The organism is Sphingomonas sp., from assembly GCF_019746015.1.
Lineage (GTDB): Bacteria > Pseudomonadota > Alphaproteobacteria > Sphingomonadales > Sphingomonadaceae > Sphingomonas.
In genome coordinates, this window is sequence record NZ_JAIESM010000005.1 from 53229 (window position 1) to 105932 (window position 52704).

A 52704-nucleotide genomic window follows, 5' to 3' on the forward strand; every position below is an offset into this window, starting at 1 on the left:
GCAGTATCGGGCGTCGGCCGGAGCATGGCGGTACCGCGCCGGTCGCTGCGCGCGCCGGCGAGCTGGTCGAGCGTGCTGCGCGCCCAGGCGAGCGCGTTGCCGGTGTCTTCGCCCATACCGGCAATCACTTCGGCATTGGGGTCGAGCGGGCCGAGCGTTGACGAGGCAAGGCCGGTGCCGCCGGCGGCATCGGCGCCCTTGTCCAGCTTGGCGGCAAAGCGCTGATAGATTTCGGCCACGCTGCGCGGCTGGCCATTGGCGCCATAGAAAATGGCGCGATTGGCACCCGCAGCGGCGGGAAACATGCCGGCGGCGGCGCGATCGGGATTGGTCTCCAGCGCCTTCAGGAATTTGCGCGCGCCGCCCAGCCCCAGAAAGTGCGCCATGTAGAGATCGGTGCCGGTTGCCGGGCGGCCGATGCTCGCCTCGATCCCGGCCTTGTTGTCGGCGGCATGCTCGGCCGCCATCAGCGAAGCGAATTGCGGATCGTTGCGCAGCGCCAGGATCGCGCGGCGCGTGCCGGTGTCGGTCACGGCCATGCGGCCATTGCCGGCCGGCTGGATGGCATCCGCCGCCCAGCCCAGGCCATGTTCGGCGCCGTGCTTCTTCACGACCGAAAGCCAGCTCTGCTCGACGAACTGATACAGCCCGCGCGCGCTCGACGTGCCGGCGCGTGCGCCCGGGTTCAGGCCGCTTTCGACCTGCGCCTGGCCGAGCAGATAGTTGAAATCGATGCCCGTCTTGGCAGAGGCCAGCTGGATTGCGGACTGTACCAGCCCCTGGCTGCTGGCGATTGGCGTAACGCTCATGACCGGCCTACTCGATTGCCCCTGTTTGCAGGGCAATCAAAGCAAGCATCGTGCCAGTTTTTTGGCGGCGCCGGCCCGCTCCCCCACCCGGCCGCCCACGAAGCTATCCTGATGGGTGGCCGGGTCGGGGAGCGGGCCGGTGCGGGCTAGTTTCGCTCCGGCAACCTAAACCCGTTCAGGCCACCGCATAGCCGCCATAGCCGGCAGCGGCACCGCCGGGGCGGTAAGACCCTGCCGCATCACCGGCAAGCGCTTGCAGGCGGCGGCGGACATTGGCGCTCATCAGGTTCACATAGATGCGGCACGTCTCGTTGAGCTTGTGCGCTTTATGCGCCAGCGCCTGGATGTCGGCGGTCATCGGCTCATGGTCGTGCTGCGCGACCGCGTCGATGCTGGCGAGCTTGTCCTGCGTGGCCCGCTCCAGCGCGGCGACGTCATTGGTCTTCAGCGCCGTGATCTCGGCATGCAGCGCTTCGATCACTTTCACCAGCGCGTCGCGGCGGCTCATTGCGGCCTCCAGTTCAGCTTGAGCGCGAGCAGCCGGTCGGCGACCGTCTCGGGCAGGATGGGATAGGTCTGGTTGGCAATCGCCTGGCGGATCTTGGCGACGCGCTCGGCATCGACCGGGGGCTTGGCCGCCAGCTCCTGCGCCAGCGCCTGGACGCTGAGCGACGGGGTCGCGTCATCCTCAACCGTGGCAATGCGCGCACCGGCAGGCGCCGCCACGGGCGCCTCAACCTTCGTCACACGTGCCGGGCGAACCGGCTTTGCACTGATGGGGTCGACCATGTCACCACCCTCGTGTTGCTGCCACAAAGGGAAGAACGACCGGCTTAAGATTGGCTTTAGAGGAAATTGCAAAAAAATTTACGCGGCGGGTCGGAGGCGGTGCCAGCCCGCTCCCCCACCCGACCTCCCATCGGCAGTATCGTCTGGGAGGTCGGGTGGGGGAGCGGGCCGGAGCGGATCAGGAACCAGATACCAGGCTCACTCGCCATAGCCCGGGAGCGTCGCCCGCCCGGCATCGAGCGCCACCGCCTGAATGCCTTTGCGGTTGCCGTCGACATCGACCAGAAACCGGCCGCCGACGGGCGCGTCGCCCATCGCCACGCCGTCGCGCGTGATCGAGAAGCCGTTGGCGTTCACCGACACCGTCACCGGGTCGCCCCGGCGGATGACATAGGCCGGCCGCGCGGCGGGCGCGGGCACCGGCGCTGCCGCCGCTGCGGGTGCGCTCTGCGCGGTCGCGGGCATCAGCACCGGCACATAGATGCGCCATTCGGGCGCCGGGCAGCTGATCACCACCGAATCGTGGTTGGCCGCGCGCCAGGCCACGGTTGCCATCGGGCAGGGCGCCAGCCGCAGCCGTGCATCGACCGGCGCGCGTGCACCGCCCTCGCTGCCGATCGGGTGGCCGGTGAAATTGGCCACGGCCCGGTCGATCATCGCGGTATCCTGATAGGCCTGGGCCAGCGCGGGCGCCGGCAGGGCGATCAGCAGGGTTGCAGCAAGCGCACGCATCTGTCTCTCCATTCGCGTCTGGCCGGGCCGGCAAATCATTGCCGCCCCCCGGCAAAATATGTCGTCAGCACCACGCCCCGCTTGCCGGGCTGGACAATGGTGGCAATGCGCACCCGGTCGGCCGGCAGCGCCCCCGACTGGGTGAGCGCGATCGCCACCGCGCGCGCGCGATCGGCGGCGAGCAGGCCGCCGCTGCGGGCAATCGGGTCCACATCTGCGGCGGTACCGTCGGTAATGCCGGTGACCTTCACCACGATGCGCGAGTCCGACGCCTGTTGCCGCACCCAGGCGGCGAGCGACACAGCACTTGCCGGCGGCTCGGCGCTGCCGGGGGCAAAGTCATAGATGGCGGCAGCTGCGACCGGCATGGGATCGGTCGGCACCTTGGCGGCGGCGACCGCGCCGCCGAAACGCTGGCGGATACCGGCGGCGAGCGCGCGTTCATTCTTGCCCTGCATCGCCAGCACCAGCACGAAAAAGCCGACGAGCAGCAGCGCAAGGTCGGCGAGCGTCACCAGCCAGAGCGGGCGCGCGGGCGCGGTATCGGGGAAGAAATCACTGGTCATGCGGCCGCTCCCAGCCGGCGGCGCGGCGCCTCGCGCACGGCGAGCGCGCGCAGCGGCGCTTCGATGCGCAGCCGCTCGAACGCCTCCACCCGCGCGGCGCGGCGCAGGCGGCCGGCAATCGGCAGCGCGACGAGATTGGCGATCAGCGCGCCATAAAGCGTGGACAGCAGCGCGACCGCCATCGCCCCGCCAATGGCGGACGGGTCGGTCATCGAGCGGAACATTTCGGCAAGGCCGATCAGCGTGCCGACCATTCCCATCGCAGGGGCAATGTCGGCCGCGCCCGCCCACATATCGGCGGCGGCCAGGTGGCGCTCGGTGCGGGCCAGCCGCGCCTCGTTCAGCACGCGGGTGACGGCGGCGGCGTCGCCCCCGTCGACAATCGCGGCAACGGCCGCGGCAACATCGGGATCGGCAATCACCGACCGGTCGAGCGACAGCACGCCGTGGCGCGCGGCAATCCGGCCAAAGGCGCCGACCTGCTCAATCAGCGGATCGGCGCGGAAATTGTGGCGGACGAGCACCCGAAGCGCGCCGATCGCGCGCGCAAGGTCGCGCGCGGGCGTGCGCAGGATAACGGCAGCCACCGTTCCCCCTGCGACGATGCCGAGCGCCGCCGGATCAACAAACGGCGCCAGGCTGGAAATCGTGTCGATCCGCGTCATGCCCGATTTATAAGCAAGGCCCGGGCCAATTGCGCAGGGCGGCCCTTGGCGCGCGGCTGGTTGCCGGGCGTTGCCGGTGCCGGGGCAGCGCGTTGCCGCTGCCGGCAAAATCCTGCCGCCCCCGCTGCCGCTTTGGCCCCCGCACAGATTTTTTCGCCAGCGCCGCGCATTTGGCACGGTGATTGCTTCACACCTTGCCGGACCAGTTTTTGGCTGCAGGAGTGGCTGACATGGCGAATGATATGCTGTTCGGGGTGCATGGCGCGGCGCTGGAAGTGCGTTCGCGGCGCCTGGGTATGCTCGCCTCGAACATTGCCAATGCCTCGACGCCTGGCTTCAAGGCGCGCGACATCGATTTCGACGCCGCGATGCGGCAGGCGAATGCCGGCGGCATCAGCGAGGGGGCGATCAACGCTGCCACCAAATATCGCGTGCCGACGCAGGTGACGCTCGACGGCAACACGGTCGAGCTCGCCACCGAGCAGACCCAGTTCGCCGAAAACGCCGTCGCCTATCAGACGACGCTGTCGTTCCTCAACGGGCGGATCAACCAGATCACCCGCGCGCTGAGAGGGGAATAAGATGTCCGATCACCCGATGACCGTGTTCCAGGTGGCCGGCCGCGCGATGTCTGCGCAGCTGGTTCGGATGAACACCACCGCGTCGAACCTCGCCAATGTCGGCGTGGTGTCGACCAACGAGGCCGACGCCTATCGCACGATGAAGCCGGTGTTCCGCACCGTGCTCGACCAGGCGACCGGCATGGCCACCGTCAAGGTGGAAGATGTCGTGCGCGCCGGCAACGGGCCGATGAAGCGCTACGACCCGGCCAACCCGCTCGCCGATGCCAGCGGCAACGTGTTCGAGGCGGCGGTCGATGAAACCCGCGAGCTCGTCGACATGATGGAGAGCGCGCGGAACTACCAGAACAATGTCGAGGTGATGCAGACGGCGAAGTCGCTGATCATCGACACCCTCAAGCTGGGACGCTGACGATGGCGAGCACTTTTGACGCAGCACTGCAGAATCTGGGGATCGGCCGCACCAATGACGGCCCCCGGGTGAAGACGCGCCAGGAAGCGGACACGCTGACGCAGAATGACTTTCTGAAGCTCTTGACCGCGCAGCTGCGTAACCAGGACCCGACCGCGCCGGTCGATTCCACCCAGCAGCTGATGCAGCTGGCGCAGTTTTCGCAGGTCACCGGCATCACCGAGATGAACGCGACGCTGAAGTCGATCGCGGACCGGCTGGGTGCGTCGAGCCCCAGTGACGCGCTTGCCTATGTCGGCCGCTCGGTGCTGCTGCCCGGCGACACCGCGAGCGTGTTACCCGATAACACCGTTGGCGGCGCGATCGAACTGGCTGGCGACGCGAGCCAGGTGCGCGTGTCGATCCAGGCCGCCAATGGCGAGATCGTGCGCACCATGGCGCTGGGCGCCCAGAAGCAGGGCACGGTCGACTGGCGCTGGGACGGCCAGACCGACAGCGGCCAGCCCGCCGCCGCCGGCCCCTATCGCATCAACATTGCCGCCAGCAATGACGGCAAGTCGGTCGGCACCACCAATCTGGTGTGGGCGCCGGTAACCTCGGTGTCATTGCCGCCCAATGGCACGCCCAAACTGAACGTCGCCGGTGTCGGCGAAGTAACCACCAGCAGCATTCGTAGAGCCAGCTAAGTTCTTCACTGACCCTTTAGACCCAGATTTCGACAAGGAGACCAACAATGTCGTTCTATACTTCGCTCACCGGCTTGCAGGCAGCCCAGACGGATCTGGGCGTCATCTCGCACAACCTCGCCAACGTTTCGACCAACGGCTTCAAGAAGAGCCGGTCGGAATTTGCCGACGTCATCGCTTCGTCGGTGTCGCGCAACCCCACCTCGGCAATCGGCTCGGGCACGGTGGTCAAGGCCAACCGGCAGCAGTTCAGCCAGGGCAACCTGGTCCAATCGCAATCGTCGCTGGACCTGGCGATCTCGGGCGACGGCTTCTTTGCCGTGAAGCCCAAGCTCGACGGCGAGACGATCAACTATACCCGCAACGGCGCCTTCCTGGTCGATGCCGACCGCTATGTCGTCGATGGCCAGGGCGCGCATCTGCTTGCCTATCCGGCCGATGGTTCGGGGGCGGTGGTGGCCGCCGGCATGTCATCGGCCGCGCCGCTGCGCCTGCCCGCGACCAGCGGCACCCCGGTGCCGACCGCCAATGTGGCGCTGCAGGCGAACCTGCCGGCCGGTGCATCGGTGCCGGCCGTGGCGACCTTTGACCGGTTCAACCCGGCCAGCTTCAACCAGTCGACCCAGACGACCATCTATGACGCCGAGGGCAATGCCCAGACGATGACCAACTATTTCCGCCGCGACACGGTGGGCGCGACCAGCAACTGGTCGGTGTTCACCTATGTCGGCAACAGCCAGATCACGGCGGGCGGTAATCCTTCGATCACGCTGACCTTCGACGCTACCGGTGCACTCACCGCGCCGACCACGCCGACGACCTTTGATCCGTTCATTCCCGCAGGCAGCCCCAATAATCAGGTGGTGGCGCTCGATTTTGGCACCAGCACCCGCCAGACCTCGGCGCCGTTCGACATCGCGCAGCGCACGCAGGATGGCGAGGCCGTCGGCCAGCTGCAGGGTGTCACGATCAATTCCGAAGGCCTGATCAGCGTCAGCTTCTCCAACGGTGAAGCGCGCACGCTGGGCAAGGTGCTGCTCGCCAACTTCTCCAACCCCACCGGGCTGCGCCAGCTGGGCAATTCGACCTGGGCGTCGACCGGCCTGTCGGGCACCGCGATTACGGGCGAGGCGGGGTCGAGCGGCTTCGGCAACCTGCTGGCCGGCACGATCGAACGCTCGAACGTCGACATTACCGAGGAGCTGGTGGGCCTGATCGCGGCACAGCGCAGCTTCCAGGCCAATGCCAAGGCGCTCGAGACCGACAACCAGATCAGCCAGACGATCTTCAACATCCGTTAACCATGATCGCGCAGATCACGATGATGGGAGAAGGCTGAATGGATAAGCTGGTCTACACCGCAGCGTCGGGGCTGAAAGGCCATATGGCGGCGCAGGCGGCGATCGCCAACAACATGGCGAACGCCTCCACGATCGGTTTTCGTGCCGATCGGGTGGTGTTCGATCAGCTCCAGGTCAGCGGCCCCGGCATTGCCTCGCGCCAGCCGGCAAGCGAACAGCTGGCCGATTTCGACCGGCGCCAGGGCACCATCATGCAGACCGGGCGCGCGCTCGACGTGGCGATCGAGGGCGATGCCTGGATCGCGGTGCAGGGTGCCGACGGATCGGAAGCCTATACGCGGCGCGGCGATCTGCGCGTGGCCGCATCGGGGGTGCTGGAAACCGGCGACGGTTTCCCGGTGATCGGTACCGGGGGGGTACCGATCACCGTGCCGCCGGCCGAAAAGCTGATGATCGGCCCCGATGGCACGGTGCAGATCGTGCCCGTGGGCGCCACGCCCGGCCAGGCGCCGCAGGTGGTTGAGACGATCAAGCTGGCCAGTGCCAAGGGCAGCGATACGGTCAAGGGGCTCGACAATCTGCTCCACGTCCGCGGCGGCGGGGTGCTGCCCCGCGATCAGGAGGCGAAGGTCCAGTCGGGCGCGCTCGAAGGGTCCAACGTCAACCTGACCGAAGCGCTGGTCGACATGATCGAGAACCAGCGCAGCTATGAAGTGCAGGCCAACCTGTTGAAGGAGGCCAAGACGATGGACGAGAGCAGTGCGGCGCTGATGCGCCTGCCCTCTTAAGGGAGTTTAGGAAATGAGCAGCGGCGCCCTTCACATCGCTCGTACCGGGCTCGACGCCCAGGACATGCGCATGCGCGTGATCTCGAACAACCTCGCCAACGTCAACACGACGGGCTACAAGCGCGACCGCGCGGCGTTCGAGACGCTCGCCTATCAGACGGTGACCGCGCCCGGCGCGCCCAGCACGCAGCAGACGCAATATGCCACCGGCCTGAACCTGGGCACCGGCGTGCGCATTCAGGGCACCTCGCGGATCAACACGCAGGGCGCGCTTGCCCAGACCGGCAACTCGCTCGACATGGCGCTGGACGGCGACGGCTATTTCCAGGTGCAGCTGCCCGGGGGCCAGCTTGCCTATACCCGCGCGGGCAATTTCAACCGCTCGGCGCAGGGGCTGCTGGTAACGGGTGAGGGCTATCAGGTGATGCCCGGCATCACCATTCCCGAAGGTGCCACCGCCATCACCGTCGGCGTCGATGGCACCGTTTCGGCCACCGTGCCGAACCAGGCGGAGCCGCAGCAGATCGGCCAGATTCAGGTGGCAATCTTCCCCAATCCGGCCGGGCTGCTGGCCAAGGGCGACAATTATCTGACGGAGACCAGCGCGTCGGGCCAGGCCAATCTGGGCATCGCGGGCGAGCTGGGGCGCGGCAATGTGCGCCAGGGGATGCTGGAAGGCTCGAACGTCAATGTCGTCGAGGAACTGGTCGACATGATCGAGACGCAGCGCGCCTATGAAGTCAATTCCAAGATGATCGCGGCCACCGACGAGATGCTGAAATATGTCAACCAGAACGTCTAATTGGTCGGCCGCTGAGCGGGTTGCCGCCGGCGTCGCGCTTGCGGCGCTGGCGCTTGCGCTGGTCATGCCCGCGCCCGCCGAGGCGAGCCTGTTCGGCAAGAAAAAGCCGAAGACCGACTTTTCCACCACTTTCCCGCCGGCCCAGCCGCAGCCCGCGCCGCCCCCGGTGATGGCGCCGCCGCCGCCGGCACAGGCCAATGGCGCGATTTTTCAGGCATCCGCCGGCTATGCCCCGCTCTACGAAGGGTGGCGCGCGAAGCGGGTGGGCGATCCGCTCACCATCGTGCTGGTCGAGCGTACGCTGGCCAGCAAGACCTCGCGCTCGCAGCTGGACAGCCAGGGCAATGCCGCGATCATCCCGCCGGCCGCCGGGCCGCTGGCGCTGGCGCCGGAAGCGGCGCGCGCCGGTGGCAATCGCCTTTTCCGGGGCCAGGGCCAGGCCGACCAGTCCAACTCGCTGTCGGGCGAGCTGAGCGTCACGGTTGCCGCTGTCTATCCCAACGGCACGATGCTGGTGCAGGGCACCAAGCGCGTGGTGCTGAACCGGGGCGACGAGTTCATGCAGATCCGCGGGCTGGTGCGCATGGCCGATGTCGATATCGACAATCGTGTCGCGTCCACCCGCGTGGCCGATGCGCAGATCGAATATACCGGCCGGGGCGATGTGGCACGGGCCGCGCGCCAGGGCTGGCTGAGCCGTTTCTTCTCTGTCGTCAGTCCGTTCTGATGGGGGCCAAGATGATCCGCCTGCTGCTTGTGCTGCTGCTGAGCCTGGTCGCCACCCCTGCGCTTGCGGAACGGGTGAAGGACCTGGGTGCCTTTCAGGGCATCCGGTCGAACCAGCTGACCGGCTATGGCATTGTCGTCGGGCTGCCCGGCACGGGCGACGACAATCTGGAGTATACCGTGTTGTCGATGAAGGCGGTCACCTCGCGCTTCGGCCTGCAGCTCCCACCGCAGTTCAACCCGGCGCTGAAAAATGCCGCCGCCGTGCTGATCACCGCCGAACTGCCCCCCTTTGCGAAGCCGGGCCAGAAGATCGACATCACCGTGTCGGCGCTGGGCCGGGCCAAGTCGCTGCGCGGCGGCGCGCTGATCCTCACCCCGCTGCAGGGCGCCGATGGCCAGGTCTATGCGATGGCGCAGGGCAATCTGGCGGTCGGCGGGCTGGGCGCGGAAGGCGCCGATGGCTCGAAGATCGTGGTCAACATTCCCTCCTCGGGCCGCATTCCCGAAGGGGCGACGGTGGAGCGTGCGGTCGAGACCGGCTTTGCCACCACGCCCTATCTGACCTTCAACCTGATGCGCAGCGACTTCACCACCGCGCAATCGGTGGCAGCGGCGATCAACGCGCGGCTGGGGCCGGGGCGTGCCCAGGCGGTGGACGGCGTGTCGATCGCAATCGCCGCACCCGAAGGCGCCGATCTGCGCGCACAGCTGATGAGCGAGATCGAAAATCTCGCGGTCAAATCGGCCGAGCCGCCCGCGCGGGTGATCGTGAATGCACGCACCGGCACCGTCGTCATCAATTCGGCCGTCCGGCTGGGGCCGGCGGCAGTGACGCAGGGCAAGCTGACCGTGCGTGTGGACGAGGCGCAGCGGGTGAGCCAGCCCGCACCGTTCAGCCAGGGCCAGACTGCGGTCGAGCAGCGCTCGGGCGTCGGCGTGGCCGAGGAAGTGAAGCCCATCTTCATGATCGAGGCAGGCCCGCGCCTGGCCGATGTGGTGAAGGCAATGAACGCGATCGGCGCGTCGCCGGCGGACTTGGTGGCAATCCTTGAGGCGCTGAAGGAAGCCGGCGCGCTGAAGGCGGAGCTGGTGATCCTGTGAGCGAGATCCTGCCCCCGCTGCCCCAGGCAAGCGCCGCGAGCGGCGCGCCCGACACCAGCCGCCTCGCCAACCGCGAGAATCTGGAAAAAGCGGGCCGTCAGTTCGAGGCGGTGTTCACCCGCATGATGCTGAAATCGATGCGCCAGCCCAAGCTGGCCGACGACATTTTCGGCAGCAAGGCGCTCGACACCTTCCGCGAGATGCAGGACGGCCAGTTCGCCGACAAGATGGCCGAGGCCAAGCCAATGGGCATTGGTCGCGCGGTCGTCGAATTTCTGGCGCGGTCGCAACCGGATCTTAACGACGCCGGGTCCAAGGACGTGAAATGAGCGATCTGTTGTCGATCGGTGCCAGCGGCTTGCGCGCCTATCAATCGGCGCTCACAACCGTGTCCGACAACATCGCCAATTCGGCAACGCCGGGCTATTCGCGCCGCGCAGTGCAGCTGGCGGAAAACGCCTCCACCAACGGCGTGCTCGCGCAGGAACGCTCCACCGTCGGCAATGGCGTCGCCATCGTCGGCGTTCAGCGCCTGTCGGACGAGCTGCGCAATTCGTCGGTGCGCGCGTCCGGCGCCGATCTGGCGCGGACCGAAAGCAGCATCACCTGGATGGCGCGGATCGAAGGCGCGCTGACCGGCAACCAGCTGGGCAGCCGCATCGCCGATTTCTTCAACAGCGCGAAGGCCGTCGCCGCCGACCCGACATCGAGCCCGGCGCGCACCGGCATGCTGGAGGCCGCGACCAGCGCCGCCACCGCTTTTCAGACCACCGCGCGCGCGCTCGAGCAGGTCAATACCGATCTCGACCAGACCGCCGACGGCGCGGTCGACCGCATCAACCAGCTCGGCGCGATGCTCGCCAAGATCAACGAAGGGCTGGGCCGCACCCCGCCCAACACCACCTCGCAGGCGCAGCTGTTCGACCAGCGCGACGCCGCGCTGACGGAGTTGAGCGCGCTTACCGACATTACCGTCACCTTCACCAATGGTGGCCGTGTCGATGTTGCGATCGGCGGGCCTACCGGCCCCAAGCTGGTCGATCGCGTTACCTCGGGCACGCTCAGCTATGTGCGCAACGCCTCGGGCGCGGTGTCGTTTGCGATGCTGCTGAGTGGCCAGTCGGCGATTGCCTCGCCGGGTGGCGGCGCGCTCGCCGGCATTGCGGAGGGCGCGCAACGCATTGCCGACGCGCGCAACCAGCTCGATGCGATCGCCACCGGTTTCGTGACCGGCGTGAACGACGTGCAAGCGCAGGGCCGCGATCTGGACGGCAATCCCGGCGCGCCGATGTTTGCGGCCGGCGCGACGCCGGCAAGCTTCACCCTGGCGCTCACCAACCCGCGCGGCATCGCCGCAGCGGCGGTGGGCGGCGGCCCGCGCGATAACGGCAATTTCGCCAATCTGCAGGCGATGCGCGCCGCCGGCGGCTTCGAAGCGGCGGCCACCTCGCTGATTGCCGACAATGCGGCAACGCTGGCCGGTCGCCGGCTGGTGGCCGAGGCGCAGACCGCGATCCATGACGGCGCGATCACCGCGCGCGATCAGGTCTCCGGCGTCAACCTCGATACCGAGGCGGTCGAGCTGCTGCGCTTCCAGCAGGCCTATCAGGCGTCGAGCAAGGTGATCCAGATCGCCCGCGACACCCTCCAAACCCTGCTCAATGTGAACTGACGCCCATGACGATGCTGGTCAGCACCAATTTGTTCTTCGACCGCACCAACCGGCAGTTGGGCGGGCTGACCGCCGATGTGCAGAAGCTGCAGACGCAGCTGGCCACGGGCAAGCGCATCAACACCGCATCGGACGATGCCAGCGCCTTTCGCCGCGTGCAGCGGCTGGAAGTGGCGGGCGCCGACGATGCCGCCTGGCGCAACAATGTGACGCTGGCGTCCAGTGTGCTCGAACAGGCTGATACGACGCTCGGCAACGTCACCAACCTGCTCCAGCGCGCGCAGGAACTGGCGGTGCAGAGCAACAGCGGCACCCTGTCCGACAGCGACCGGCGCGTCGTCGCCGCGCAGCTGCGCGGGGTGGTCGAAGATCTGGTGAGTCTCGCCAACACGCGCGACGGGCGCGGCACGCCACTGTTCGGCGCGGCGAGCGGCGACACCGCCGTCACCCGCGATGCGAGCGGCAACCTGATCTTTGCCGGCACCGGCGATCCGCCCTCAATTCCGGTGGGCGATGACACCGCGGTTCGCCCCAGCGAAAGTGCCGAGCGCATTTTCGGCGGGCTGACGGCCGCGGGCGGCGGCACCACCGACATCTTTGCCGAACTGACCAATCTCGCCGCCGCGCTCGAAGCGCCGGGCGGCACGACCGTGCCCAGCGTTGCCGCAACCACGCTCGACCAGCTGAAGGCGACGGTTGAACAGGTGAGCGCGGTGCGCGGCTCGATCGGCGCGCGGGCGGCCCGGCTCGACCTGGAAAAGTCGCGGCTGGAAGATGCCGCCGTCACCCGCGAGGTGGACCGGTCCGACCTCGAAGGGGCCGACATCCAGGCCACCATCGTCCAGCTGCAGAAGACCAGCACCATCCTGCAGGCCACGCAGATGAGCCTGTCGCGCCTGTCGCAGCTGTCGCTGTTCGATTATCTGCGCTGATCCGCCAGCGCGCGGCCGTTTGCACAATTGCCCTATCGGGATTCCACCAGGGTCGGCGGCCGCTAACCATATAGCGACGAATTGAGTGAATAAGGGCTGGGACCGGTCGTTAACTGTAAAGGTGCGGCCAGTTTAGTCCCGGGGGGAAGACACAAATGTTTCCGATCATCGGCCTCGTCATCCTGCTCACCATGGTGTTCGGCGGTTTTGCCATCACCGGCGGCGCGCTGGGCCCGGTGATGGAGGCGATCCCGCACGAAATGCTCATCATCGGTGGCGCGGCAGTCGGCGCGCTGGTCATCGGCAATTCGATGGCCGAGCTGAAGGCAATGGGCGGCGGCCTGATGAAGGTGATGAAAGGCCCCAAATACAAGAAGCAGGATTATCTCGACACCATCTTCCTGGTGTCGAAGCTGATGAAGATGCTGCGCACCGAAGGGCCGATTGCGCTTGAGCCGCATGTCGAAGACCCCAAGTCAAGCGCCGTCTTCGCCGATTATCCGCGCCTCCTTGCCGATCACACGCTCACCAACCTGATCGCCGATACGCTGCGCCTGGTGGTCGTGTCGTCGGGCACGCTCGACGTGCATGCGGTTGAGGAAGTGATGGATAATGCGATCAAGACGCACCATCACGAAGTGCAGGGCCCGCAGACCACGCTGCAGACGCTTGCCGATGCGCTCCCCGCGCTCGGCATCGTCGCCGCCGTGCTCGGCGTGGTGAAGACGATGGGCGCAATCGACAAGCCACCGGCCATTCTGGGCGCGATGATCGGCTCGGCGCTGGTCGGCACCTTCATGGGGGTGCTCTTGGCCTATGGCATCGTCGCCCCGCTCGCCAGCCGGCTGCAGCAGATCATCGATGCCGATGCGGCCATCTATCACACCGTCAAGCAGATCATCATTGCCTCGCTCCACGGCCATCCGCAGCCGCTGGTGATCGAGGCGGCGCGCTCGGGCATTGCGCATCGCAACCAGCCGGGCTTTGCCGAGGTGTTCGACGGGCTGCGGGGGCGGTGATGTTGATGATCTGGCCTTGCCCAGACGGTGCCAGCCCGCTCCCCCACCCGGCCGCCCACGATGGTATCCTTGATGGGTGGCCGGGTGGGGGAGCGGGCCGGTGCCGCGCGACAGGAGGGCCTGAATAATGGCCGGCCGTGCGCCGCATGGCAGCAATCAGCCGCCCAAGGTGATCGTCAAGAAAATCTATATCGAAGGGCATGGCGGCCATCATGGCGGCGCGTGGAAGGTGGCCTATGCCGACTTCGTGACGGCGATGATGGCGTTCTTCCTGCTGATGTGGCTGCTGGGCGCGACCAACGAAAAGCAGCGCAAGGCGCTGGCTGACTATTTCGCGCCGAACCTGGTCAACTTCAAAGCCAGCAGTGCGGGCTCGACGGGCTTGTTCGGCGGCGCTTCGATCACCGATCTCGACAATTATCCGCACAAGGCGCAGCAGACCGGCACCAAATCGATGACCGTGCCGGTTGATGCGATGGGCGGCGCTCAGGTCGGCACCGGCGCCAAAGGCTCGCTCAAAGACAAGTCGAAAATGGCCGAGGACAAGTCCAATTTCGACAAGATCAGCAAGCAGGTGTCAAAGGCGATGGCCGGCAACCCCAAGCTGCAGAAGCTGGCGACGCATGTGAAGTTCGTGCAGACCCGTGACGGGATGCGCATCGATCTGGTCGACAATGCCGATTATTCGATGTTTGCACTCGGCACCACCCAGTTCGCGCCCGAGGCGGACCAGCTGATGGCACTGATCGCCGAATCGATCCGGGGCCTGGAAAACCCGGTGATGATCCGCGGCCATACCGACAGCCTTGCCTATCAGAGCCCGACCGGCATGAACAACTGGCTGCTCTCGTCGAGCCGGGCCGAGGCGACGCGCCAGCGGCTGGCGCAGGGCGGGCTGGCCAATAACCGCGTCGACCGGATCGAGGGCGTGGCGGACCGCGAGCCGATGATTGCCGACAACCCTGCCGATCCGCGCAACCGGCGCGTGTCGATCACGCTGCTCTACCGCTCCAGCCTGACGGGCGGGCGTTAGGGTTAGTTTCGGCGTGGCTGGGGCCGGCACCGCTTCAGCGCAGCTCAACCTCTCGCAGGAAGCCTCCTGAACCCGTTCGCCCCAAGCGCCGTCGAGGGGCGTGGTGCGGGGTGCTCGCCCGCCCCGGTTCAGGCGTCGGGGCCGGCGGCGACGATCAGCGCGTCGACCAATACCGTGACCACTGCGCGCGAGTCGGGCACGGCCAACCCCTGATCATGGCGCAGCCGGCGCCAGCACTGGAAGCTCAGCGCCACTTCCATCGCGCCCGACAGCGCGGCATCGCTGAGGACGCGCGGCGGCAGAATGGCGTTGAGCGCGCTTTTCTCCAGCTGCACCTGCCGGTTATAGCCTTCGAGCAGGAAATCGCTCTGGAAGCGGCGCACGCTGGAGGCGATGCGGAACGGCAGAATGGTTTCGTACACCTCGATCCGCCGGTCGATCATCTCGCGCAGCCGCCCGCGCCACTCCTGCGCGGTGAAGGGCTGGAGGATCATCGGCATCACCTTCAGCTCAAGGTGGGTGGCGATCTCGCGATAGAGCGCGTCCATCTCGTCGAAATGGCGGAACACCGTGCGCAGGCCGACGCCGGCCACGTCCGCCACCTGCGCGGCGCTGGGCGTGTAATGGCCGTCGCGCACCAGCGCCAGCAGCGCCGCGATGATCCTGTCGCGGGTCGCACGGCTGCGCTCGCGGCGTCCGTCGAGCCGCTTTTCCAGGCCGGGCTGGCTGCGTGATGGTGAACTGGCCATTAATCAATTCCTAGCAATTACATATACTTATAACGCGCGCCGGGTTAATTGTCGAGCCTGTTGCGCTCTTTGCCTTGTGTCACCCGCGCTGCCAATTGGCAGCGGGCGCCAACCGCGCTACCCATGAGCCGAAGCCTTGGAGTGTGCGCGTTGGGCCAGACGTCATCCCGCCGGAGTGCCGCATGAACCTCGTGCGACGGCTCGCCGCCCGGGCCCTCACCAGCAATGCCCTGCGCGATGCCCGCCGCACCGGTGCGCGCGCCCGCCGCCTGACCCGCGGCGGAAAACGCGCCGTACAGTTTTTCTGGCAGGTTGACGACCCCTATGCGGCAGTGGCGCTGCCCTTTGTTGTGCGGCTGGCGCGCGCGCATGGGCTGGCGCTGGAGGCACGGCTGGTGCCGCCGCCCGATGCCGCCGCCGCGCCCGAGGCGGCGTTGCTGGCGGCCTATGCCCGGCGCGATTCGGCAGCACTTGCCGCCGCGCTTGGCCTGCCGCCGGTCGCCGCCGTGCCGCCGGCAGAGGCGGTGGTGGCAACGGCGGAACGCGTAGCTGCACAGGCGCTCGTCCAGGCGGCGCCGCCCGAAACGCTGCTGGCAATCGCGCAGGCAATGGTCGCGGCCGATCCGGCAGCCGCGCTGGCGCCGCTCGCCGCCGCGCTGGGCAAGGCCAGCCCCGCCGCCACCGCGCGCGCACTGGCGCACGGGGCGGCGGCGCGCGCGAGTGCCGGCCATTATCTGGGCAGCGTCACCCATTTCGAGGGCGAGTTCTATTGGGGCATCGACCGGCTCCATTATCTGGAGGCGCGGCTGGCGGGCGATGCGGCGCTCTGCCCCCGGCTCGACCCGGTGATGCCGCCGGTTGCCGCCCTTGAAGGCCCGGCGCCGGTGCTCGATTTCTACCTGTCGTTCCGTTCGCCCTATACCATGGTCGCGGCCGAGCGGATCGGCGCGCTCGCCGCGCATTATGGCGCGACGCTCAATCTGCGCTTCGTGCTGCCGATGGTGATGCGCGGCCTGCCGGTGCCCGGGGCCAAGCGGCGCTACATCACGCTCGACACCAAGCGCGAGGCGGCGCGTTTCGGTCTGCCCTTTGGCGACATCGTCGATCCGGTGGGGCTGGGCGTGGAGCGCGGGCTGGCCGTCCTCCACCACGCGATTGCCGCCGGGCGCGGGCTGGACTTTGCCCGGGCCTTCCTGACCGGGGCGTTCGCGCGGGGGATCGACATGACCGGCGACGCGCTGTTCGCGGTCGCCGCCGGCGCGGGGATCGGCGCCGAGGCCGTGCGCGCCGCGCTTGCCGACGACAGCTGGCGCACGGTGGCGGAGGAGAATCGCACCGCGCTGTTCGCGCTTGGCCTGTGGGGCGTGCCCAGCTTTCAGGTGGCGGGCCGCGCGCCGCACTGGGGGCAGGACCGGCTCTGGGCCGTGGAGGATGACCTGCGCACCGTGCGCGGCCTGCCGCCGATCGACAGGAGAGTGCCATGCGAAGGGTGATGCTGATTCTGGTCGCGCTGGTCGTGCTGATGGGGGGTACGGCCTGGGCGCTCAGCGACCGCATCGCCATCGCGCTGTTCCGCCAGGGCATGCGCGCGGCGATCATGGAGGACCGGCTGGCCAAGCGCGACGATGCGCTGGGCGTCGCGCTGTGCGGTGCGGGCTCGCCAATGGCCGGGCCGGACCGCGCCGGGCCGTGCACGGTGGTGACGGCGGGCAAGCATGTGTTCGTCGTCGATATCGGCGAGGGCGGCGTGCGCGGCCTCACCCGGCTGGGCTATGGCCCGGCGCTGGTGGAGGCCGTGCTGCTCACCCATATCCATTCGGACCATTTCGATTCGCTGGGCGATCTGGCGCTGCAGCGCTGGGCGACGGCATCGGCGACGGCGCCGCTGCCGCTTTATGGCCCGCCCGGCGTGGTGACGGTCGCCGCCGGCTTCAACCAGGCCTATAGCATCGACCGCGACTATCGCATTGCCCATCACGGGCCCAAGGTGGTGCCGCCCTCCGGCTATGGGCTGGCGGCCCGGCCGGTGCCACCGGGCGTGGTGTTTGCCGCAGACGGGCTGGTCGTCACCGCCTTTCTGGTCGACCATGGCCCGGTCAAACCTGCTTATGGCTATCGCTTCGATTATAAGGGGCGCAGCCTGGCGATCAGCGGCGACACCGCGCCATCGGCCAGTCTGGAACGCGCGGTAAAGGGCGTGGACGTGCTGGTGCACGAGGCGCTGAGCCCCCGGCTGGTGGCCGAACAGCGCGCGGTCGCGCTGGCGGCGGGGCGCGCCAATCTGGCGAAGATCCTGGCCGACATCCCCAGCTATCACACCAGCCCGCAGGATGCGGCCGACATCGCCCGGCGCGCGGGCGTGAAGACGCTGCTGCTGACCCACATCATCCCGCCCCTGCCCTATTCGATTCTGGAAGGGCCGTTTCTGGGTGACGCGCGCCGGCGCTTCCCCGGCCAGCTGATCGTCGGGCGCGATGGTGACGAGCTGGTGCTGCCGGTGGGCAGCGAGAAGGTGGAGCGCGAAAAGCGGCGATGATGCGCGTGTTGCCGCTCGCCCCGGTGCTGGCAGCGCTGGCGGCCTGTACCGGCGGCGAGCGCGCCTGTGTGCCGCCTGACCGGCTGGCGGCGACCGCGAAGAACGGCATGCGCTGGGTGCCGCCCGGCCGCTATCTGATCGGCGCGCGGCCGGAACGGCCCGAGGAGGGGCCACCCCGGCCGGTGTCGCTGCCCGGCTTCTGGATCGGCCAGACCGAGGTGACCAATGCCGAGTTTGCGCGCTTCGTGGCGGCGACCGGCTATCGCACGCTGGCCGAGCGGCGGCCCGACCCGGCGCTCTATCCCGGCGTCGATCCGGCGCGGCTGGTGCCGTCGTCGCTGGTGTTCGTGGGCGTGCCGCCGGGCGAGGCGCCGCGCGGCCCGGGCAGCTGGTGGCGGGTGGTGCCCGGTGCCGACTGGCGCCATCCCGAAGGGCCGGGATCGTCGATCGCGGGCCGCGAGCAGGCGCCGGTGGTGCATGTCGGCCATGCCGATGCGCTCGCTTATGCCCGCTGGGCCGGCGGCGACCTGCCCAGCGAGGCGGAGTGGGAAGCGGCCGCGCGCGGCGGGCTGACCGCGCGCAGCTATAGCTGGGGCGATTCGCCGCCGGGGGGCGAGGGCGGGCTGACGCCGCGCGCCAATGTGTGGCAGGGCGCCTTCCCGGTCGAGGACAAGGGCGGCGATGGCTACAAAGCGCGCGTTGCCCCCGTCGCCTGCTTTGCCGCCAATGGCTATGGCCTGTACGACATGGCCGGCAATGTGTGGGAATGGACCGCATCGCCCGCCATCGGCGCGCTCTGGTCGGCAGACGATCCGCCGGAAACACGCGCCCGCGCGCGCCACCTGATCAAGGGGGGCTCGTTCCTGTGCGCGGACAATTATTGCTATCGCTATCGCCCGGCGGCGCGATCATCCGGCCCGGTCGATGGCGGCGCGTCGCATATCGGTTTCCGGATCGTGCGGCGCGGTTAGGATTTGGGCGGCAACCGCCCGCTCCCCCACCTCGCCTGCTGTGGAATACTGCCGATGAGAGGCGGGCTGGGGGAGCGGGCTGGTGCCGTAACCAGCCCTAACCCTGCCCCAGATTCAGCTTCGACGTCACCTGCTGCAGCTGCATGGCAACGCCCATGTCGCCCTCGATCTTCAACCGCCCCATCATGAAGGCGGTGGTCGCGCCCAGCTCGCCCTTGGCCATTTTCTTGAAATTGTCGAAGCTGATGCGGATGGTCGCGTCGGCGGGCAGATTGTCGTTGCTGACCTGCTGCTCCACCCCGTCGAGCAGGATGACGCCGGTGTCGCCGAAATCGAACTTCACCCGCTTGCCCGGCAGCCAGGCCTGCCCCTTGCCCATGATTTCGGTAACCTCGGCCAGATCCGCCATTCATCCTCTCCCTTTGCTGTATGACGGCGCTGAACAAACCGCCGCCGGGGCGCGCCGTCAAGTCGTGGGCACTGGCTTGGTGACATGGGCCATGCCATTATGTGCCGATGACAAGCTGGTTGCTATGGGGTGGCGCGGCCGCGCTCTATGTCGCGTTTCGCGCCTGGTATGACAATTGGCGCGGGCCCCTGCGCCCCGAGGAGATCGACGCGCTGATCGCGCGCGCGGGCCAGTTGCCGCATGCCGACCCGGCTTCGCGCGCAGCGGTGCGCGAGTTTCTGCTGGCGGATGACGGCCGCGAATTCGTGATGTTCAACATCGTCAAGACCACCACCGATCCCCGTCCCGATCCGCGCACGGGCGAGCCGGTGCCGGGTAACGAGCTGCTGCAGCGCTATGTCCGCCGGTTCGTGCGCGCGCTGGTGGCGCGGGGCGGGCATCCGCTGCTCGCCCGGCGCAAGATCGCCGGCTATGTCGACAGCTGGGCGGTGGCGCCCGATCCGGGCTGGAGCGTCATCGGCCTGATGCGCTATCGCAGCCGGCGCGACCTGATCGAGATGGTGCTCGACCCGCGCTTTGGCGATGTCCATCTGGACAAGGTGGCCGGCACGCTTGCCACCTTTTCCTTCCCCACCGCGCCGATGGTCAGTCTGGTGATGGGGCCGCGGCTGTGGGTGGCGCTGGTGCTGGCGCTGGCGGCGGCGCTGGGCGATCTGGTGGTTTGAGTGTGTTGACGCGGCACCGGCCCGCTCCCCCCATACCTAAACCAACTATCTGCGCCGGCGTCCCAGCTGCGTGCGAGCCAAGCCGATCGCGACGAACAGCACCGCTTCCACCGTCATCGGCGGCACGATCGCGGCGTCGGGGGTGAGCGCATAGGTGTAGAGCCGCCCGGCAAAGGCCAGCCCCAGCAGCAGCATCGGCAGCAGCGCGAGCGTGCGATCGTCGCGCCATGCCGCCCCCAGCGCGCCGATCGCCCAGGCGGCGAAGAAGCCGCCCATATCGGCACGCAGCGTGGCAGCAGCCAGCGGGCCGGGCGCCACCGGGCCGAGCCGCGCCGAAATCCTCGGCAGATCGAACCAGGTGAGCGCGAACAGCGCGAGTGCGAGGAGCCCGACCAGCGCCAGAAACCCGCGCGCCAAGGCCTTGACCATCCCAATCCTCCCCCAAATTCCCCGCCGAAATTACTGGCGTTTTGCGTGCCATTTGACAAGATGCCCGCAACAACGGGGAGAGAGAGATGCGGCGCTTCCTGATCGGGCTGGGCGTGCTGGTGGCCGTCGCGGCGGGCGGCTGGGCGGTGTTCCAGCACTATAAATATTACATCCCCGGCATCATCGCGCGCTGGCGCGATCCCATCCAGCCCAATCATCCGGTCACTTGGGCGCCCGGCCCCAAGGTGCCGCCGGCGGCGGCGCGGCCGCCCAACATCGTCGTCATCGTGGCCGATGATATGGGCCATAACGACATCAGCTTCTTCGGCGGCGGCGTGGGCGGCGGGCAGGTGAAGACGCCGCATATCGATTCGATCGGCCAAGAGGGTACGAGTTTCGACATCGGCTATGCCGCGAACGCCACGTGCAGTCCGTCACGCGCGGCGATCATGACCGGGCGCTACCCCACCCGATTCGGGTTCGAGTTCACCGCCGTCCCGGTCGCCTTTGCACGCGGGGTGACGCATGACGCGCCCGGCGGCGACCATCCGCACGCCATCTTCCATGAGGAGCGGACCAAGGGGCTGATCGACTATGCCCAGATGGGCGTGCCGCCTTCAGAGATTACGCTCGCCGAGCTGCTGCGCGGGCGCGGCTATCACACCATGCAGATCGGCAAATGGCATCTGGGCGAGGCCAAGGCGCTGCAGCCGAACGGCCAGGGGTTCGACGAATCGCTGGGTTTCATGGCGGGCGCGGGCATGTATGCGCCCGATGATGCGGCCGATATCGTCAACGCCAAGCTGCCCTGGGACCCGATCGACCGCTGGCTGTGGCCCAACCTGCCCTATGCGGTGCAATGGAATGGCGGGCAGCGTTTCGCGCCCAGGGGGCATCTGACCGACTATTTCACCGATCAGGCGGTGGCTGCGATCAACGCCAACCGCAACCGGCCGTTCCTGCTCTATCTGGCGTATAACGCGCCGCATACCCCGCTGCAGGCGACGCGCGCCGATTATGACGCGCTGCCCGGCATCAAGGACCCGGTCGAGCGCGTCTATGGCGCAATGATCCGCCAGCTCGACCGCGGCGTCGGCCGGGTGCTGGCGGCGCTGAAGGCGGCAGGCGTTGCGGACAATACGCTCGTCATCTTCACCAGCGACAATGGCGGCGCCTGGTACACTGGCATCGCCGGCAGCAACCTGCCGTTCCGGGGGTATAAGGCGAGCTATTTCGAAGGGGGGCTGCGGGTGCCCTTCTTCATGCGCTGGCCAGGCCGGATCGCGCCGGGCAGCCATGCGGCGGGGCCGGCGCACCATCTGGACATTTTCGCGACCGCCGCCGCTGCCGCCGGCGCGCCGCTGCCCGCCGACCGGCCGATCGACGGGGTCAGCCTGCTGGGCGCGCCTGCCCGCCCGGCCGCGCCGCGCACGCTCTATTGGCGTTCGGGTGACAACAAGGTGGTGCGCGAGGGCGACTGGAAGCTGCAGATCGCCGCGCGCCCGAACAAGGCGTGGCTCTACAACCTGGCCGCCGACCCGACCGAGCGGCACAATCTGGCCGGGATGGACGCCGGCCGTGTCGCCCATCTGCGCGCGCTGATCGCGGCGCACGACGCGCAACAGGCCAAGCCGCTCTGGCCCGCGCTGATCGAGGCGCCGGTGCGCATCGACGTGCCGCTCAACCGGCCGTGGAAGCCGGGCCAGGAATATGTCTATTGGTCGAATTAGGGGCTGGCCTGGGCGGGACGGAAACGCGCCCGCTCAAGCGCGCGACAGCAACCGCTCGCTTGCCTCGTCCGCCGGCACGAAGCTTTCGATCCGCAGCTGGTCGAGCTCCAGCTCGCCCGGCGATGCAAGGCGCGACAGCACCGAAATGATCGACAGCATGCGGTCGCCGATCCGGTACCGCTCGATCAGCACCGGCGGCGGCAGACCGTCCGGCGCGGCCCAGGCGGCCACCGCGGGATAGCGCTCGATCCGGGCAACCACGGGGCGCAGCGCGCCGTCCTGCTCGGCCTCGATCCGCAGCCGTCGCAGCGTTTCCGGAATTACCTCTTCGGGGTTCACCAGCCAGCGCAGCAGGCCGCGCGGGTGGAACACCAGGTCATAGATGTTCGGCCCGCCCGGCGGTGCGGTCGCCTGCCACACGTCCTCGCCCGGCGCCGCCAAAGCGGTCAGCGCACGCATCGCCGCGTTGACCGCGATCAGCGTGCCGTCGGGCCGGAAGGCATAGGCCGGCCAGGGCGAGAAGCGCGCCATCAGCTGCGCGATCAGGGCGGCGTCCGGCGGGTCGGTTGGGTCGCGCGCCGCCGGCGCCAGCGTTTCGAGCAATGCCCGCTGTTCCCAGCCCCGCAGCGCAAGTGCGGCGGCCAGCTTGCCCAGGCTGGCCTGGCCGGGCCGGGCGCGCCCGGTTTCCAGAAAGCTGATATGGCGCTGCGACAGCCCCGCGCGCAGCGCCAGTGCCTCCTGAGACCAGCCGCGCCGCCGGCGCAGCCGGGCCAGTGTCGCCCCGAAACTCATCTGGTCAGAATATGATGTTCAGGTAATTGAGTCCATTACCTTGCCGGCTAGGGTCGGCGGGCAAGGGAGGACGCACCATGATCGAGCTTTGGCGCACCTGGATTTCGGCGTTCGACGCCGCTGTCGACAGCGATGATTGGGACCGTCTGCGCCCGCTGCTCGCCGACGATGCGACCTATACCGTGTCGGGCGCGCCCTTTGCCTGCCATCTGGCGGGTGCGGAGGCGGTGCTTGGCGGCTTCCGCCGGTCGATCACCAATTTCGACCGTCATTTCGACCGGCGCTGGTGGTTCGGCGTCGGCGTGCGCGAATTCGCGCCCGATGTGGTGACGGGCCGGGCGATGGGCGTCTATCAGCTGGGCGACAAGCCGCTGCTGCATTTTTCGGCGCACAGCCTGTGGCGCTTTCGCGACGGCCGGCTGGCGGCGATGCAGGATTGCTATGATCCGGCCGAGGCCGATGTGCAGGCGGCGCTGGTGTGGCTGGCCACCCATGCGCCGGGGCTGGACGCCAGCTATTGCTGACGGCAGCCGCCGTGCTTCAGCCCAGCGGCACGAAGCGCAGCGGCAGGCCGTCGCGCGGGCGCGGGATGGGCCAGGGTTGCCACTGGGTGCCCGCGCCCGGCGCCAGTTCGATGCGATAGCGGCGCAGCAGCTGCACCATCAGGATGCGGATCTGCATTTCGGCAAAGTGCAGCCCCAGGCACATATGCGCGCCGCCGCCAAACGGCACCCAGGCAAAGCGGTGGCGCGCGCGCACCTGATCGGGGGTGAAGCGCATCGGGTCGAATTTTTCGGGCTCTGGCCAATGCTCGGGCATGGCGTGGGTCCAGGCGGGCGAGACCGAGACATTGGTGCCGGCCGGGATGCGATAGCCGCCAAAGTCGAAATCCTTCAGCGCCCGGCGCGGCAGCGAGGGCACCGGCGGGATCATCCGCAGCGCTTCCTTGAAGGCATAATCGGTCAGCGTCAGCTGGTCGAGCTGGCCATGCGCCAGCCCCTCCTCATCGTTGAGGCCCAGGCCCAGCACCTCGGCGCGCAGCTTTTCCTGCCATTCGCCATGCTTGCCCAGCAGCATGACGAGCGACGTGGCCGACGAGGTGATGGTGTCGTGCGCCGCCATCATCAGGAAGTTCATATGGTCGGCAATGGCCGCATTGCCCAGCGGCTGGCCGGCCTCGTCACGCGCGCGGCAGAAATGCGAGAAGAAGTCCTGCCCCTGCCCCGCGCGCCGCACCGGAATCTCGCGGTTGAAGAAATCGAGCAGATAGGCCCGCGCCCGGGTGCCGCGCGCCATCTGCGTGCCGGGCAGCGGAAAGCGCACCGGGGCGATCGACGCCTGCACTTCATCGACAAAGGCCTGGTTGATGCGCTTTGCCTCCGGCCCCAGGTCCATGCCCAGAAAGCTTTCCGCCGCCAGATCGAGCGTCAGTTCCTTGATCGCGTCGTAAAAGCGCATCGGCCGGTTGGCCCAGCCGGCCACTTCGCGGGCGATGCCGCGGTTGAGCTGTTCGGCATAATGGCGCATCGGCTCGGGCTTGAACGCCACCGACAGCGTGCGCCGGTCGGCGCGGTGCTGCTCGAAATCCATCAGCATCAGGCCGCGCGGAAACAGCAGGTTGAGCACCGGCCCCCAGCCCTGTTCGGATGAGAAGATGCGGTCGCGGTCGAACAGCACCAGCTCGTTCGCCTCCGGCCCCAGCAGGGTGACGGTCGGCCCGCCAAAGGCGTTGTTGCGATAAACCCGGCCATAGCTTTGCACCATGCGCTGGCCGAAGCCGACCGGGTCTTTCAGGATGCGGAAGGTGTTGCCGACCAGCGGCAGCCCTTCCTCACCCGGAATATGGCGCAGCGCCTTCATCGGCAATTTGGGCAGCCAGTGCGGATTGGCCTTATAGGTATGCGCAAATGCCATGACGGACCTTGCTTGGAGTGGGCGTTACTGACAGCGCTATAAGTAAGCCCGGCCGTCGGCTCAAGCGCGGCGCGCGCGCCACTCGGCCGCGCTCTGGCCCCAGGCGTCGACCACCGCTTCGTGGAACGGGTCGGGCAGCCTGGTGGGCCCAAGATTGGTCGAGCCCAGCCGCCGGGCCAGCGCGATCGACCGCGTATTGGCCGGATCGATGACGTGGATCACGTCGGCCCAGCCCAGCGTGTCAAAGACATAATCCATCGCCGCGACGGCCGCTTCATGGGCATAGCCGCGCCCGGCGAATTGCGGTGCCACGCCCCAGCCCACTTCCTTGGCCGGCCAGCCTTCCGGCTCCCACGGGCCGATGCGGCCGACCCAGGCGCCGCTCGCCTTTTCGATGACCGAGAACATCGCAAAGCCGCGGATCGCCCAGGCGCCGCGCATCGTGCACAGCTGCCGCCAGGTGCCGCTGCGCCCGGCGGTGCCGCCGATGAAGCGCATCGTCTCCTCATCGGCGTTCATCGCGCACCAGCCGTCGAGATCAGCGGCTTCGGGCACGCGCAGGATGAGCCGCGCTGTCTCCAGCACCGGATAGGTCACCCGAAGCGGCCCTTCAGCTCCAGCATGGCAAGCGCTGCCTTGGCCGCTTCGCCGCCCTTGTCCTTGCGCGCGGGGTCGGCGCGTTCCAGTGCCTGCGCCTCATTCTCGGTGGTCAGAATGCCGTTGCCGATGGCGAGCCCTTCCATGCTGAGCGCCATCAGCCCGCGCGCGCTTTCGCCGGCGACGATCTCGAAATGATAGGTTTCGCCGCGAATGACGACGCCCAGCGCAACATAGCCGTCATAGCGCCCGCTGTCGCTGGCGAGCGCAATGGCGCCCGGCACTTCCAGCGCGCCGGGCACGGTGATCGTCTCGTGCCGGTGGCCGGCCGCCTCGATCACGGCGCGGGCGCCTGCCAGCAGCAGGTCGTTCAGATGCTCGTAGAAACGCGCTTCGACGATCAGGATGCGGGCCATGGCGAAATCCTTTTTGGCGAGGGAGGGGCGAGAGAAAGCAACACGTCACCCCGGACTTGTTCCGGGGTCCACTGCCGCGCCTGGCCCCGCAGCGCAAGGCCTGGCACATCGGTGGATGCCGGAACAGGTCCGGCATGACGACGAGAGGACGGGAGGTGCCTATTCCCCCGCCGTGCAGGGGATCGGCCGTTCGCCGACAATCGACAGGCCATAGCCTTCCAGCCCCACGAGTGTGTGGTGCGTGTTGGTGAGCAGCACCATGTCCTGCACGCCGAGTTCGGACAGGATCTGCGCGCCGATGCCATAGTCGCGCAGTTCCTCCACCTGCGGGTCGCCTGCACCCTTGCCCTCGTGCCGCAGCTGGATGAAGCGCGAGACCAAGCCCTGCATCGGCTTGTTGATGACGACGATGACGCCCGCACCTTCCGCCGCGATCAGCTCCATCGAGTGGGAGAGGAGGCCCGAGCGCTCGGACTCCTCGCCGAACACGTCGACGAACATCGACATGGTGTGCATCCGCACCAGCGTCGGCCGGGCCGGATCGACCTTGCCCTTTTGCAGCGCGATCAGCTCGTCGCCGGTCGCCTTGTTGCGGAAGGTCATCGCCCGCCAGTCGCCGCCCCAGCGGCTGTGGAAGCTGATTTCGGCGGTCTTTTCGACCAGATGGTCGTGCCGGCGGCGATAGGCGATCAGGTCGCGGATCGTGCCGATCTTCAGCCCGTGCTCGCGGGCAAAGGGGATGAGGTCGTCCAGCCGCGCCATCGTGCCGTCGTCCTTCATGATCTCGCAGATCACGCCCGACGGATTGAGCCCGGCGAGCCGCGCGACGTCCACCGCCGCCTCGGTATGGCCGGCGCGCACCAGCACGCCGCCCTCGCGCGCGACGAGCGGGAAGACATGACCCGGCGTCACGATTTCGCCCCGGCCCTTCGACGCGTCGATCGCCACCGCCACGGTACGCGCCCGGTCATGCGCGGAAATGCCGGTGGTGACGCCGTCCTTCGCCTCGATCGACACGGTGAAGGCGGTTTCGTGGCGGGTGCCGTTCTGGCGGCTCATCAGATCGAGCCCGAGCTGGTCGACACGCGCGCGGGTGAGCGACAGGCAGATGAGGCCGCGGCCGTGCGTGGCCATGAAGTTGATCGCGTGCGGCGTGGCCATCTGCGCGGGGATCACCAGATCGCCCTCATTCTCGCGGTCCTCGTCATCGACCAGAATGAACATGCGGCCGTTGCGCGCTTCCTCGATAATCTCCTCGATCGGCACCAGCACTTCGGCATCGTCGCCGGCGAACAGCACCGTTTCCAGCTTTTTCAGCGTTTCGGCAGTGGGGTTCCAGTCGGGCTGGTCCAGCTCGCGCAGGGTGTTGGCGTGGAGGCCGGCGGCACGGGCAAGCCCGGCGCGCGACATGCCGCCCTCGGTGACGAGGCGGCGGACTTTTTCGATCAGCTGCGTGCTCATGTCGCGCAGCTAATCACACTGAAATGTGATTTCAAGTTACCGAATCACATTGCGCTGTGTTTTTGCCGATAAACGTCCATCCGGCTGAGATAGCGCGCCAGCACGTCGATCTCCAGATTGACCGCGCGGCCCGGCTCAAGGTCGCTGAGCGTGGTCACCGCCCAAGTGTGCGGGATGATGTTGATCCCGAAGGTCGTGCCCCCGGCGGCATCGGCCACATCGTTGACGGTCAGCGACACGCCGTCGACGGTCACCGACCCCTTGGCCGCGACATAGGGCGCGATGTCGCCGGGCACGCGGATGACGACGCGGTGCGAGGCGCCCTCGGGCGCGACGCTCACCACCTCGCCCACGCCATCGACATGGCCGGTGACGATATGGCCGCCAAGCTCGTCGCCGATTTTCAGCGCGCGTTCGAGGTTTAGGCGCCGGCCGACGGTCCACTGGCCTTGCGCGGTGCGGGTGATCGTCTCGGCAGAGGCATCGACCGCGAACCAGCCCGGCCCCTTGTCCACCACCGTCAGGCAGCAGCCCGAGCAGGAGATCGACGCGCCGAATTCCACCGTCGCCATGTCATAGCTGGTGCGGATGACCAGGCGGGTGTCGCCGCGCTGCTCGACACTGTCGATGGTGCCGATATCGGTGATGATGCCGGTGAACATGGCTACTCCCCCGGGGCTTGCTCAAGCGCCTCGTAAACCTCCAGCCGGTCGCTGCCAAGCGCGCGCGCGTCGATCAGGCGCCAGCGGCCATGCGCCTCGGCCAGGCGGCCCAGCCCGATATCGCCCAGCGCCGCGCGGCCCGCCCCGATCAGGATCGGCGCGCGGTAGAGGATCAGCCGGTCGACCAGACCCGCCGCCACGAAGGCGGCGGCCGCGCCCGCGCCCCCTTCGACCAGCAGATGGTCGACCCGGTCGAGCGCGGCAATCGCGGCCGGGCTGGCGACCGCTTCCCAGCCGGGTGGCGGCGCCTGCCGCGTCAGCATCAGCCGGCGGGGGCGGCGCTCCTCCAGCCCCGCCATCCGCACGTCGAGCTGCGGCGCATCGGCATCATAGGTGCCGCGCCCGACCAGGATCGCCTCGTGCCGGCTGCGCTCCAGATGGGTGTGCGCGCGCGCTTCCGGCCCGGTGATCCAGCGGCTTTCGCCGGTGCCAAGCGCGATCTGCCCGTCGAGCGAGGTGGCCAGCTTCAGCGTCACCAGCGGCCGGCCGAGCCACTGCCGCGTCAGGAACCCGGCCATTGCGCGTTCGGCCTCGCCCGCGCGCACGCCCGTCTCCACGGCGATGCCGGCGGCGCGCAGCCGGGCATAGCCCTGACCGTTGACGGCGGGGAACGGATCGTCGGCGGCGACCACCACGCGGGCAATCCCCGCCTCGATCAGCAGCGCGGCACAGGCCGGCCCGCGCCCGGGCGCGGCGCAGGGCTCCAGCGTGACATAGGCGGTTGCCCCCCGCGCGGCGGCGCCGGCCTCAGCCAATGCCACCGCCTCGGCATGGGGGCGGCCGCCCGGCTGCGTCCAGCCGCGCCCGACCACCACATTCCCGGCGACGATCACGCAGCCGACGCACGGATTGGGGGCAGTGCGCCCGCGCCCGCGCGCGCCCAGCGCCAGCGCGGCGCCCATCCAGCGCGCGTCGTCGGCTGCGGTGCTCAGAGCCCCCACCGGGTCAGCGCGTCATCGATTTTCTTGAACTCGGCCTGACGCGCCTTTTGCAGCTTGTCGAGCTTGGCCTGTTCGACCGCCTTTTTGGCGGCATCGATCCGCTGCTGCGCGCGCACTTCCTCGTCGGTGCGGGTCAGCGGCCATTGCTCGACATAGATGATGTTGCGCTTGTACGGCCGCTCGAAATGCGCGTCCCTGCTGAACACGAACAGGATCGCCAGCGTGCCCGCCAGCGCCGCCAGCAGGAAGCGGAACTGGTGCCGGGGCCGCCGCGCCATGAACAGGCGCAGGTCGCGGGCCGCACCGAGCGGCGAAAAACGGGCGAGATAGGCAAACACAGGCCTTCAGATACGCATCCCGCCCAGGCTTCGCAATCACTCCTCGGTCAGGTCGAAGCGCACGCGCATCTGTTTCCACGTCTCATAGGGCACGCCGTCGCGCGTGGCCGGCCGAAAGCGCCAATGGCTGAAGGCGCGGCGGCGCGTTGCCTCCAGAAAATCGGCGTCGTTGCTGCCCACCGGCTCCAGCGCCTTCACCCGGCCGTCGGTGCCGATCAGCACGCGCACCGTCACCAGGCCGGCCACGCCCTCGCGCAGCCTGGTGCTGGGATAGACGGGCTGGAAGGCGCCGGCGTATTTCGGGTCGATCTCCGGGCCGACCAGCACCGGCGGCGGCGGGACGGGCTTCACGCCGCTGCCATCCCCCATGCCCTGGCCGGTGCCGAGCGGCGGCGGCAGCGGGTTGACGTTGGTGGTGCCGATGGCCGGGCCGGTGTCCACCGGCGGCCGCACGATGGGATCGGGAATGGTGGTCCGGGTCTCGCGCGGCGCGGGGTCGGCCTTGTGCCGGGGCTGGGGCTGGGGTTTCGGCGGGGGCGGCGGGTCGAGCGGCGTGAAGATGATCACCGTCGGCGCGCGTTTCAGCACATCGACCGGCACCAGATCGGGCGCGACCAGCATGATCGTGCTCACCGCGCCCAGCGTGACGGCGGCAGCCAGCAACAGCCCGTCGGGCCGGATGGCCGGCCCGGCTTGATAGCGTGTCATCATCCTCTCCCAATTTCGGGCGCGCAAACGGTGCGCCACCGCAAGTGTGATGATACATCATTTCATCATCGATGCAAGGCCCGCGTAACAAAATGGCGCGGTCAGGCCCTGGGGCGCAATCTTTGCACCGTGCGCTCGCGCCCGATCAGCGGCAGCAGCGCGGCCATGTCCGGCCCGTGGTCGCGCCCCGTCAGCGCGCGGCGCAGCGGCAGGAACAGCGCCTTGCCCTGCCGCCCGGTGGCCACTTTCAGCGCCGCGGTCAGCGCGTGCCAGGGGTCGGCACTCCAGTCCAGTTCCGCTGCAATATCAGCGGCTTGTGCAAGATAGCCGGTATCTTCGGCGGCGATTTCGGTATCTGCGAGATGCTCCACGATGCGCCACCAGTCGGCGGCCTCCGCCAGCCGCTCGATATTGGGGCGGATCGCGGCCCAGGCGGCCTCGTCCATCCCCGCCGGCAGCCGATCGGCCACCGCATCGAACGGCAGCTGGTGGATGATCCGCGCGTTGAGCTGGGCCAGCTCGCCCTCGTCAAAGCGCGCCGGCGCTCGGCCGAACCGGGCAAAGTCGAACCCGGCGATCAGCGGCGCCATCTCCGCCACCGGCTCGACCGGGTCGCTGGTGCCCAGCCGCGCGAGCAGCGCCCGCACCGCCTGCGGCTCGATCCCGGCCTCGCGCAGCGCCGCCACGCCCAGCGACCCCAGCCGCTTCGACAATTTGCCTTCCGCCCCGGTCAGCAGCGCGGCATGGGCAAAGGCCGGCGGCGCCACCCCCAGCGCGTGGAACATCTGGATCTGCGCGGCGGTGTTCGACACATGGTCCTCGCCGCGCACGACATGGGTGATCGCCATCTCGGCATCGTCGATCGCCGAGGGCAGCATGTAGAGCCAGCTGCCATCGGCGCGGCGCACCACCGGGTCGCTCATCGTCGCCGGATCGAATTTCTGGGGGCCGCGGATCAGGTCGTCCCACGCGATCGGTGCGGTTTCGTCCAGCCGGAAGCGGTAATGCGGGCGCACGCCCTGCGCCTCCAGCCGCGCGCGCTCGGCATCGGTCAGCCACAGCGCGGCACGGTCATAGATCGGCGGCAGCCCGCGCCCCAGCTGCACCTTGCGCTTCAGGTCCAGCTCCTGCTGCGTTTCATAGGCGGGATAGAGGCGCCCCGCCGCCAGCAGCGCGGCGAAGCGCTCCTCGTACAGCGCAAAGCGGGCGGACTGGCGCGCCTCGCCATCGGGCGTCATGCCCAGCCAGTCCAGATCGGCGCGGATGCTGTCGACAAAGCGCTCCTCGCTGCGCCCGGCATCGGTATCGTCGATCCGCAGCAGGAACGCGCCGCCCTGCGCCCGCGCCCACAGCCAGTTGAACAGCGCGGTGCGGATGTTGCCGATATGAAGCGAGCCGGTGGGCGAGGGAGCAAAACGGGTGCGCACGGTCATGCCCGCTGCTCTAGGCGGCGGCACCGGGGGGAGCAATGCCCCTTGCCGTGCGGCGAAACGGCGTTCTAAGAGCCAGCTATATGGGGGAGCGGGCCGGTGCCGCCGAAATGCGCCGGCGGCGCATTTCCAGACGAACTCTACAGCGCGACGGGCGGGATGGGACCAGAACGATGAAACTGTTGACCGGCAATTCCAACCTGCCGCTGGCGCGTGCGGTGGCGGCCTATCTTGAAATTCCGCTGACCCAGGCGAGCGTCAGGCGCTTTGCCGATGAGGAAGTGTTCGTCGAAATCCACGAAAATGTCCGCGGCGAGGATGTGTTCGTCCTGCAATCCACCGGCTATCCGGCGAACGACAATCTGATGGAGCTGCTGATCTGCATCGATGCGCTGAAACGCGCCTCGGCCAAGCGGATCACCGCCGTCATCCCCTATTTCGGCTATGCCCGGCAGGACCGCAAGCCGGGACCGCGCACGCCGATTTCGGCCAAGCTGGTCGCCAATCTCATCACCGTGGCTGGCGCCGACCGGGTGCTGTCGATCGATCTGCACGCCGGGCAGATCCAGGGCTTTTTCGATATCCCGACCGACAATCTCTATGCCGCGCCGGTGATGTCGGCGGACATTCTGGCGCGCTTTGCCGGGCGCAACCTGATGGTGGTGTCGCCCGATGTCGGTGGCGTGGTGCGCGCGCGGGCGCTGGCCAAGCGGCTGGACAATGCCCCGCTCGCCATTGTCGACAAGCGGCGCGAGCGCGCGGGCGAATCGGAAGTAATGAACATCATCGGCGATGTCGAGGGGCGCTTCTGCATCCTGATCGACGACATTGTCGATTCGGCCGGCACCCTGTGCAATGCGGCCGCGGCGCTTAAGGCGGCGGGCGCGGCCGATGTCGCTGCCTATTGCACCCACGGTGTGCTGTCGGGCGGCGCGGTCGCGCGGGTCGATGGCTCGGCGCTGACCGAACTCGTCATCACCGACACGATCGGCAATGCCGAGGTGGTAAAGGACGCACAGCGCATCCGCCAGCTGACCATCGCCCCGCTGCTGGGCGAGGCGATCCGCCGCATTGCCGATGAATCGAGCGTGTCGAGCCTGTTTGACTGAGGGGGCGTCGCCCCGTGCTCGACACGGGGCTTGGCTGTTCGTCTCACACAGCGCCGCCAAAGGTCAGCCAGGCCCCGCATCAAGTGCGGGGCGACGATTGGGCATAAGGCTCTTCGCGATCAGCGCGGCCTAAGCCAGCTCATCTGCAGCGCCGGCCCGCTCACGCGGCGCGCGCACCCCCGCGCGCTCACGGCGCTTCAGCTCGGCCTTCAGCGCCTCGGGCTTGGGCGCGACCAGAAAGCCGAAGCTGACCGTGCCCTCCTTCGTTTCCACCACATGGTGCAGCCGGTGCGCCTGCACGATGCGCTTCATATAGGCCGAGCGCGCGACATAGCGGTTGGGCCAGCGCTGGTGGACGATGATGTCGTGAAACCCCAGATAAATCGCGCCATAGGCCGCGATGCCGGCGCCCATCCAGGTTGCCCACTCGCCCCAGGTCCCGCTCGTCCCCAGCACCAGCAGCGCAATGGACGGCGTGGCGAAGATGACGAAATACAGGTCGTTCAATTCCCAAAAGCCGGTGCGCGGGCGGTGATGGCTCTTGTGCAGGAACCAGCCCGGGCCATGCATCACCCAGCGGTGCATGACATAGGCGACGCCTTCCATCACGGCGACGGTGGCGAGGAAGATCAACAGTCCGACGGCAATCTGCATGCCCCCCTTATAAAGCGGCCGCGCGCGCTTGGCGAGCGCTCTGGATTCCGCGACACGGCTGTGCTTTACGCGTCGCCAACCGATCCACCTTCTTGTGAAAGGCTCAGGCCCTCCATGAACATCCACGAATATCAGGCCAAGGAATTGCTGGCGAAATTCGGCGTGCCGGTGCCGGCGGGCCATGCCGCGATGAGCGTTGACGAAGCGGTGGAAGCCGCCCGTCAGCTGCCCGGGCCGCTCTATGTGGTGAAGGCGCAGATCCATGCCGGCGGGCGCGGCAAGGGCAAGTTCAAGGAGCTGCCGGCGGACGCCAAGGGCGGCGTGCGGCTGGCCAAGACGCTGGACGAGGTGCGCGCGGCGGCGGCCGAAATGCTCGGCAACACGCTCGTCACCGTGCAGACCGGCCCGCACGGCAAGCAGGTCAACCGCCTTTACGTGACCGACGGGGTGGATATCGCGCGCGAATTCTATCTCGCGCTGCTCGTCAACCGCGCGACCGGCCGCATCGGCATGGTCGTGTCGACCGAGGGCGGCATGGACATCGAAACCGTGGCGCACGACACGCCGGAGAAAATCCACACCATCGACATCGATCCCGCCACCGGCTTCATGCCGCACCATGGCCGCAGCGTGGCGGCGGCGCTGGGCCTGTCGGGCGATCTGGCCAAGCAGGCGGCGAATGTCGCGGCCAGGCTTTATGACGCGTTCCTCGGCACTGATGCCAGCCAGATCGAGATCAACCCGCTGGCGGTGACGGCGGACGGCAAGCTGATGGTGCTCGACGCCAAGGTCGGCTTCGATTCGAACGCGATGTTCCGCCACAAGGACCTGGCCGAACTGCGCGATGAGACCGAGGAAGACCCGATGGAGCTGGAGGCGAGCAAATATGACCTCGCCTATATCAAGCTCGATGGTGACATTGGCTGCATGGTGAACGGCGCCGGGCTCGCCATGGCGACGATGGACATCATCAAGCTCAATGGCATGTTCCCGGCCAATTTCCTCGACGTGGGCGGCGGCGCCAACAAGGAAAAGGTGACGGCCGCGTTCAAGATCATCCTGAGCGACCCGGCGGTGAAGGGCATTCTGGTCAACATCTTCGGCGGCATCATGCGCTGCGACATCATTGCCGAAGGGATTGTCGCCGCTGCCAAGGAAGTGAATCTGCAGGTGCCGCTGGTCGTCCGGCTGGAAGGCACCAATGTGCAGCAGGGCAAGGACATTCTGGCCAATTCGGGGCTGGCGATCGTGCCGGCGAACGATCTGGGCGACGCGGCGAAGAAGATCGTGGCCGAGGTGAAGGCGGCGGCGTGAGCGACGCCGCTCGCCCCACGCTCGACCAGCTGAGGGCGATCTGCGCGGCGTCGCCGTTCGACGCCTGGGCAGGGTTCGATCTGGTCGCGGCACAGGACGGGCGCGCCGAACTTCGCGTCGCGCAGCGTGCCGACCTGCTGCAACAAAGCGCCTTCCTGCATGCCGGCGTGCTGGGCGCGCTGATCGACCGGGCAGCGGGCTTTGCCGCCGCTTCGGTCGCCGGCGGCGTGATCACCGCCAGCTATCAGACCAACATGTACCGCCCGGCCGTGGGCGAGGCCTTCGTCGCACGCGCCCGGGTCGTTCGCGCCGGCAAGCGACAGATCTTTGCCGAGGCCGAGGTGTTCGCCCTCTCCGGCGGGCAGGAAACGCTGGTCGCCGGCGGCACCGCGATTCTGATGACGCTGGGGTAAAGGGCGGCGTAACCGGCAGCGCCGTTGTGCCGAATCCACGCCTGAAACGGGTGTGGAGGCGACGATGGATGTCTTGACGGTGCGTTTTGTCGGGGCGGATCAGGGCCCCTGGGCGGTCAGCGCGCAGCATGCCGTGATCGGCGCGCCACTGCCCGAAGTGCGCGCGCTGGAGCGGGTGGTCGGCCCCGGCGCCGACCCGCAAGGCGCCGGCTGGACACTGCGCAGCTTCACCAGCAACCTGCGCTACACCACCGCGCACGAGGCCGCCGCGATGGCCGCGCGGCAGGAAGGGCTGGGCCGCCCCCATGCGGTGTGCGCGGCGCTGATCCCGATCCGCAAATCGCCCGACTGGTGGGCGCTGGGCCAGGACGAGCGGCGCGAAATCTATGAGGAACGCTCGCGCCACACCAGCATCGGCATGGAGTATCTGCCGCAGATCGCGCGCAAGCTGCACCATTGCCGCGACCTGGGCGAGCCGTTCGACTTCCTGACCTGGTTCGAATTCGCGCCCGCCGATACCGCGCGGTTCGACGATCTGGTCGGCCGCCTGCGCGCGACCGAGGAATGGCGCTATGTCGACCGCGAAATCGACATCCGGCTGAATTTGGCTTGACGCGCGCGCGCCAACGTCACTTCTAGGCTTGTGCACCCCGGCCCAGTTGCGGCATGGCGGCGTTCATTGACGTTCACGTAAAGCGATTTTCCAGGAGCGCGCATGAAGATCCTCGTCCCCGTCAAGCGCGTGCTTGACTATAACGTAAAGCCCCGCGTGAAGGCGGACGGCTCCGGCGTTGACCTTGCCAATGTCAAGATGAGCATGAACCCGTTCGACGAAATCGCCGTCGAGGAAGCCATCCGCCTGAAGGAAAAGGGCGTAGCGACCGAGGTGGTGGCAGTGTCGATCGGCGAGGCCAAGGCACAGGAAACGCTGCGCACCGCGCTGGCCATGGGCGCCGACCGCGCCATCCTGGTGGTGAGCGAGAGCGCTGTCGAGCCGCTGGGTGTCGCCAAGCTCTTAAAGGCGATCTGCGACGAGGAGCAGCCGGGCCTGGTCATTCTGGGCAAGCAGGCGATCGATGACGACAACAACCAGACCGGGCAGATGCTCGCCGCGCTGACCGGCTGGGGCCAGGGCACTTTTGCCTCCAAGGTGGAGATCGCCGGCACCGAAGCCACCGTCACCCGCGAAGTCGATGGCGGGCTGGAGACGGTGTCGCTCGCGCTGCCCGCGATCGTCACCACCGACCTGCGCCTCAACGAGCCGCGCTATGCCTCGCTCCCCAACATCATGAAGGCCAAGTCGAAGCCGCTCAGCACAAAGACGCCGGCCGATTACGGCGTTGACGTCGCGCCGCGCGTCACCGTGGTGTCGGTCGCCGAGCCGCCCAAGCGCACCGCCGGCATCAAGGTGCCCGATGTCGATACGCTGGTCGCCAAGCTCAAGGAAATGGGAGTTGCCAAGTGAAGACGCTGGTCTGGGTCGAGCATGACGGTGCCGCCGTCAAGGACGCCACGCTCGCCGCGGTGACCGCCGCCGGCAAGCTGGGCGAGGTGCATCTGCTGGTCGCGGGCGCGGGCGTCGGCGGCGTGGCGGAACAGGCCGCGCGCATCGCCGGCGTCACCACCGTGCACGTAGCGGACGATGCCGCTTATGGCCATGCGCTGGCGGAAAATGTCGCGCCGCTGGTCGCCGCGCTGATGGCCGGGCACGACGCCTTTGTCGCGCCCGCCACCACCAACGGCAAGAACATCGCGCCGCGCGTCGCAGCGCTGCTCGACGTGATGCAGATTTCGGAAATCCTGTCGGTGGAAGGCGACAAGACCTTCACCCGCCCGATCTATGCCGGGAATGCGATTGCCACCGTCACCACGTCGGACGCCAAGCTGGTGCTGACGGTGCGCGGCACCGCCTTTGCCAAGGCAGCGGCCGAGGGCGGCAGCGCCACCATCGAAGCGGTGGCGGGCACGGGGGACAAGGGTGTCTCGCGCTTCGTATCGGCGGAGATCGCCAAGTCGGAACGGCCCGAACTGACCAGCGCCAAGGTCATCGTCTCGGGCGGCCGCGCTTTGCAGAACAGCGAGAATTTCCATTCGGTGATCGAGCCGCTGGCCGACAAGCTGGGCGCCGCGGTCGGCGCCAGCCGTGCAGCGGTGGACGCCGGCTATGTGCCCAATGACTATCAGGTCGGGCAGACCGGCAAGATCGTGGCGCCCGAAGTCTATATCGCGGTCGGCATTTCGGGCGCGATCCAGCATCTGGCCGGGATGAAGGATTCCAAGACCATCATCGCCATCAACAAGGATGAGGATGCCCCCATCTTCCAGGTGGCGGACATCGGCCTGGTCGGCGACCTGTTCAAGCTGGTGCCCGAACTGACCGAGAAGCTGTGAGGCATGGCGGCGCGGACCAACCGGACCAGCGTCGCAAAGCTCAACGCTGCCAATCTGGGCAAGCTGCCCGGCCATCTGGGGCTGGAGATTACCGAGGTGGCGCCGGGCCGGGTGGCCGGGCGCTTCCCGGTGCGCGACGATCTGGTCGCGCATACCGGCTATCTGCTGGCGGGCGCGGTGCTGAGCGTCGCCGACATTCTTTGCGCCTATGGCGTGTCGACGGTGTGGCCCGACGACGCCACCGGCTTCACCACGGCGGAAGTGAAGTGCAACTTCATGGGCACCGCGATTGCCGGCGACGTGACCTGCGTCGCCACGCTGCTGCACGGCGGGCGCACCACGCAGGTGTGGGACGCGGAACTGACCGAGGCCGCCACGGGCAAGCGGCTGGCGATGTTCCGCTGCACGCAAATATTGCTGTATCCCAAGGGATAAGCGGCATTTTCAGGCGAGACAGGCGCGCGCGCTCGCGCTAATCGGCGCGCACCATGGCCAATGTGTATCGCACCCTGTGGCGCTGGCATTTCTATGCCGGGCTGTTTGTGATCCCCTTCATCCTCATCCTGTCGGTGACGGGCGCGCTCTATCTGTTCAAGCCCCAGATCGACGCGGCCGAGGAGCGCAGCTTTGCAGCGCCCCCGGCAACCGTCACCGTCTCGCCCGAGGCGCAGCGCGACGCCGCGCTCGCCGCCTTTCCGGGCGCGCGCTTCCACAGTTACCGCCTGCCCCGCGCGGCTGGCGATCCGGCGATGATCCATCTCGCGCTGCCGGGCAGCGAGGCGATGCGCGACGTGTTCGTCGCCGCCGATGGCCGCGTGCTGGGCAGCCTGGACCCGGAGATGCGGCTCACCACGCTGCTGTCGCACCTGCACGGTTCGCTGCTGGCGGGCTTCTGGGGATCGGTGCTGGTCGAGCTGGCGGCGAGCTGGGCAATCGTGATGGTGCTGAGCGGACTCTATCTGTGGTGGCCGCGCGGCCGCGGCGCGGCGGGCGTGGTGTGGCCGCGCCTGTCGGGCGGCGCGCGGCTGTTCTGGCGCGATCTGCACGCGGTGACCGGCTTCTGGGTCGCCGGCCTCGCGCTGGTGTTGCTGCTGACCGGCCTGCCCTGGACGCATATATGGGGTGAGGGGTTCAAGCAGCTGCGCGCGATGACCACCGCGACCGCGCCCGACTGGAAGCTGGGGCTGCACGACGCGCATGACCATCAGGCAATGCTCGACAGCGCCAGCGTGACCGGCCCGGTGCGGCTGAACGCGCTGGTCGCCCGCGCGGTGGCCGAGCGGCTGCCCTTCCCGGCATCGGTCGTGGCACCGGGCGCGCGGTCGCCCGGCGTCTGGACGATCCGCGCCGACCCGCAGAACCGGCCGCTCGCGCGCAGCATCACCATCGATGCGCAGACCGGCCGCACGCTGGCCCGCAAGACCTTTGCCGACAAGCCGCTGGCTGACCGCATCATCGGCTATGGCATTGCCTGGCATGAGGGGCAGCTGCTGGGTGCGTTCAACCAGGCGGTGGGGGTGCTGACGGCGGTGGCGCTGGTCACGCTCAGCGTCTCGGGCTTCATCCTGTGGCGCCGGCGCAAGCCCGCACAAGCACTGGGCGCGCCGCCGGCACCCGCGCTGCCGCCGCGCATCGGCGGGGTGGTAGCGATCATCGGCATGCTCGCGCTGCTGCTGCCGATGCTGGCGGTGTCGCTGCTGCTGCTGTGGCTGTTCGACCGGCTGGTGCTGCCGCGCCTGCCGGGGCTGGCGGCCTGGCTGGGGGTGGCGCCCGCCGCCAGACTGGGCCAGAGTTGATTGCGGCGGTGCCAGCCCGCTCCCCCACCCGGGGTCCCACACGATACTACCGATGGGAGGCCGGGTGGGGGAGCGGGCTGGTACCGTGTCGCCACAGGCGACCAATAGGAGTCTCCCGATGCTGTCGATCCTGCTGCCGATGCTCGCCGCCGCCACCTCCGCCCCGCCGCTCGCGCCGCCGGCCGATGAGGCCGCGCTAAAGGCGCGGGTGGAGCGGGTGCTGGCGGCAAGCCCGGTGATCGACGGGCATAATGATCTCGCCTGGGCGATCCGCGAGGATCAGGAGGGCATCATCCCCGATCTGAACGCCGACACCCGCCGCCTGCCGGTGCCGCTGCAGACCGACTGGGCGCGCGCCCGCGCCGGCCATCTGGGCGGACAATTCTGGTCGGTCTATGTCGATACCCAGGCGAGCGGCGCGCGCGCGGTGGAAATGACGCTGGAACAGATCGATACGGTGAAGCGCGTCGCCGCCGCCTATCCACAGGTGCTGCAGCTGGCGGGCACCGCGGCGGAGGTGCGCGCGGCGATGCGCGCCGGGCGGATCGCCTCGCTGATGGGGGTGGAAGGCGGGCACCAGATCGACGGGCGCCTCTCGGTACTGCGCCAATATCATGCGCTGGGCGTGCGCTACATGACGCTCACCCATTTCAAGAGCCTCAGCTGGGCCGATGCCTCGACCGACGCGCCGCGCGCCAATGGCCTGTCGCCCTTCGGCCGCCAGGTGGTGGCGGAGATGAACCGGCTGGGGATGATCATCGATGTCAGCCATGTCTCCGACGCGACGATGGCGGCGGCGGTGGCGGAAAGCGCCGCGCCGGTCATCGCCTCCCATTCCGGCGCGCGGGGCGTGGCGGCGGCGCCGCGCAACGTGCCCGATGATCTGATCCGCGCGGTGGCGGCGAAGGGCGGGGTGATCATGGTCAGCTTCTATCCCGGCCATCTGAGCGATGGCTGGCGCGCCTGGGACGCGGCGCGCACCGCCTTTGCCCGCAGCGCCGGCGTGAAGGCCGATGTCTATGGCCCGCGCAGCCCCGCCCCGCTGGTCGCGTGGGAAGCCAGCCACCCGGCGCCGCGCGTGACGGCGGCGACGATTGCCGACCATATCGAGCATATCGCGCGGCTGGGCGGGCAGGGCGCGGTCGGCATCGGCGCCGATTTCGAAGGGATTGCCGGCAATGCTCCCGCCGATGTGCCGGGGGTGGACGGCTATCCGGCGGTCTTCATCGAACTCGCCCGGCGCGGCTGGAGCGACGCCGCGCTCGCCGGCCTTGCCCAGGGCAATGTGCTGCGCGTGTTGGAAAAGGTGGAAGGCATCGCCGCCGCCCGCAGGGGGGATCCACCGGCCGACAAGCTGGACAACTGAATTTCAGTATCCACGAGATGCTCTTTTTTGGGTTTTGGGGAAGGCGGTGGCCTTCCCCGGCACCGGCCCGCTCCCTACCAAAAACTTCAAAACCCGCTCAGCAGGCTGCTGACATTGGCGCCCAGTGCGGGAATCGCATAGCCGCCCTCCATCAGCAGCACCGTCGGCAGCCCGGCCGCTGCCAGGTCCTGCCCCAGCACCGCATAATCTTGCGTCGTCAGCTTGAAGTGGCTGATCGGGTCGCCCTCCCAGGTGTCGGCGCCAAAGCTTACCACCAGCAGCTTGGCGCCGAAGGCCGCGATCGCCTCCAGCGCCGTCTGCTGCGCGCGGCGGAAGGCGGTGAGCGTCGTCCCCTGCGGCAGCGGCAGGTTGAGTGTCGCCCCTTCGCCCGCCCCCTCGCCGCGCTCATCGGCATGGCCCCAGTAAAAGGGATAGTCGGTCACCGGGTCGGCATGGATCGAGGCGTAGTACACGTCGCCGCGCGCCCAGAAAATGTCCTGCGTGCCATTGCCGTGGTGATAGTCGATGTCGAGCACCGCGACCCGCTGCCGCCCGGCGGCGCGCGCGGCCTCTGCCACCACGGCGGCGGCGTTCAGATAGCAATAGCCACCCATATAATCGGCGCCGGCATGGTGGCCCGGCGGCCGGCACAGCGCAAAGGCCGCCCGCTCGCCGCCCAGCACCGCGTCGAGCGCGGCCAGCCCGCTCTGGCAGCTCCAATAGGCCGCGTCCCAGCTGGCCGGCGTCAGCGGGGTGGCGGCATCGAAGCTGAACTGGCCGATCAGCGCATCGATCCGCTGCAGGTTGAGCGGCCGCCGCCCGACCACCGGCCAGACATAGCCGATCGCATCACCCGGCCGCCCGGCGGCGGACCACAGCACGGGCGCGGTTTTCAGAAAGTCGATATAGGCGGCCGAGTGGACGGCGGCGACCGGCGCCTCGCCCCGGTCGGCGGGCGCCTCCACCCGGCCCAGCGCCGCGCGGATCGCCTCTGCCCGCGCCGGTGCCTCGGCATAGTCGGTAAAGCCGCCATTGTGCAGTTCCCGCGCCGGCGCGTGCGCCAGCTGGCGAGGGGAAAAGAACGCGCGCATCATTCCTCCTTCGCGGCGAGCCGCAGCACCGCATAGCCGGCAATCGCCGACACCAGCGAGCCCGTCAGCACGCCCAGCTTCACCTGCGCCAGCAGCGCCGGCTGATCGGGAAAGGCCAGCGTGCCGATGAACAGGCTCATCGTGAAGCCGATGCCGCCCAGCAGCGCGACGCCGTAAATCTGCAGCCAGCCCGCCCCGCCCGGCCGCCGCGCGATCTTCCACCTTTCGGCCAGCCACACCGCGCCCAAGATGCCCGCCTGCTTGCCCAGGATCAGCCCCAGCGCAATCGCCCAGACCAGCGCGCTGCCCAGCGCGGCGCCGGCCAGCACCACGCCGGCATTGGCCAGCGCGAACAGCGGCACGATGGCATAGGCCACCCAGGGTGCCAGCCCGTGCTCCAGCCGGTGCAGCGGCGAGTGGTGCGCATCGGGGGCACCGCGTGTGCGGTCGAACGGAATGAAGGCGGCCGCCGCCACGCCGGCCACGGTTGCATGCACGCCCGACAGCAGCACCAGCCACCACAGCAGCACGAACGCCGCGCCATAGGGCCACAGCCTTCGCACGCCCTGCGCGTTCATTGCCGCCATCAGCGCCAGCACGCCTGCTGCCGCCGCCAGCGCGGCCAGATCGAGCCCGTGGCTATAGGCAAGCGCAATGATCGCCACCGCGCCCATATCGTCGACGATCGCCACCGTCGTAAGGAACAGTTTGAGCGCCGCCGGCACCCGCTTGCCGAGCAGCGCCATTACGCCGATGGCAAAGGCGATGTCGGTCGCCGCCGGTATCGCCCAGCCGGCGCGCAGCGCGGGCACGCCGCCGGCCACCGCCAGATAAACGAGCGCCGGGGCCAGCATGCCCGCCGCCGCCGCCAGCACCGGCAGCCGCCGCCGCGCCGGCTGGGTCAGCTCGCCATCGGCCAGCTCGCGCTTGATCTCCAGCCCCACCAGCAGGAAGAACAGCGCCATCAGCCCGTCGTTGATCCACAGCTCCACCGTCAGCGGGCCGTGCCCCGGCACCAGCACCGGACCCAGCGGCTGGTGCAGGAGCGCGGCATAGACGGGCGCGGTCGCGGGCAGATTGGCAAGCAGCAGCGCGGCAAACGCGGCCGCCATCAGCACGATGCCGCCCTTCGCCTCCCCCGCCAGGAAAGCGCGCAGTGCAGAGGTCACGCCCCGCCGGCTGATGATCCCCCTCATCCCCATGGCCGCCTTATTCGCCGCAAGCCGGGCCTTGCGCAATCGAAACCGGGCAGCCGCCCTTATTGGGGCGCGGCGGGGCTCCCTTCGGCCGCTGATGCCAGTGCCTCGGATATCAGCGCGCGGGTGCCGGCAATGCCGTAAAGCGCGATGAAGCTGCCCATGCGCGGCCCCTGGCTGGAGCCGAGCAGCGTTTCGTACAGCGCCTTGAACCAGTCGCGCAGCCGTTCCTTGCCGAAGCGCGCCTTGCCGATTTCATAGACGTCGTTCTGGATCGCTTCCGCATCCGCCGCGGACCGCGCGGCGAGCGCGGCGTCGAGATCGGCCAGCCCTTGCGCTTCCTCCGCCGTCGGCGCGCGGCGCTTCAGCGTCGGCGCCACATAGTCGCGGTTATAGGCCAGCGCCCGGTCGATCAGCGTCGTCAGCGCGGGATAAGCTTCCGGGCTCGCATCGGGCACATAATTGGCAAGATAGCCCCACACCTGCGCGGGCGTGGCCCCCGCGCCCATCACGCCGACCAGATTGAGCAGCAGCCCGAAGGTGACGGGCAGCGCGTCGGCTGGCGGCGGGCCATTATGGATATGGTGCACCGGGTTGCCCAGCCGTTGCTCGACGGGCTGATCGGCATAGGCCGCGCGGAACTGCCAATAATCATCCACCGCGCGGGGGATGACGCCCATGTGCAAGGCCTTGGCCTTTTTCGGCTCGCGATAGATGTAGAAGGCCAGGCTCTCGTCCGAGCCATAGGTCAGCCATTGCTCCAGGCTGAGGCCATTGCCCTTGGACTTAGAAATCTTCTCGCCCTTTTCGTCGAGGAACATCTCGTAGTTGAAGCCCTCGGGCGGCCGCGCGCCCAGCACGCGCGTGATCTTGCCCGACTGGATGACCGAATCGATCAGGTCCTTGCCGGCCATCTCGTAATCGACGCCCAGCGCGACCCAGCGCATTGCCCAGTCGACCTTCCATTGCAGCTTGGCGCCGCCCGACAGGATCGACTGTTCGATCACGTCGCCATCGTCGGTGAAGCGCACGATCCCCGCCTCGGCATCGACCACCTCGACCGGCACCTGCAGCACCACGCCCGATTTGGGGCTGATCGGCAGCACCGGCGAATAGGTCGCCTGCCGCTCGGCGCGCAGCGTGGGCAGCATCACTCCCATGATCGCGTCATAATGGCGCAGCACCGCGCGCAAGGCGTCGTCGAACCGGCCCGACGTGTAATAATCGGTGGAGGAGGCGAATTCATACTCGAAGCCGAAGCGGTCGAGAAACGCGCGCAGCATCGCGTTATTATGGTGCGCGAAGCTTTCGTACTTTTCGAACGGGTCGGGCACCCTGGTCAGCGGGTGACCCAGATAGGCGCCCAGCATGGCCTGGTTCGGCACATTGTCCGGCACCTTGCGCAGCCCGTCCATATCGTCGCTGAACGCGATCAGCCGGGTCGGCGCGCCGGTCAGTGTTTCATAGGCGCGGCGCACCATCGTCGTGCGCAGCACTTCGTTGAAGGTGCCGATATGGGGCAGGCCCGACGGGCCATAGCCGGTTTCGAACAGCACCGGCACGCCGCCGGGCTTGCCGCCGGGATAGCGCGCCAGCAACTTGCGCGCCTCTTCATAGGGCCAGGCCTTGGACTCGAGCGCGGCGCGCAGGGTATCGGGATCGGTCATAACGCCAAAGGCTCTGCCGCGCCCGCGCTTCCGACGCAACCATTTGCCGCTTGTATGTGTTGCAGTTGTTATATAACGATGTAGTTATGGAATCGCAGCTTGATCGGCAGTTCGCGGCGCTCGCCGATCCCACCCGCCGGGCGATCCTCGCGCGTTTGGCGAAGGGGGAGGCAACCGTCGGCGAACTGGCGCGGCCGTTCGGCATCAGCCAGCCTGCGATTTCACGGCATCTGAAAGTGCTCGAAGCCGCCGGGCTGATCGAGGGCACACGCGCGGCACAGGCCCGCCCCCGGCGGCTGAAGGCGGAAGGGCTTGCCGAGGCGCGGGCGTGGATCGACGGCTTCGCTGATTATTGGCGCGACAATTTTGACCGGCTCGACGCGCTGCTCGGCCAAATGGAAGGACCAAAGCCATGACGACCCCGCGCTTCACCACCATCCGCCATTTCGCGGCCCCCCGCGCGCGCGTTTGGGCGGCCTGGACGCAGCCCAATCAACTCGTCCAGTGGTTCGGGCCGAAGGGCAGCGCGGGGACGATCCTTGCGTTCGATCTGCGTCCGGGCGGTGTATGGCGTGGCCGGATGGAGGCGCCCGACGGCGGCGTGATGTTCAGCAAATTCGTGTTCCGCGAGGTGACGCCACCTGCGCGCCTGGTGTGGATCCACGGCTTCGCGGACGAAGCCGGCAACCGCGCCCGCGCGCCCTTCGCGCCGCAATTCCCGCTCGAACTGCTGACGACCGTGGACTTCGCCGAAGAGGGCGCGGGCACGCTGATCACGCTCAGCTGGGAGCCGCTTGGCGCGACGGCTGAGGAAGAGGCGTTCTTCGCCAGTATGATGGCGTCGATGGAAGGCGGCTGGGCCGGCAGCTTCGAACAGCTCGACTCGTTTCTGCAGGTCAGAACGTCGCGTTAAGTTGCCATGATGTTGGCGATAGGCGAAAGCGGCGCGATGCCGCTTCCCTATCCCGCGCTGCACGCAAGCCATGCCGGCATCTGGCTGGCCAGCGACGACGGCGTGCGCCAGGTGTCGCGGGGGGAGGCGATTGCGCGCGCCGCCGACACGCCGATGATCCTGCTCAACGCGCCGCTGATCGCCGCGCGGCTGGGCCATGGCGAGCTGTCGGGGCTCGACCTGCTCGAACTGTTCGCCTTTCTCCACCCCGCGCGCTTCATGGTGCCAACGCCCAAGGGGCTGGCCGAGGCTGCCGGTCTGCCCCCGCCGGAGAGCGAGGCGGCTGTCGCGCCGCTGCTGCGCGCGGCGGCCGCCCGGCTGATCGCGCGCCTGAGCGGCGACTGGCCGGAGCGGGAGGGGGCCTGGACCGTGCTGCAATCGCTGGCCCGACTGCGCTGGCCTTGGGCCGCCGCCCTTGGCCCCCATATCGCCCGGCCTGACAGTGGCGAGGCGTTCCTGTTCGCGCGCCTGCCCGAATGGCAGGAGGGGGCACCGCGCCCGGCGCCGCGCCCGGTGGCGATCGCGCCCGAGGCCGCGCTTGACCGGCTGACCCGGCTGACCGGGGCGGGGGCAGAGGCGCGCGCCGGCCAGCGCGCCTATGCCGAAGCGGCGAGCGCCGCCTTTGCCCCGCGCGACCGGCGCGACGCGCCCAATATCGTGCTGGCGGAGGCCGGCACCGGCATCGGCAAGACGCTGGGCTATCTAGCCCCCGCCTCGCTCTGGGCGGAAAGCGCGGGCGGGGCGGTGTGGGTGTCCACCTTCACCAAGGCGCTGCAACGCCAGCTGGCGCATGAGACGGTGCGCCTGTTCCCCGATGCGCAGGTCCGCCGCGCCCGCGTCGTCACGCGCAAGGGGCGGGAAAATTACGCCTGCCTGCTCAATCTGGAGGATGCGCTGCAGGGCGGATTTCAGGGGCGCGCGGCGGTCTATGCCCAGCTGGTCGCGCGCTGGGCGGCCTATACCGCCGATGGCGACATGGTCGGCGGCGATCTGCCCGGCTGGCTGCCCACGCTGTTCCGGCGCGGCGGGGGCGGGGCGCTGACCGACCGGCGCGGCGAGTGCGTCTATGCCGGCTGCCCGCATTACCGCAAATGCTTCATCGAACGGGCGGTGCGCGCCAGCGCCGATGCCGACATCGTGATCGCCAACCATGCGCTGGTGCTGGTGAATGCGGCGCGCGGGCGCGAACTGGCGACGCGGCCGGCGCATTACGTGTTCGACGAGGGGCATCATCTGTTCGATGCGGCCGACGCGGTGTTCGGCGTCGCGCTGACGGGGGCGGAAGCAATCGAGCTGAGGCGCTGGGTGCTGGGCCCCGAATCGCGCGCGCGCGGCCGCCGGCGGGGGCTGTCGGCGCGGCTGTCCGACGTGGCAAGCTATGACGCGGCGGGCGCGGCGGCGATTGCGGCGGCGGTCGCGGCGGCCCAGGCGCTGCCGGGCGAGGGCTGGCTCGCCCGGCTGGCGGAAGGCACGCCGTTCGGCCCGGTCGAGGCGCTGCTCGCGGCGGTGCGGGGCCTGGTCTATGCCCGCGATCTGGGCAGCGAGGATGCGGGCTATGGCCTGGAGACCGAACTGGCCGAGCCTGATGCGGCGCTGGTCGAGGCAGCGGGGGGTGCTGCGCGTGCGCTTGCCGATCTGCACCGGCCGCTCGTGGCGCTATCGCGGCGGCTGGAAGCGGTGCTCGACGAGGCGCCCGACTGGCTGGACGGGCCGGCGCGCGCGCGGATCGACGGGGCGATCGCAGCGCTGGGCTGGCGCACCGAAACGGTTGCCGGCTGGCTGGCGCTGGTCGCGCGGGTGGGTGGCCCGGCCGACCCCGATTTCGTCGACTGGCTGGCGGTCGACCGGGTGGAGGGGCGCGATCTCGACGTCGGGCTCCACCGGCGCTGGCTCGATCCTGCCCGGCCACTTGCCGAGGTGGTGCTGAAACCGGCCCAGGGCGTGCTGGTCACCTCGGCGACGCTGCGCGCCGGCGGCGACTGGGCGGTGGCGGAGGCGCGGATCGGCGCCGCCGCGCTCGCCGCGCCGCCCATCCGGTTCGAGGCGGCCAGCCCCTTCGACTATGCCACCCGCGCCGAAGTGCTGATCGTGACCGACATCAAGCGCGGGGATACCGCCGCGCTCGCCAATGCCTATGCCCGGCTGATCGCGGCGGCGGGCGGCGGCACGCTGGGGCTGTTCACTGCCATCCGCCGGCTGCGCGCGGTACATGCGCGCATTGCCGACCGGCTGGCGCGCGACGGCCTGCCGCTCTACGCGCAGCATGTCGACCCGATCGACACCGGCACGCTGGTCGACATGTTTCGCGACGCCCCAAATGCCTCGCTGCTCGGCACCGATGCGCTGCGCGACGGGGTGGATGTGCCCGGCCATTCGCTGCGGCTGGTGGTGCTGGAAGGGGTGCCCTGGGCGAAGCCCGGCGTGCTCCACGCCGCGCGGCGGCTGGCGGGCGGCGGCAGCGCCTATGACGACCGCATCGTGCGCGCGCGGCTGGCACAGGCGTTCGGCCGGCTGATTCGCCGCGCCGATGACCGGGGCGTGTTCGTGCTGCTCTCGGCCGCAGTGCCCAGCCGTCTGCTCGGCGCCTTTCCCGCCGGGGTGCCGGTGGCGCGCGTGACGCTGGACGAGGCGGTGGCCCGGCTTGCCAAACGGCTTTTCACCACGCCCGCGCTGGGGCATGAGGAAGCGGGCCAAGCGAGCGACCGGCAATGAAACATCTGTTCCTTCTGCGCCATGCCAAGTCGGGCTGGGACGATCCCCAGGCGCGCGATTTCGACCGGCGGCTGAACGCGCGCGGCACCCGCGGCGCGGTGACGATGGGGCGCTATCTGAAGGCCGAACGGCTGCGCTTCGACCATGTGCTGGCGTCAGACGCGGCGCGGGTGACGGAGACGATCACCGGCGTCGAGCAGGGCTATGGCGCCCCGCTCCATGCGGTGTGGGAGCGGCGCATCTATCTCGCCTCTGCCAGTGCGCTCATCGATCTGGTCAATGCGCTGCCGGACAGCGCCGGGTCGGCGCTGATGGTGGGGCATAATCCGGGGCTGGAGGATCTGGTGCTCCAGCTGGTGCCGGACGATGCAGCGGATGCGGCGCGCGCGGCGGTCTATGACAAATTCCCCACCGCCGCACTCGCCGAAATCACCTTCGACATCGATCGCTGGGATCAGGTGGCGCGCGGCACCGGGCGGCTCGCCCGCTTCATCCGCCCGCGCGACCTGGACCCCGCGCTGGGGCCGGACGCGGATTAGGGGTGCTGGCGACCGGCGCTAGCCCGGCATGCGCAGCTTGGTTTCGGCCACCGCCATATAGTCGCGGGTGATGGGCAGGGTGTTGCGGTTGCGCGCATATTGCAGCTGGTAGTTGACCAGCCCGCCATAACGGAACGCGCACAGCGCGCCTGCCAGATAGAATTGCCACATCCGAAAGAAGCGCTCGTCATACAGCGCGACAATCGCATCGCGCGCGGCGGTGGTGCGGTCGTACCAGTGCTGCAGCGTATGCGCATAATGCAGCCGCAGCACCTCGACATCGGTCAGGAACATGCGCAGTCCTTCCGATCCGCGCACGATTTCTGAAAGCGCCGGATTATAGCCGCCGGGGAAGATGTATTTGACCGTCCATTTGTCGGTCACCCCCGGCGGGCCGGCGCGGCCGATGGTGTGGAGCAGCATCACGCCATCGGGGGTCAGCAGATCGTGGCACTGGCGAAAGAAGCTGCGGTAATTGGCGGGTCCGACATGCTCGAACATGCCGACCGAGACGATCCGGTCGAAACTGCCGGTGACGTGGCGGTAATCGATCAGCTCGAAGCGCACCTTGTCGGCGACGCCGGCGGCCTCGGCGCGCGCGCGCGCCACTTTCAGCTGTTCCTCCGACAGCGTTACGCCCAGCACCTCGGCGCCGGTCCTGCGGTGGAGATAGAGCGCCATGCCGCCCCAGCCACAGCCAATGTCGAGCACGCGCATGCCCGGCGCCAGTGCAAGCTTGGCGGCGATATGTGCCAGCTTGTCCTGCTGCGCCTGATCGAGCTGGGTGGCGGGATCGGCGAAATAGGCGCAGCTATATTGCCGGTCGGCATCGAGGAACAGGTCATAGAGCCGGTCCGACAGGTCGTAATGATGGGCGACGTTGCGCTTGGCCGCGCGCGCCATGTTGATGCGGCCGACGCGGTGCGTCACCGCTTCCAGCGCGCGGGTCGCCGGGTTGGCGCGCAGCCGGTTCGCGCCCTCCTCCCACCGGTCATTGGCGGTCAGCAGCGTGACGAGGTCGAGCACATCGCCCCCCTCCAGCACCAGCCGGCCGTTCATATAGGCCTCGCCCGCGCCCAGCGCCGGATCGCGCAGAATGGCGCCCACCGCGCCTGCATCGGTGAAGCGGATCGTTACATCGGGAAAGGCCGGGTCGGGCGTGCCGAACATCGCCCGTCGGCCGTCATGGTGAAGGACGGTCAACCGGCCACGCTTCACGGCGCGGGCAAGGAACAGGTCGAGCAACGCCATACGCTATGTCTTGATACGCTATGCTATACTTACAACCCGGCGTACCAGTCATAGTCAACATTGTCTTCCCAATAGCCACCCTGGCCGCCCTGGATATGGGCAAAGGACGACACCGCTTCCATCCGCATAACATATTTGGCCTGTTTATAGCCCAGATGCCGTTCGGCACGCAGGCGCAGCGGGGCGCCGTGCGGCACGGTCACGTTCTTGCCGTTCATCGCCCAGGCCAGAATGGTCTGGGGGTGGAACGCATCGAACATGTCGATCGATTCATAATAGGGATTGACGGCGCCGTGATAATGATCGGCGCAGTGGAAGACGATGTAGCGCGCGGTCGAGCGGACATCAGCGAGCTTCAACAGCGCGCCCACGGTCGGCCCGTGCCACTTGCCGATCGCGGTCCACCCCTCCACACAGTCATGCTTGGTGATCTGGGTGCGCGCGGGCATCGACCTGATCTGCGCGAGCGACAGCGATTGCGGCCGGTTGACCAGCCCGTCGATCACCAGGCGGAAGCTGGCGAAATTTTCCGCCACCCAGCCATTATATTGCTCGCCGCCGGGATTGAGCGTGCCATTCGCCCGGAACACCGGCGACATCTGATCGGCGCGATATTCGGGCGCGAGACTCGCCCGGTCGGTCAGCGCCTGCTGCAGCGAGCGGTGGATCTTGTCCTCGCTGTACAAAATGCCGCGGAAGGTGTCGTTCTGGACCAGCCGGTCGCAGCCCGACAGCAACAGCCCGGCGCCGGCCGAGGCGCCCGTCACCAGCGCGCGGCGGGTGATGATCGTCGTCATGCCTCGCTCTCCTCATGCCCATGGTCCGGCACCCGCCAATAGCCGGTGATCATCGATCCCACCTCGCGCACCGGCCCCGCCAGGATGACCAGCGCCAGATGGACGACGACAAAGCCGATGATGCCGCACATCGCCAGGAAATGGATCGACCGTGCGGAGGCGCGCCCGCCGAACAGCTCCAATATCCACGGCCAGGCCGCGTTGATGCCCGGCGACATGCCAAGCCCGGTCAGGATGATGACGGGCAGCAGCACGAACAGGGTGAAGGCATAGGCGATCTTCTGCAGCACGTTGAACGCGGTGGGGTTGGCGGGATCGTGGAAGCGCAGCGCCAGATGCTCCTTGATATCGTGCCACAGATGCCCGGGCGCGATCTCGTGCGTGCGGATCGTCAGCTGCTTCTGGAAATGCCGGTTGAGCAGGCTGGCGATCATGAAGGCGAGCAGCCCGAAGCCCAGCACCAGCGCGAAGAACAGGTGCCAGCGCCGCGACAGCGAGAGATTGTAGCTGCCCGGAATGGTCATCCAGCTCGGCCAGTGCGGCAGTTCGAGCCAGGGCACGTCCGGCTGCGCGCCGTGCACGCCCCAATAAAGGTGCGGATGGGCGTTGAGAATGCCCAGCCCCGAGCCGATCATGATGAAGATGGTGAACGCATTCACCCAGTGCCACAGCCGGGTGGAAAGCGCATGTTTGTAGAGCCGGCGCGGCGGCGCGGGCGGCGCCTCCACGGGCGCCGCAGCTTGGTGGTCGGCAGGTTCAGCAGCGCTAGCCATCGATCGTCACCCTGTTCTGCGGGGCCGTCTCGCCCTGTTGACAGTTCAACATGACAATACGGTGTTGCTCGCGCAACGGTTACATCGGGTGTACGGCAAGGATTGAAAAAAACGCCGGTATTCAGAAATAGGCGCGCCAGAAGAACACCGCCGTCGTCGCGGCGGTCAGCGCCAGCGTCCAGGCGCGCACGGCGGCCGGGGGCAGATGGTTTCCCAGCTTCGCGCCCGCCCATCCGCCCACCACCGCACCCGCCAGCATCGGCAGGCACGCCCCCCAGCGCACCATGCCATAGCCGATGAACACGATCGCGGCCGCGGTATTGGCAATCGCCAGCATCAGCGTGCGCGGCGCCATCAGCCGGTGCGGCGGCACCCCGGCGAGCAGGCCGTAAGCGGCCGTCGTCATGATGCCCACGCCGCCGCCGAAATAGCCGCCGTAAAGGCCGAGCAGCGCCTGCGTCGCGATCAGCGCGGGCGCGCCGATCTGCACGCGCGCGCGCAACCAGTCCGCCGCGCGCCGGCCGAGCGCGATCGCGGCAAAGGCGATCAGCAGCAGCCAGGGAATGATCAGGTCGAAGGTGCGGGTGGGCGTGAGCACCAGCAGCACGCTGCCCGCCAGCCCGCCGGCAAAGGTGATCGCGCCCAGCATCCGCACCGACACGCCGCCCAGCGGCGCCAGCCCCCGCCGGAAGCCCCAGGCGGCCGACAAGGCGCCCGGCTGCAGCGCCACATTGCTGGTCGCGTTGGCAATCGGCCCGGGCAGACCAAGCGCGATCAGCGCCGGCATCGTCGCAAAGGTGCCGCCCCCGGCCAGCGCATTCATCGCCCCGCCCAGCAGGCCGGCGGCGAGCGGCAGGGCAAATGTCAGCCACTGCGTCATCGAGACCATTCCTGCAGGCTGGCGCGGTGGTGCCGGGCAGCCGCCACTACCCCAAGGCGGCCTGCTTTTCCTCGGCCAGGCGGTCCAGCTCGGCGCGGGTCTTTTTCTCGCTGGCGGTTTTCAGCTGGCCGCACGCCGCGTCGATGTCGCGGCCGCGGGGCGTGCGGGTGGGGGCGGAAATGCCCGCTTCGAACACGATGTTCGAAAACGCCCTGATCCGCTCCGGCGTTGAACATTCGTAAGGGCTCTGTTGCAAACATTGGTGACGGCCGGGCAGCGTCACCCCGTCTGGGGATCAGGCAGCATTGGCAAAATGCT

At 68.5% G+C, this 52704-nt stretch carries 59 protein-coding genes and 1 pseudogene (1 of these 60 cut by a window edge); 32 read left to right on the forward strand and 28 right to left on the reverse strand.

Annotation, left to right across the window (positions count from 1 at the left end; all coding sequences use genetic code 11):
* The 6 genes from K2Y03_RS00610 to K2Y03_RS00635 all read right to left on the reverse strand — a co-directional run.
* Positions 1-809, reverse strand: the 5' portion of a protein-coding gene (locus K2Y03_RS00610; protein WP_294087412.1) for a transglycosylase SLT domain-containing protein. Its footprint begins 43 nt before the window's first position; the window shows 809 of its 852 coding nt (coding positions 1-809); it begins with the start codon at positions 807-809; the stop codon falls past the left edge of the window.
* Between the two features lie 175 nt (positions 810-984).
* Complete coding sequence (locus K2Y03_RS00615) at positions 985-1317, reverse strand: flagellar protein FlgN (RefSeq protein ID WP_294087414.1); 333 nt, start codon at positions 1315-1317, stop codon at positions 985-987.
* Positions 1314-1598, reverse strand: coding sequence for a flagellar biosynthesis anti-sigma factor FlgM (flgM, locus tag K2Y03_RS00620; protein WP_294087415.1), 285 nt, complete (start codon positions 1596-1598; stop codon positions 1314-1316). The genes K2Y03_RS00615 and flgM overlap by 4 nt, the downstream gene beginning before the upstream one ends.
* 198 nt (positions 1599-1796) lie before the next feature.
* Positions 1797-2330 (reverse strand): flagella basal body P-ring formation protein FlgA, encoded by a 534-nt coding sequence (locus K2Y03_RS00625; RefSeq protein ID WP_294087416.1) that lies wholly within the window; start codon positions 2328-2330, stop codon positions 1797-1799.
* A 35-nt stretch (positions 2331-2365) separates the two neighbouring features.
* Positions 2366-2896 carry a flagellar motor protein MotB gene (locus K2Y03_RS00630; protein WP_294087422.1) on the reverse strand — a complete coding sequence of 177 codons (531 nt, stop codon included), beginning with the start codon at positions 2894-2896 and terminating at the stop codon, positions 2366-2368.
* Positions 2893-3561 carry a MotA/TolQ/ExbB proton channel family protein gene (locus tag K2Y03_RS00635; protein ID WP_294087423.1) on the reverse strand — a complete coding sequence of 223 codons (669 nt, stop codon included), beginning with the start codon at positions 3559-3561 and terminating at the stop codon, positions 2893-2895. Before K2Y03_RS00635 ends, K2Y03_RS00630 begins: the two co-directional genes overlap by 4 nt.
* 230 nt (positions 3562-3791) lie before the next feature.
* On the opposite strand from K2Y03_RS00635, the gene flgB reads away from it, so the two are divergent.
* From flgB to K2Y03_RS00700, 13 genes are all read left to right on the forward strand, one after another.
* A complete protein-coding gene (flgB, locus tag K2Y03_RS00640; protein WP_294087425.1) occupies positions 3792-4142 on the forward strand; it encodes a flagellar basal body rod protein FlgB in 351 nt (116 codons plus the stop codon).
* A 1-nt stretch (position 4143) separates the two neighbouring features.
* Positions 4144-4554, forward strand: coding sequence for a flagellar basal body rod protein FlgC (gene flgC, locus K2Y03_RS00645; RefSeq protein WP_294087427.1), 411 nt, complete (start codon positions 4144-4146; stop codon positions 4552-4554).
* 2 nt (positions 4555-4556) lie between these two features.
* The gene (locus K2Y03_RS00650; protein WP_294087429.1) at positions 4557-5240 is read left to right on the forward strand and encodes a flagellar hook assembly protein FlgD; all 684 of its coding nucleotides are present in this window, start codon (positions 4557-4559) and stop codon (positions 5238-5240) included.
* Positions 5241-5287: 47 nt separating this feature from the next.
* Positions 5288-6541 (forward strand): flagellar hook protein FlgE, encoded by a 1254-nt coding sequence (locus tag K2Y03_RS00655; RefSeq protein ID WP_294087431.1) that lies wholly within the window; start codon positions 5288-5290, stop codon positions 6539-6541.
* Between the two features lie 38 nt (positions 6542-6579).
* Positions 6580-7329 (forward strand): flagellar basal-body rod protein FlgF, encoded by a 750-nt coding sequence (gene flgF / locus K2Y03_RS00660; RefSeq protein WP_294087433.1) that lies wholly within the window; start codon positions 6580-6582, stop codon positions 7327-7329.
* 13 nt (positions 7330-7342) lie between these two features.
* On the forward strand, positions 7343-8131 hold the full coding sequence (gene flgG, locus K2Y03_RS00665) for a flagellar basal-body rod protein FlgG (RefSeq protein WP_294087435.1): 789 nt from the start codon (positions 7343-7345) through the stop codon (positions 8129-8131).
* Positions 8112-8858, forward strand: coding sequence for a flagellar basal body L-ring protein FlgH (locus K2Y03_RS00670; RefSeq protein WP_294087437.1), 747 nt, complete (start codon positions 8112-8114; stop codon positions 8856-8858). The genes flgG and K2Y03_RS00670 overlap by 20 nt, the downstream gene beginning before the upstream one ends.
* 11 nt (positions 8859-8869) lie before the next feature.
* Complete coding sequence (locus K2Y03_RS00675; RefSeq protein ID WP_294087441.1) at positions 8870-9961, forward strand: flagellar basal body P-ring protein FlgI; 1092 nt, start codon at positions 8870-8872, stop codon at positions 9959-9961.
* Positions 9958-10290 carry a rod-binding protein gene (locus tag K2Y03_RS00680; protein WP_294087442.1) on the forward strand — a complete coding sequence of 111 codons (333 nt, stop codon included), beginning with the start codon at positions 9958-9960 and terminating at the stop codon, positions 10288-10290. The genes K2Y03_RS00675 and K2Y03_RS00680 overlap by 4 nt, the downstream gene beginning before the upstream one ends.
* Complete coding sequence (flgK, locus tag K2Y03_RS00685; RefSeq protein ID WP_294087444.1) at positions 10287-11633, forward strand: flagellar hook-associated protein FlgK; 1347 nt, start codon at positions 10287-10289, stop codon at positions 11631-11633. The genes K2Y03_RS00680 and flgK overlap by 4 nt, the downstream gene beginning before the upstream one ends.
* Before the next feature lie 5 nt (positions 11634-11638).
* Positions 11639-12565 (forward strand): flagellar hook-associated protein FlgL, encoded by a 927-nt coding sequence (flgL, locus tag K2Y03_RS00690; RefSeq protein ID WP_294087446.1) that lies wholly within the window; start codon positions 11639-11641, stop codon positions 12563-12565.
* A gap of 155 nt (positions 12566-12720) precedes the next feature.
* Positions 12721-13584: a flagellar motor stator protein MotA gene (motA, locus tag K2Y03_RS00695; protein WP_294087447.1), complete on the forward strand. Its 864-nt coding sequence runs from the start codon at positions 12721-12723 to the stop codon at positions 13582-13584.
* A gap of 127 nt (positions 13585-13711) precedes the next feature.
* Positions 13712-14617, forward strand: a complete 906-nt coding sequence (locus K2Y03_RS00700; RefSeq protein WP_294087448.1) for a flagellar motor protein MotB — start codon at positions 13712-13714, stop codon at positions 14615-14617.
* Between the two features lie 128 nt (positions 14618-14745).
* Here the strand turns inward: K2Y03_RS00700 and K2Y03_RS00705 are convergent, their stop codons facing one another.
* Positions 14746-15366: a TetR/AcrR family transcriptional regulator gene (locus K2Y03_RS00705; protein WP_294087450.1), complete on the reverse strand. Its 621-nt coding sequence runs from the start codon at positions 15364-15366 to the stop codon at positions 14746-14748.
* A gap of 182 nt (positions 15367-15548) precedes the next feature.
* Between K2Y03_RS00705 and K2Y03_RS00710 the strand changes: the two genes are divergently transcribed.
* From K2Y03_RS00710 to K2Y03_RS00720, 3 genes are read left to right on the forward strand one after another with little or no spacing between them, the layout of a single operon-like run.
* On the forward strand, positions 15549-16859 hold the full coding sequence (locus K2Y03_RS00710; RefSeq protein ID WP_294087452.1) for a DsbA family protein: 1311 nt from the start codon (positions 15549-15551) through the stop codon (positions 16857-16859).
* On the forward strand, positions 16847-17902 hold the full coding sequence (locus tag K2Y03_RS00715) for an MBL fold metallo-hydrolase (RefSeq protein ID WP_294087454.1): 1056 nt from the start codon (positions 16847-16849) through the stop codon (positions 17900-17902). Before K2Y03_RS00710 ends, K2Y03_RS00715 begins: the two co-directional genes overlap by 13 nt.
* Positions 17902-18873 (forward strand): formylglycine-generating enzyme family protein, encoded by a 972-nt coding sequence (locus K2Y03_RS00720; RefSeq protein ID WP_294087456.1) that lies wholly within the window; start codon positions 17902-17904, stop codon positions 18871-18873. The genes K2Y03_RS00715 and K2Y03_RS00720 overlap by 1 nt, the downstream gene beginning before the upstream one ends.
* Positions 18874-18970: 97 nt before the next feature.
* Here K2Y03_RS00720 and K2Y03_RS00725 read toward each other — a convergent pair whose 3' ends face one another.
* Positions 18971-19282, reverse strand: coding sequence for an SCP2 sterol-binding domain-containing protein (locus K2Y03_RS00725; protein WP_294087458.1), 312 nt, complete (start codon positions 19280-19282; stop codon positions 18971-18973).
* Between the two features lie 107 nt (positions 19283-19389).
* Between K2Y03_RS00725 and K2Y03_RS00730 the strand changes: the two genes are divergently transcribed.
* Positions 19390-20007, forward strand: coding sequence for a hypothetical protein (locus tag K2Y03_RS00730; RefSeq protein ID WP_294087460.1), 618 nt, complete (start codon positions 19390-19392; stop codon positions 20005-20007).
* A 45-nt stretch (positions 20008-20052) separates the two neighbouring features.
* On the opposite strand, the gene K2Y03_RS00735 is transcribed toward K2Y03_RS00730, so the two are convergent.
* Positions 20053-20436, reverse strand: a complete 384-nt coding sequence (locus K2Y03_RS00735) for a hypothetical protein (RefSeq protein WP_294087461.1) — start codon at positions 20434-20436, stop codon at positions 20053-20055.
* Between the two features lie 86 nt (positions 20437-20522).
* On the opposite strand from K2Y03_RS00735, the gene K2Y03_RS00740 reads away from it, so the two are divergent.
* Positions 20523-22166, forward strand: coding sequence for a sulfatase-like hydrolase/transferase (locus K2Y03_RS00740; RefSeq protein WP_294087463.1), 1644 nt, complete (start codon positions 20523-20525; stop codon positions 22164-22166).
* A 33-nt stretch (positions 22167-22199) separates the two neighbouring features.
* Here K2Y03_RS00740 and K2Y03_RS00745 read toward each other — a convergent pair whose 3' ends face one another.
* Positions 22200-22958, reverse strand: a complete 759-nt coding sequence (locus K2Y03_RS00745; protein ID WP_294087465.1) for a helix-turn-helix domain-containing protein — start codon at positions 22956-22958, stop codon at positions 22200-22202.
* A gap of 77 nt (positions 22959-23035) precedes the next feature.
* On the opposite strand from K2Y03_RS00745, the gene K2Y03_RS00750 reads away from it, so the two are divergent.
* A complete protein-coding gene (locus tag K2Y03_RS00750) occupies positions 23036-23482 on the forward strand; it encodes a nuclear transport factor 2 family protein (RefSeq protein WP_294087467.1) in 447 nt (148 codons plus the stop codon).
* Between the two features lie 16 nt (positions 23483-23498).
* Here K2Y03_RS00750 and K2Y03_RS00755 read toward each other — a convergent pair whose 3' ends face one another.
* From K2Y03_RS00755 to gltX, 9 genes are all read right to left on the reverse strand, one after another.
* Entirely contained in the window at positions 23499-24872 is a 1374-nt protein-coding gene (locus K2Y03_RS00755) for a cytochrome P450 (RefSeq protein WP_294087469.1), read from the reverse strand.
* A gap of 60 nt (positions 24873-24932) precedes the next feature.
* Positions 24933-25469 (reverse strand): GNAT family N-acetyltransferase, encoded by a 537-nt coding sequence (locus K2Y03_RS00760; RefSeq protein ID WP_294087471.1) that lies wholly within the window; start codon positions 25467-25469, stop codon positions 24933-24935.
* On the reverse strand, positions 25466-25885 hold the full coding sequence (ribH, locus tag K2Y03_RS00765) for a 6,7-dimethyl-8-ribityllumazine synthase (RefSeq protein WP_294087473.1): 420 nt from the start codon (positions 25883-25885) through the stop codon (positions 25466-25468). The genes K2Y03_RS00760 and ribH overlap by 4 nt, the downstream gene beginning before the upstream one ends.
* Positions 25886-26044: 159 nt before the next feature.
* The gene (gene ribB / locus K2Y03_RS00770; RefSeq protein WP_294087474.1) at positions 26045-27346 is read right to left on the reverse strand and encodes a 3,4-dihydroxy-2-butanone-4-phosphate synthase; all 1302 of its coding nucleotides are present in this window, start codon (positions 27344-27346) and stop codon (positions 26045-26047) included.
* 44 nt (positions 27347-27390) lie between these two features.
* Positions 27391-28008, reverse strand: coding sequence for a riboflavin synthase (locus K2Y03_RS00775; RefSeq protein ID WP_294087476.1), 618 nt, complete (start codon positions 28006-28008; stop codon positions 27391-27393).
* Positions 28009-28010: 2 nt separating this feature from the next.
* Positions 28011-28970 carry a bifunctional diaminohydroxyphosphoribosylaminopyrimidine deaminase/5-amino-6-(5-phosphoribosylamino)uracil reductase RibD gene (gene ribD, locus K2Y03_RS00780; protein ID WP_294087519.1) on the reverse strand — a complete coding sequence of 320 codons (960 nt, stop codon included), beginning with the start codon at positions 28968-28970 and terminating at the stop codon, positions 28011-28013.
* A gap of 26 nt (positions 28971-28996) precedes the next feature.
* On the reverse strand, positions 28997-29347 hold the full coding sequence (locus tag K2Y03_RS00785) for a hypothetical protein (protein WP_294087478.1): 351 nt from the start codon (positions 29345-29347) through the stop codon (positions 28997-28999).
* A gap of 36 nt (positions 29348-29383) precedes the next feature.
* Complete coding sequence (locus K2Y03_RS00790) at positions 29384-30055, reverse strand: energy transducer TonB (protein ID WP_294087479.1); 672 nt, start codon at positions 30053-30055, stop codon at positions 29384-29386.
* A 101-nt stretch (positions 30056-30156) separates the two neighbouring features.
* The gene (gene gltX / locus K2Y03_RS00795) at positions 30157-31488 is read right to left on the reverse strand and encodes a glutamate--tRNA ligase (RefSeq protein ID WP_294087481.1); all 1332 of its coding nucleotides are present in this window, start codon (positions 31486-31488) and stop codon (positions 30157-30159) included.
* Between the two features lie 170 nt (positions 31489-31658).
* Between gltX and K2Y03_RS00800 the strand changes: the two genes are divergently transcribed.
* Entirely contained in the window at positions 31659-32594 is a 936-nt protein-coding gene (locus K2Y03_RS00800) for a ribose-phosphate pyrophosphokinase (RefSeq protein WP_294087482.1), read from the forward strand.
* A gap of 129 nt (positions 32595-32723) precedes the next feature.
* Here the strand turns inward: K2Y03_RS00800 and K2Y03_RS00805 are convergent, their stop codons facing one another.
* On the reverse strand, positions 32724-33248 hold the full coding sequence (locus tag K2Y03_RS00805) for a sterol desaturase family protein (RefSeq protein WP_294087484.1): 525 nt from the start codon (positions 33246-33248) through the stop codon (positions 32724-32726).
* Between the two features lie 114 nt (positions 33249-33362).
* Between K2Y03_RS00805 and sucC the strand changes: the two genes are divergently transcribed.
* The 8 genes from sucC (at position 33363) to K2Y03_RS00845 (ending at position 40528) form a co-directional block, all read left to right on the forward strand.
* The gene (gene sucC / locus K2Y03_RS00810) at positions 33363-34562 is read left to right on the forward strand and encodes an ADP-forming succinate--CoA ligase subunit beta (protein WP_294087487.1); all 1200 of its coding nucleotides are present in this window, start codon (positions 33363-33365) and stop codon (positions 34560-34562) included.
* On the forward strand, positions 34559-34975 hold the full coding sequence (locus tag K2Y03_RS00815; RefSeq protein ID WP_294087489.1) for a PaaI family thioesterase: 417 nt from the start codon (positions 34559-34561) through the stop codon (positions 34973-34975). The genes sucC and K2Y03_RS00815 overlap by 4 nt, the downstream gene beginning before the upstream one ends.
* Positions 34976-35039: 64 nt before the next feature.
* Positions 35040-35588, forward strand: coding sequence for a chlorite dismutase family protein (locus tag K2Y03_RS00820; protein ID WP_294087490.1), 549 nt, complete (start codon positions 35040-35042; stop codon positions 35586-35588).
* A 102-nt stretch (positions 35589-35690) separates the two neighbouring features.
* Positions 35691-36440: an electron transfer flavoprotein subunit beta/FixA family protein gene (locus K2Y03_RS00825; protein WP_294087491.1), complete on the forward strand. Its 750-nt coding sequence runs from the start codon at positions 35691-35693 to the stop codon at positions 36438-36440.
* Entirely contained in the window at positions 36437-37366 is a 930-nt protein-coding gene (locus K2Y03_RS00830; protein ID WP_294087492.1) for an FAD-binding protein, read from the forward strand. The genes K2Y03_RS00825 and K2Y03_RS00830 overlap by 4 nt, the downstream gene beginning before the upstream one ends.
* Before the next feature lie 3 nt (positions 37367-37369).
* On the forward strand, positions 37370-37801 hold the full coding sequence (locus K2Y03_RS00835) for a PaaI family thioesterase (protein ID WP_294087493.1): 432 nt from the start codon (positions 37370-37372) through the stop codon (positions 37799-37801).
* A gap of 53 nt (positions 37802-37854) precedes the next feature.
* Positions 37855-39162: a PepSY domain-containing protein gene (locus K2Y03_RS00840; protein ID WP_294087494.1), complete on the forward strand. Its 1308-nt coding sequence runs from the start codon at positions 37855-37857 to the stop codon at positions 39160-39162.
* 118 nt (positions 39163-39280) lie between these two features.
* Positions 39281-40528 carry a dipeptidase gene (locus K2Y03_RS00845; protein WP_294087496.1) on the forward strand — a complete coding sequence of 416 codons (1248 nt, stop codon included), beginning with the start codon at positions 39281-39283 and terminating at the stop codon, positions 40526-40528.
* A gap of 86 nt (positions 40529-40614) precedes the next feature.
* On the opposite strand, the gene K2Y03_RS00850 is transcribed toward K2Y03_RS00845, so the two are convergent.
* The 3 genes from K2Y03_RS00850 to K2Y03_RS00860 all read right to left on the reverse strand — a co-directional run bounded on the left by K2Y03_RS00850 (position 40615) and on the right by K2Y03_RS00860 (position 44482).
* Positions 40615-41619: a histone deacetylase family protein gene (locus K2Y03_RS00850; RefSeq protein ID WP_294087497.1), complete on the reverse strand. Its 1005-nt coding sequence runs from the start codon at positions 41617-41619 to the stop codon at positions 40615-40617.
* Entirely contained in the window at positions 41619-42815 is a 1197-nt protein-coding gene (nhaA, locus tag K2Y03_RS00855) for a Na+/H+ antiporter NhaA (RefSeq protein WP_294087499.1), read from the reverse strand. Before nhaA ends, K2Y03_RS00850 begins: the two co-directional genes overlap by 1 nt.
* Positions 42816-42877: 62 nt before the next feature.
* Positions 42878-44482 (reverse strand): lysine--tRNA ligase, encoded by a 1605-nt coding sequence (locus tag K2Y03_RS00860; RefSeq protein ID WP_294087500.1) that lies wholly within the window; start codon positions 44480-44482, stop codon positions 42878-42880.
* An 86-nt stretch (positions 44483-44568) separates the two neighbouring features.
* Here K2Y03_RS00860 and K2Y03_RS00865 point away from each other — a divergent pair, with 86 nt between their 5' ends.
* Genes K2Y03_RS00865 through K2Y03_RS00880 form a run of 4 tightly spaced genes read left to right on the forward strand, consistent with a single transcriptional unit; the run spans position 44569 to position 48685 of the window.
* Positions 44569-44898, forward strand: coding sequence for a helix-turn-helix transcriptional regulator (locus K2Y03_RS00865; protein WP_294087501.1), 330 nt, complete (start codon positions 44569-44571; stop codon positions 44896-44898).
* On the forward strand, positions 44895-45395 hold the full coding sequence (locus tag K2Y03_RS00870; RefSeq protein ID WP_294087502.1) for an SRPBCC domain-containing protein: 501 nt from the start codon (positions 44895-44897) through the stop codon (positions 45393-45395). The genes K2Y03_RS00865 and K2Y03_RS00870 overlap by 4 nt, the downstream gene beginning before the upstream one ends.
* A 36-nt stretch (positions 45396-45431) precedes the next feature.
* Entirely contained in the window at positions 45432-48146 is a 2715-nt protein-coding gene (locus tag K2Y03_RS00875) for an ATP-dependent DNA helicase (protein WP_294087504.1), read from the forward strand.
* On the forward strand, positions 48143-48685 hold the full coding sequence (locus K2Y03_RS00880; RefSeq protein ID WP_294087506.1) for a histidine phosphatase family protein: 543 nt from the start codon (positions 48143-48145) through the stop codon (positions 48683-48685). The genes K2Y03_RS00875 and K2Y03_RS00880 overlap by 4 nt, the downstream gene beginning before the upstream one ends.
* A gap of 18 nt (positions 48686-48703) precedes the next feature.
* Here K2Y03_RS00880 and K2Y03_RS00885 read toward each other — a convergent pair whose 3' ends face one another.
* The 5 genes and pseudogenes from K2Y03_RS00885 to K2Y03_RS00905 all read right to left on the reverse strand — a co-directional run.
* The gene (locus K2Y03_RS00885) at positions 48704-49936 is read right to left on the reverse strand and encodes a cyclopropane-fatty-acyl-phospholipid synthase family protein (RefSeq protein ID WP_294087509.1); all 1233 of its coding nucleotides are present in this window, start codon (positions 49934-49936) and stop codon (positions 48704-48706) included.
* A gap of 29 nt (positions 49937-49965) precedes the next feature.
* Positions 49966-50733 (reverse strand): molybdopterin-dependent oxidoreductase, encoded by a 768-nt coding sequence (locus K2Y03_RS00890; RefSeq protein WP_294087511.1) that lies wholly within the window; start codon positions 50731-50733, stop codon positions 49966-49968.
* Positions 50730-51506 (reverse strand): cytochrome b/b6 domain-containing protein, encoded by a 777-nt coding sequence (locus K2Y03_RS00895; RefSeq protein WP_294087513.1) that lies wholly within the window; start codon positions 51504-51506, stop codon positions 50730-50732. Before K2Y03_RS00895 ends, K2Y03_RS00890 begins: the two co-directional genes overlap by 4 nt.
* A gap of 121 nt (positions 51507-51627) precedes the next feature.
* Positions 51628-52386 carry a sulfite exporter TauE/SafE family protein gene (locus K2Y03_RS00900; RefSeq protein WP_294087516.1) on the reverse strand — a complete coding sequence of 253 codons (759 nt, stop codon included), beginning with the start codon at positions 52384-52386 and terminating at the stop codon, positions 51628-51630.
* Between the two features lie 46 nt (positions 52387-52432).
* A pseudogene (locus tag K2Y03_RS00905) lies at positions 52433-52633 on the reverse strand (23S rRNA (adenine(2503)-C(2))-methyltransferase RlmN); the annotation flags it as partial.
* Positions 52634-52704 lie beyond the last annotated feature (71 nt).

What these genes read in the sequence shown, in the direction of transcription:
- K2Y03_RS00615 (WP_294087414.1), bottom strand. Translation starts at nt 1,317, where the DNA reads ATGAGCCGCCGCGACGCGCTGGTGAAAGTGATCGAAGCGCTGCATGCC.
- flgM (WP_294087415.1), bottom strand. Translation starts at nt 1,598, where the DNA reads ATGGTCGACCCCATCAGTGCAAAGCCGGTTCGCCCGGCACGTGTGACG.
- K2Y03_RS00625 (WP_294087416.1), bottom strand. Translation starts at nt 2,330, where the DNA reads ATGCGTGCGCTTGCTGCAACCCTGCTGATCGCCCTGCCGGCGCCCGCG.
- K2Y03_RS00630 (WP_294087422.1), bottom strand. Translation starts at nt 2,896, where the DNA reads ATGACCAGTGATTTCTTCCCCGATACCGCGCCCGCGCGCCCGCTCTGG.
- K2Y03_RS00635 (WP_294087423.1), bottom strand. Translation starts at nt 3,561, where the DNA reads ATGACGCGGATCGACACGATTTCCAGCCTGGCGCCGTTTGTTGATCCG.
- flgB (WP_294087425.1), top strand. Translation starts at nt 3,792, where the DNA reads ATGGCGAATGATATGCTGTTCGGGGTGCATGGCGCGGCGCTGGAAGTG.
- flgC (WP_294087427.1), top strand. Translation starts at nt 4,144, where the DNA reads ATGTCCGATCACCCGATGACCGTGTTCCAGGTGGCCGGCCGCGCGATG.
- K2Y03_RS00650 (WP_294087429.1), top strand. Translation starts at nt 4,557, where the DNA reads ATGGCGAGCACTTTTGACGCAGCACTGCAGAATCTGGGGATCGGCCGC.
- K2Y03_RS00655 (WP_294087431.1), top strand. Translation starts at nt 5,288, where the DNA reads ATGTCGTTCTATACTTCGCTCACCGGCTTGCAGGCAGCCCAGACGGAT.
- flgF (WP_294087433.1), top strand. Translation starts at nt 6,580, where the DNA reads ATGGATAAGCTGGTCTACACCGCAGCGTCGGGGCTGAAAGGCCATATG.
- flgG (WP_294087435.1), top strand. Translation starts at nt 7,343, where the DNA reads ATGAGCAGCGGCGCCCTTCACATCGCTCGTACCGGGCTCGACGCCCAG.
- K2Y03_RS00670 (WP_294087437.1), top strand. Translation starts at nt 8,112, where the DNA reads ATGTCAACCAGAACGTCTAATTGGTCGGCCGCTGAGCGGGTTGCCGCC.
- K2Y03_RS00675 (WP_294087441.1), top strand. Translation starts at nt 8,870, where the DNA reads ATGATCCGCCTGCTGCTTGTGCTGCTGCTGAGCCTGGTCGCCACCCCT.
- flgK (WP_294087444.1), top strand. Translation starts at nt 10,287, where the DNA reads ATGAGCGATCTGTTGTCGATCGGTGCCAGCGGCTTGCGCGCCTATCAA.
- flgL (WP_294087446.1), top strand. Translation starts at nt 11,639, where the DNA reads ATGACGATGCTGGTCAGCACCAATTTGTTCTTCGACCGCACCAACCGG.
- motA (WP_294087447.1), top strand. Translation starts at nt 12,721, where the DNA reads ATGTTTCCGATCATCGGCCTCGTCATCCTGCTCACCATGGTGTTCGGC.
- K2Y03_RS00700 (WP_294087448.1), top strand. Translation starts at nt 13,712, where the DNA reads ATGGCCGGCCGTGCGCCGCATGGCAGCAATCAGCCGCCCAAGGTGATC.
- K2Y03_RS00705 (WP_294087450.1), bottom strand. Translation starts at nt 15,366, where the DNA reads ATGGCCAGTTCACCATCACGCAGCCAGCCCGGCCTGGAAAAGCGGCTC.
- K2Y03_RS00710 (WP_294087452.1), top strand. Translation starts at nt 15,549, where the DNA reads ATGAACCTCGTGCGACGGCTCGCCGCCCGGGCCCTCACCAGCAATGCC.
- K2Y03_RS00715 (WP_294087454.1), top strand. Translation starts at nt 16,847, where the DNA reads ATGCGAAGGGTGATGCTGATTCTGGTCGCGCTGGTCGTGCTGATGGGG.
- K2Y03_RS00720 (WP_294087456.1), top strand. Translation starts at nt 17,902, where the DNA reads ATGCGCGTGTTGCCGCTCGCCCCGGTGCTGGCAGCGCTGGCGGCCTGT.
- K2Y03_RS00725 (WP_294087458.1), bottom strand. Translation starts at nt 19,282, where the DNA reads ATGGCGGATCTGGCCGAGGTTACCGAAATCATGGGCAAGGGGCAGGCC.
- K2Y03_RS00730 (WP_294087460.1), top strand. Translation starts at nt 19,390, where the DNA reads ATGACAAGCTGGTTGCTATGGGGTGGCGCGGCCGCGCTCTATGTCGCG.
- K2Y03_RS00735 (WP_294087461.1), bottom strand. Translation starts at nt 20,436, where the DNA reads ATGGTCAAGGCCTTGGCGCGCGGGTTTCTGGCGCTGGTCGGGCTCCTC.
- K2Y03_RS00740 (WP_294087463.1), top strand. Translation starts at nt 20,523, where the DNA reads ATGCGGCGCTTCCTGATCGGGCTGGGCGTGCTGGTGGCCGTCGCGGCG.
- K2Y03_RS00745 (WP_294087465.1), bottom strand. Translation starts at nt 22,958, where the DNA reads ATGAGTTTCGGGGCGACACTGGCCCGGCTGCGCCGGCGGCGCGGCTGG.
- K2Y03_RS00750 (WP_294087467.1), top strand. Translation starts at nt 23,036, where the DNA reads ATGATCGAGCTTTGGCGCACCTGGATTTCGGCGTTCGACGCCGCTGTC.
- K2Y03_RS00755 (WP_294087469.1), bottom strand. Translation starts at nt 24,872, where the DNA reads ATGGCATTTGCGCATACCTATAAGGCCAATCCGCACTGGCTGCCCAAA.
- ribH (WP_294087473.1), bottom strand. Translation starts at nt 25,885, where the DNA reads ATGGCCCGCATCCTGATCGTCGAAGCGCGTTTCTACGAGCATCTGAAC.
- ribB (WP_294087474.1), bottom strand. Translation starts at nt 27,346, where the DNA reads ATGAGCACGCAGCTGATCGAAAAAGTCCGCCGCCTCGTCACCGAGGGC.
- K2Y03_RS00775 (WP_294087476.1), bottom strand. Translation starts at nt 28,008, where the DNA reads ATGTTCACCGGCATCATCACCGATATCGGCACCATCGACAGTGTCGAG.
- ribD (WP_294087519.1), bottom strand. Translation starts at nt 28,970, where the DNA reads ATGGGCGCCGCGCTGGCGCTGGGCGCGCGCGGGCGCGGGCGCACTGCC.
- K2Y03_RS00790 (WP_294087479.1), bottom strand. Translation starts at nt 30,055, where the DNA reads ATGACACGCTATCAAGCCGGGCCGGCCATCCGGCCCGACGGGCTGTTG.
- gltX (WP_294087481.1), bottom strand. Translation starts at nt 31,488, where the DNA reads ATGACCGTGCGCACCCGTTTTGCTCCCTCGCCCACCGGCTCGCTTCAT.
- K2Y03_RS00800 (WP_294087482.1), top strand. Translation starts at nt 31,659, where the DNA reads ATGAAACTGTTGACCGGCAATTCCAACCTGCCGCTGGCGCGTGCGGTG.
- K2Y03_RS00805 (WP_294087484.1), bottom strand. Translation starts at nt 33,248, where the DNA reads ATGCAGATTGCCGTCGGACTGTTGATCTTCCTCGCCACCGTCGCCGTG.
- sucC (WP_294087487.1), top strand. Translation starts at nt 33,363, where the DNA reads ATGAACATCCACGAATATCAGGCCAAGGAATTGCTGGCGAAATTCGGC.
- K2Y03_RS00820 (WP_294087490.1), top strand. Translation starts at nt 35,040, where the DNA reads ATGGATGTCTTGACGGTGCGTTTTGTCGGGGCGGATCAGGGCCCCTGG.
- K2Y03_RS00825 (WP_294087491.1), top strand. Translation starts at nt 35,691, where the DNA reads ATGAAGATCCTCGTCCCCGTCAAGCGCGTGCTTGACTATAACGTAAAG.
- K2Y03_RS00835 (WP_294087493.1), top strand. Translation starts at nt 37,370, where the DNA reads ATGGCGGCGCGGACCAACCGGACCAGCGTCGCAAAGCTCAACGCTGCC.
- K2Y03_RS00840 (WP_294087494.1), top strand. Translation starts at nt 37,855, where the DNA reads ATGGCCAATGTGTATCGCACCCTGTGGCGCTGGCATTTCTATGCCGGG.
- K2Y03_RS00845 (WP_294087496.1), top strand. Translation starts at nt 39,281, where the DNA reads ATGCTGTCGATCCTGCTGCCGATGCTCGCCGCCGCCACCTCCGCCCCG.
- K2Y03_RS00850 (WP_294087497.1), bottom strand. Translation starts at nt 41,619, where the DNA reads ATGCGCGCGTTCTTTTCCCCTCGCCAGCTGGCGCACGCGCCGGCGCGG.
- nhaA (WP_294087499.1), bottom strand. Translation starts at nt 42,815, where the DNA reads ATGAGGGGGATCATCAGCCGGCGGGGCGTGACCTCTGCACTGCGCGCT.
- K2Y03_RS00860 (WP_294087500.1), bottom strand. Translation starts at nt 44,482, where the DNA reads ATGACCGATCCCGATACCCTGCGCGCCGCGCTCGAGTCCAAGGCCTGG.
- K2Y03_RS00865 (WP_294087501.1), top strand. Translation starts at nt 44,569, where the DNA reads ATGGAATCGCAGCTTGATCGGCAGTTCGCGGCGCTCGCCGATCCCACC.
- K2Y03_RS00870 (WP_294087502.1), top strand. Translation starts at nt 44,895, where the DNA reads ATGACGACCCCGCGCTTCACCACCATCCGCCATTTCGCGGCCCCCCGC.
- K2Y03_RS00875 (WP_294087504.1), top strand. Translation starts at nt 45,432, where the DNA reads ATGCCGCTTCCCTATCCCGCGCTGCACGCAAGCCATGCCGGCATCTGG.
- K2Y03_RS00880 (WP_294087506.1), top strand. Translation starts at nt 48,143, where the DNA reads ATGAAACATCTGTTCCTTCTGCGCCATGCCAAGTCGGGCTGGGACGAT.
- K2Y03_RS00885 (WP_294087509.1), bottom strand. Translation starts at nt 49,936, where the DNA reads ATGGCGTTGCTCGACCTGTTCCTTGCCCGCGCCGTGAAGCGTGGCCGG.
- K2Y03_RS00890 (WP_294087511.1), bottom strand. Translation starts at nt 50,733, where the DNA reads ATGACGACGATCATCACCCGCCGCGCGCTGGTGACGGGCGCCTCGGCC.
- K2Y03_RS00895 (WP_294087513.1), bottom strand. Translation starts at nt 51,506, where the DNA reads ATGGCTAGCGCTGCTGAACCTGCCGACCACCAAGCTGCGGCGCCCGTG.
- K2Y03_RS00900 (WP_294087516.1), bottom strand. Translation starts at nt 52,386, where the DNA reads ATGACGCAGTGGCTGACATTTGCCCTGCCGCTCGCCGCCGGCCTGCTG.